The 57,671-nt window shown below is 49.1% G+C and carries 51 protein-coding genes and 1 pseudogene (2 of these 52 cut by a window edge); 23 read left to right on the top strand and 29 right to left on the bottom strand.

All coding sequences use genetic code 11. From position 1 onward, the window contains the following. Window positions 1-952, top strand: the 3' portion of a protein-coding gene (locus R4537_RS13800; RefSeq protein ID WP_071178474.1) for an L-tyrosine/L-tryptophan isonitrile synthase family protein. Its footprint begins 875 nt before the window's first position; the window shows 952 of its 1,827 coding nt (coding positions 876-1,827); its start codon lies off the left edge, out of view; its stop codon occupies window positions 950-952. 89 nt (window positions 953-1,041) lie between these two features. On the opposite strand, the gene R4537_RS13805 is transcribed toward R4537_RS13800, so the two are convergent. The 7 genes from R4537_RS13805 to R4537_RS13835 all read right to left on the bottom strand — a co-directional run bounded on the left by R4537_RS13805 (window position 1,042) and on the right by R4537_RS13835 (window position 11,610). Next, a complete protein-coding gene (locus R4537_RS13805; protein ID WP_000161728.1) occupies window positions 1,042-3,489 on the bottom strand; it encodes a molybdopterin guanine dinucleotide-containing S/N-oxide reductase in 2,448 nt (815 codons plus the stop codon). Window positions 3,490-3,511: 22 nt separating this feature from the next. After that, a complete protein-coding gene (locus tag R4537_RS13810; protein ID WP_071178475.1) occupies window positions 3,512-4,606 on the bottom strand; it encodes a NapC/NirT family cytochrome c in 1,095 nt (364 codons plus the stop codon). A 266-nt stretch (window positions 4,607-4,872) separates the two neighbouring features. Then, window positions 4,873-7,413, bottom strand: a complete 2,541-nt coding sequence (locus R4537_RS13815) for an Ig-like domain-containing protein (protein ID WP_071178476.1) — start codon at window positions 7,411-7,413, stop codon at window positions 4,873-4,875. Window positions 7,414-7,677: 264 nt separating this feature from the next. Further along, on the bottom strand, window positions 7,678-8,883 hold the full coding sequence (locus R4537_RS13820) for a NupC/NupG family nucleoside CNT transporter (RefSeq protein WP_000096607.1): 1,206 nt from the start codon (window positions 8,881-8,883) through the stop codon (window positions 7,678-7,680). A gap of 341 nt (window positions 8,884-9,224) precedes the next feature. Beyond that, a complete protein-coding gene (locus R4537_RS13825) occupies window positions 9,225-10,172 on the bottom strand; it encodes a LysR family transcriptional regulator (protein WP_071178477.1) in 948 nt (315 codons plus the stop codon). A 163-nt stretch (window positions 10,173-10,335) separates the two neighbouring features. Then, on the bottom strand, window positions 10,336-11,307 hold the full coding sequence (locus tag R4537_RS13830; protein ID WP_000735487.1) for a lytic murein transglycosylase: 972 nt from the start codon (window positions 11,305-11,307) through the stop codon (window positions 10,336-10,338). Between the two features lie 24 nt (window positions 11,308-11,331). After that, window positions 11,332-11,610 (bottom strand): YcgL domain-containing protein, encoded by a 279-nt coding sequence (locus R4537_RS13835; protein WP_071178478.1) that lies wholly within the window; start codon window positions 11,608-11,610, stop codon window positions 11,332-11,334. A gap of 199 nt (window positions 11,611-11,809) precedes the next feature. On the opposite strand from R4537_RS13835, the gene minC reads away from it, so the two are divergent. The 4 genes from minC (at window position 11,810) to R4537_RS13855 (ending at window position 14,351) form a co-directional block, all read left to right on the top strand. Beyond that, a complete protein-coding gene (gene minC, locus R4537_RS13840; protein WP_000042149.1) occupies window positions 11,810-12,472 on the top strand; it encodes a septum site-determining protein MinC in 663 nt (220 codons plus the stop codon). Window positions 12,473-12,492: 20 nt separating this feature from the next. Beyond that, complete coding sequence (minD, locus tag R4537_RS13845; protein ID WP_000086775.1) at window positions 12,493-13,305, top strand: septum site-determining protein MinD; 813 nt, start codon at window positions 12,493-12,495, stop codon at window positions 13,303-13,305. A 4-nt stretch (window positions 13,306-13,309) separates the two neighbouring features. Then, window positions 13,310-13,573, top strand: a complete 264-nt coding sequence (gene minE, locus R4537_RS13850) for a cell division topological specificity factor MinE (RefSeq protein ID WP_000054416.1) — start codon at window positions 13,310-13,312, stop codon at window positions 13,571-13,573. 289 nt (window positions 13,574-13,862) lie between these two features. Then, a complete protein-coding gene (locus tag R4537_RS13855) occupies window positions 13,863-14,351 on the top strand; it encodes a copper resistance protein NlpE (protein ID WP_000748180.1) in 489 nt (162 codons plus the stop codon). An 81-nt stretch (window positions 14,352-14,432) separates the two neighbouring features. On the opposite strand, the gene R4537_RS13860 is transcribed toward R4537_RS13855, so the two are convergent. Together R4537_RS13860 and R4537_RS13865 are read right to left on the bottom strand one after the other, a co-directional pair. Continuing rightward, on the bottom strand, window positions 14,433-14,756 hold the full coding sequence (locus R4537_RS13860; RefSeq protein WP_071178479.1) for a DUF1244 domain-containing protein: 324 nt from the start codon (window positions 14,754-14,756) through the stop codon (window positions 14,433-14,435). 155 nt (window positions 14,757-14,911) lie between these two features. After that, complete coding sequence (locus tag R4537_RS13865) at window positions 14,912-15,787, bottom strand: Tim44 domain-containing protein (RefSeq protein WP_000825368.1); 876 nt, start codon at window positions 15,785-15,787, stop codon at window positions 14,912-14,914. 193 nt (window positions 15,788-15,980) lie between these two features. Between R4537_RS13865 and R4537_RS13870 the strand changes: the two genes are divergently transcribed. From R4537_RS13870 to R4537_RS13880, 3 genes are read left to right on the top strand one after another with little or no spacing between them, the layout of a single operon-like run. Further along, window positions 15,981-16,571 carry a TetR/AcrR family transcriptional regulator gene (locus R4537_RS13870; RefSeq protein WP_000113994.1) on the top strand — a complete coding sequence of 197 codons (591 nt, stop codon included), beginning with the start codon at window positions 15,981-15,983 and terminating at the stop codon, window positions 16,569-16,571. A 12-nt stretch (window positions 16,572-16,583) separates the two neighbouring features. Further along, the gene (locus tag R4537_RS13875; protein ID WP_071178480.1) at window positions 16,584-18,455 is read left to right on the top strand and encodes an MFS transporter; all 1,872 of its coding nucleotides are present in this window, start codon (window positions 16,584-16,586) and stop codon (window positions 18,453-18,455) included. A gap of 35 nt (window positions 18,456-18,490) precedes the next feature. Next, window positions 18,491-19,651, top strand: a complete 1,161-nt coding sequence (locus tag R4537_RS13880; protein WP_071178481.1) for a benzoate/H(+) symporter BenE family transporter — start codon at window positions 18,491-18,493, stop codon at window positions 19,649-19,651. Between the two features lie 28 nt (window positions 19,652-19,679). Here the strand turns inward: R4537_RS13880 and menE are convergent, their stop codons facing one another. The 6 genes from menE to R4537_RS13910 all read right to left on the bottom strand — a co-directional run bounded on the left by menE (window position 19,680) and on the right by R4537_RS13910 (window position 26,861). Next, window positions 19,680-21,110, bottom strand: coding sequence for an o-succinylbenzoate--CoA ligase (gene menE, locus R4537_RS13885; protein WP_071178482.1), 1,431 nt, complete (start codon window positions 21,108-21,110; stop codon window positions 19,680-19,682). Beyond that, window positions 21,086-22,084 carry an o-succinylbenzoate synthase gene (menC, locus tag R4537_RS13890; protein ID WP_071178483.1) on the bottom strand — a complete coding sequence of 333 codons (999 nt, stop codon included), beginning with the start codon at window positions 22,082-22,084 and terminating at the stop codon, window positions 21,086-21,088. Before menC ends, menE begins: the two co-directional genes overlap by 25 nt. 88 nt (window positions 22,085-22,172) lie before the next feature. Next, a complete protein-coding gene (gene menB, locus R4537_RS13895; RefSeq protein WP_001918720.1) occupies window positions 22,173-23,039 on the bottom strand; it encodes a 1,4-dihydroxy-2-naphthoyl-CoA synthase in 867 nt (288 codons plus the stop codon). Between the two features lie 24 nt (window positions 23,040-23,063). After that, complete coding sequence (menH, locus tag R4537_RS13900; protein WP_071178484.1) at window positions 23,064-23,855, bottom strand: 2-succinyl-6-hydroxy-2,4-cyclohexadiene-1-carboxylate synthase; 792 nt, start codon at window positions 23,853-23,855, stop codon at window positions 23,064-23,066. Continuing rightward, the gene (menD, locus tag R4537_RS13905; RefSeq protein WP_071178485.1) at window positions 23,845-25,557 is read right to left on the bottom strand and encodes a 2-succinyl-5-enolpyruvyl-6-hydroxy-3-cyclohexene-1-carboxylic-acid synthase; all 1,713 of its coding nucleotides are present in this window, start codon (window positions 25,555-25,557) and stop codon (window positions 23,845-23,847) included. The genes menH and menD overlap by 11 nt, the downstream gene beginning before the upstream one ends. Next, window positions 25,554-26,861 (bottom strand): isochorismate synthase, encoded by a 1,308-nt coding sequence (locus R4537_RS13910; RefSeq protein ID WP_071178486.1) that lies wholly within the window; start codon window positions 26,859-26,861, stop codon window positions 25,554-25,556. The genes menD and R4537_RS13910 overlap by 4 nt, the downstream gene beginning before the upstream one ends. A 214-nt stretch (window positions 26,862-27,075) precedes the next feature. On the opposite strand from R4537_RS13910, the gene R4537_RS13915 reads away from it, so the two are divergent. From R4537_RS13915 to R4537_RS13925, 3 genes are all read left to right on the top strand, one after another. Beyond that, the gene (locus tag R4537_RS13915) at window positions 27,076-28,290 is read left to right on the top strand and encodes a pyridoxal phosphate-dependent aminotransferase (protein WP_001179463.1); all 1,215 of its coding nucleotides are present in this window, start codon (window positions 27,076-27,078) and stop codon (window positions 28,288-28,290) included. 152 nt (window positions 28,291-28,442) lie between these two features. Continuing rightward, entirely contained in the window at window positions 28,443-29,027 is a 585-nt protein-coding gene (gene yfbR, locus R4537_RS13920; RefSeq protein WP_071178487.1) for a 5'-deoxynucleotidase, read from the top strand. Between the two features lie 71 nt (window positions 29,028-29,098). Further along, window positions 29,099-30,424 (top strand): anti-phage deoxyguanosine triphosphatase, encoded by a 1,326-nt coding sequence (locus tag R4537_RS13925; RefSeq protein WP_071178488.1) that lies wholly within the window; start codon window positions 29,099-29,101, stop codon window positions 30,422-30,424. On the opposite strand, the gene R4537_RS13930 is transcribed toward R4537_RS13925, so the two are convergent. Next, window positions 30,418-31,020: a tRNA-uridine aminocarboxypropyltransferase gene (locus tag R4537_RS13930; protein WP_071178489.1), complete on the bottom strand. Its 603-nt coding sequence runs from the start codon at window positions 31,018-31,020 to the stop codon at window positions 30,418-30,420. The two genes, R4537_RS13925 and R4537_RS13930, sit on opposite strands and share 7 nt — an antisense overlap. 3 nt (window positions 31,021-31,023) lie before the next feature. On the opposite strand from R4537_RS13930, the gene rrtA reads away from it, so the two are divergent. Beyond that, entirely contained in the window at window positions 31,024-31,581 is a 558-nt protein-coding gene (gene rrtA / locus R4537_RS13935; RefSeq protein WP_001055415.1) for a rhombosortase, read from the top strand. 107 nt (window positions 31,582-31,688) lie between these two features. Here the strand turns inward: rrtA and rnd are convergent, their stop codons facing one another. The 8 genes and pseudogenes from rnd to R4537_RS13975 form a co-directional block, all read right to left on the bottom strand. Then, window positions 31,689-32,810 carry a ribonuclease D gene (gene rnd, locus R4537_RS13940; RefSeq protein WP_071178588.1) on the bottom strand — a complete coding sequence of 374 codons (1,122 nt, stop codon included), beginning with the start codon at window positions 32,808-32,810 and terminating at the stop codon, window positions 31,689-31,691. Window positions 32,811-32,917: 107 nt separating this feature from the next. Next, window positions 32,918-34,618, bottom strand: a complete 1,701-nt coding sequence (gene fadD / locus R4537_RS13945; protein ID WP_000360594.1) for a long-chain-fatty-acid--CoA ligase FadD — start codon at window positions 34,616-34,618, stop codon at window positions 32,918-32,920. A gap of 124 nt (window positions 34,619-34,742) precedes the next feature. Next, window positions 34,743-35,597 (bottom strand): annotated as a pseudogene (locus tag R4537_RS13950) (alpha/beta fold hydrolase). Continuing rightward, window positions 35,594-36,151: a Slp family lipoprotein gene (locus R4537_RS13955; RefSeq protein WP_071178490.1), complete on the bottom strand. Its 558-nt coding sequence runs from the start codon at window positions 36,149-36,151 to the stop codon at window positions 35,594-35,596. The pseudogene R4537_RS13950 and the gene R4537_RS13955 overlap by 4 nt, the downstream one beginning before the upstream one ends. A 16-nt stretch (window positions 36,152-36,167) precedes the next feature. Further along, a complete protein-coding gene (locus R4537_RS13960; protein ID WP_000253641.1) occupies window positions 36,168-36,473 on the bottom strand; it encodes a hypothetical protein in 306 nt (101 codons plus the stop codon). Between the two features lie 59 nt (window positions 36,474-36,532). Beyond that, entirely contained in the window at window positions 36,533-37,231 is a 699-nt protein-coding gene (gene tsaB / locus R4537_RS13965; protein WP_071178491.1) for a tRNA (adenosine(37)-N6)-threonylcarbamoyltransferase complex dimerization subunit type 1 TsaB, read from the bottom strand. Then, complete coding sequence (locus R4537_RS13970) at window positions 37,228-39,168, bottom strand: DNA repair helicase YoaA (RefSeq protein ID WP_001897475.1); 1,941 nt, start codon at window positions 39,166-39,168, stop codon at window positions 37,228-37,230. Before R4537_RS13970 ends, tsaB begins: the two co-directional genes overlap by 4 nt. A gap of 90 nt (window positions 39,169-39,258) precedes the next feature. Further along, window positions 39,259-39,462, bottom strand: coding sequence for a hypothetical protein (locus tag R4537_RS13975; protein ID WP_000356701.1), 204 nt, complete (start codon window positions 39,460-39,462; stop codon window positions 39,259-39,261). A gap of 269 nt (window positions 39,463-39,731) precedes the next feature. Here R4537_RS13975 and purU point away from each other — a divergent pair, with 269 nt between their 5' ends. Next, window positions 39,732-40,565, top strand: coding sequence for a formyltetrahydrofolate deformylase (purU, locus tag R4537_RS13980; protein WP_000412706.1), 834 nt, complete (start codon window positions 39,732-39,734; stop codon window positions 40,563-40,565). Between the two features lie 72 nt (window positions 40,566-40,637). On the opposite strand, the gene R4537_RS13985 is transcribed toward purU, so the two are convergent. Further along, window positions 40,638-42,638, bottom strand: coding sequence for an NADPH-dependent 2,4-dienoyl-CoA reductase (locus tag R4537_RS13985; RefSeq protein ID WP_071178492.1), 2,001 nt, complete (start codon window positions 42,636-42,638; stop codon window positions 40,638-40,640). Window positions 42,639-42,867: 229 nt separating this feature from the next. Here R4537_RS13985 and sppA point away from each other — a divergent pair, with 229 nt between their 5' ends. Beyond that, complete coding sequence (sppA, locus tag R4537_RS13990; RefSeq protein ID WP_071178493.1) at window positions 42,868-44,718, top strand: signal peptide peptidase SppA; 1,851 nt, start codon at window positions 42,868-42,870, stop codon at window positions 44,716-44,718. 116 nt (window positions 44,719-44,834) lie between these two features. Beyond that, on the top strand, window positions 44,835-45,848 hold the full coding sequence (gene ansA, locus R4537_RS13995) for an asparaginase (protein ID WP_000101386.1): 1,014 nt from the start codon (window positions 44,835-44,837) through the stop codon (window positions 45,846-45,848). 97 nt (window positions 45,849-45,945) lie between these two features. Here the strand turns inward: ansA and R4537_RS14000 are convergent, their stop codons facing one another. Beyond that, complete coding sequence (locus tag R4537_RS14000) at window positions 45,946-46,233, bottom strand: YeaC family protein (protein ID WP_032470924.1); 288 nt, start codon at window positions 46,231-46,233, stop codon at window positions 45,946-45,948. 103 nt (window positions 46,234-46,336) lie between these two features. Here R4537_RS14000 and R4537_RS14005 point away from each other — a divergent pair, with 103 nt between their 5' ends. Beyond that, window positions 46,337-47,161, top strand: coding sequence for a DUF2989 domain-containing protein (locus R4537_RS14005; protein ID WP_071178494.1), 825 nt, complete (start codon window positions 46,337-46,339; stop codon window positions 47,159-47,161). Window positions 47,162-47,200: 39 nt separating this feature from the next. Here R4537_RS14005 and msrB read toward each other — a convergent pair whose 3' ends face one another. Continuing rightward, window positions 47,201-47,644 carry a peptide-methionine (R)-S-oxide reductase MsrB gene (msrB, locus tag R4537_RS14010; protein ID WP_071178495.1) on the bottom strand — a complete coding sequence of 148 codons (444 nt, stop codon included), beginning with the start codon at window positions 47,642-47,644 and terminating at the stop codon, window positions 47,201-47,203. Window positions 47,645-47,943: 299 nt separating this feature from the next. On the opposite strand from msrB, the gene gap reads away from it, so the two are divergent. The 6 genes from gap to R4537_RS14040 all read left to right on the top strand — a co-directional run bounded on the left by gap (window position 47,944) and on the right by R4537_RS14040 (window position 53,755). Beyond that, a complete protein-coding gene (gene gap, locus R4537_RS14015) occupies window positions 47,944-48,939 on the top strand; it encodes a type I glyceraldehyde-3-phosphate dehydrogenase (protein WP_000153499.1) in 996 nt (331 codons plus the stop codon). 147 nt (window positions 48,940-49,086) lie between these two features. Continuing rightward, window positions 49,087-49,977, top strand: a complete 891-nt coding sequence (locus R4537_RS14020) for a D-hexose-6-phosphate mutarotase (protein ID WP_071178496.1) — start codon at window positions 49,087-49,089, stop codon at window positions 49,975-49,977. A 307-nt stretch (window positions 49,978-50,284) separates the two neighbouring features. Beyond that, window positions 50,285-51,289: a DUF2860 domain-containing protein gene (locus R4537_RS14025; RefSeq protein WP_071178497.1), complete on the top strand. Its 1,005-nt coding sequence runs from the start codon at window positions 50,285-50,287 to the stop codon at window positions 51,287-51,289. A 153-nt stretch (window positions 51,290-51,442) separates the two neighbouring features. Beyond that, a complete protein-coding gene (gene rlmA / locus R4537_RS14030; protein ID WP_071178498.1) occupies window positions 51,443-52,261 on the top strand; it encodes a 23S rRNA (guanine(745)-N(1))-methyltransferase in 819 nt (272 codons plus the stop codon). Between the two features lie 77 nt (window positions 52,262-52,338). Beyond that, window positions 52,339-53,259, top strand: a complete 921-nt coding sequence (locus R4537_RS14035; protein ID WP_071178499.1) for a ChaN family lipoprotein — start codon at window positions 52,339-52,341, stop codon at window positions 53,257-53,259. Between the two features lie 139 nt (window positions 53,260-53,398). Then, complete coding sequence (locus R4537_RS14040) at window positions 53,399-53,755, top strand: hypothetical protein (RefSeq protein WP_071178500.1); 357 nt, start codon at window positions 53,399-53,401, stop codon at window positions 53,753-53,755. A gap of 80 nt (window positions 53,756-53,835) precedes the next feature. Here R4537_RS14040 and R4537_RS14045 read toward each other — a convergent pair whose 3' ends face one another. Together R4537_RS14045 and mlc are read right to left on the bottom strand one after the other, a co-directional pair. After that, window positions 53,836-54,780, bottom strand: coding sequence for a chemotaxis protein CheV (locus tag R4537_RS14045; protein ID WP_071178501.1), 945 nt, complete (start codon window positions 54,778-54,780; stop codon window positions 53,836-53,838). 104 nt (window positions 54,781-54,884) lie between these two features. Then, window positions 54,885-56,102, bottom strand: a complete 1,218-nt coding sequence (gene mlc, locus R4537_RS14050) for a sugar metabolism global transcriptional regulator Mlc (protein WP_000281796.1) — start codon at window positions 56,100-56,102, stop codon at window positions 54,885-54,887. A 443-nt stretch (window positions 56,103-56,545) separates the two neighbouring features. On the opposite strand from mlc, the gene pyk reads away from it, so the two are divergent. Beyond that, window positions 56,546-57,671: the 5' portion of a pyruvate kinase gene (gene pyk / locus R4537_RS14055; RefSeq protein ID WP_000099575.1), read on the top strand. The gene runs 320 nt beyond the window's last position; the window shows 1,126 of its 1,446 coding nt (coding positions 1-1,126); the start codon lies at window positions 56,546-56,548; its stop codon lies off the right edge, out of view.

Here is a 57,671-nt window from a genome sequence, read left to right on the forward strand (position 1 = left end):
AAAACGTTCTGGGGTGATCTTGCCTGTCACTCATGATGGCAAGCCTTGGTGTTACCTGCAATTGAGCGCAGCCGATGAAGTGCACGCCCATGCGCTGCGCCAAATACGGGCAGAATTACAACATGAAAAATCGGGGTTGTATTTAGAGTGCCCAGCCAATCGCGCTTCACTGGATATGCTACTTCCCAAAGAGCTCAGCCAGCTGGTCAAAGAATTTGGCTCGGTTCTGCTGCGCGGTTTTGCGCCACTGGCTGACTCTGAACAGCTACAAACTTGGTACCTCAATCACCGTTCTGCCGTCACTTGGGCTTATGAGGTTAGCGTACAAGCCTTCAAAGGCAGTGCTGGTGAGCAACCTTTACATTGGGAGCTCTCCTGCCCACCCGCTTATATGGCCGTACACCCACATCGCTATCAATATGAAGATTACACCCCCCATGAGTACGCGGTTTACAGCGTTGCATCCCCTGACTCGAATACTTGGACCGTGGTTGACGCTGCACTCGCCGTCCTGACCATCAACGGTCAAGAGCGCGAACAGCTGCGTAACACCATCATGCACTACAGCAACTTTTCACCTGAACATGGCGGGAATACTTTACACCCCCTCGTCCGTTACTGTTCGACATCACGCCAAGATGTGCTGCGTTGGCAAGATTTTCAGCATGCGCAGGGCTACCTCACTCATTTAGAAGGGGTCAGCGAATTAACCGAGCAGTCGCGGATCTATCAACGCCTCAACACGTTATGTCATGAGCCAAGAGTTTGCTTTGAGTACAGGCTACAAACCGGCGATTTGCTGTTGGTGAATAATTTAACCACCTTGCAAGCGAGCCATACGAGTTCGATGCATAACGAATACTGGTCTATTCATCTACAACCAGACTCAATCAACTCACCTTGGCAGCCGCACAATCGTATTGTTGAACAAGCTGAACTCACCTCGGCTTAGGCTTCAGCCAAAGCAGCAAGTCGGTTAAGAACGCAAAAAGCCGAGGCACTCGCCTCGGCTTTCTATTAGTGTTGTCTTATCACTCGCGATTAGCCATTTTTCGGTGGCATAAACGCCGTCAGTTCCAACGCCGGCCCTGTGTACTTTTCAATACGCACCAGAGAAGAGTTCGCCGCACAGCCATTGGCCAAACGTGAAGTCGGAATGTCTGAAGTCAGCACATTCGCACCACCGTTTTTACATAAGCCAGTTTGCGGATCAAGATCTGGCCAGCCGCCTTCGTGAATACAGACTGAGCCTTGTTTGATGCGATCCGTCACCAAAGCGCCGACCAGTACTTGGCCACGCTGGTTATAGGCACGAACCAAATCGCCCGTTTGAATGCCGCGTGATGCCGCATCTTCTGGGTGGATCCAAATCGGCTCACGGTTAGCAATCGCATACTCTTCCCGCAATTGAGCGTAGTTGAATTGACTGTGCAAACGGTGCGCCGCGTGCGCCGTCATTAATTGCAACTCGCCCTGCTTCGCATTACCGGTAAATTCATCAGGAGCCAACCAGGTTGGATGGGCTGGACAATCAGGTAAATTAAAGCCCGCCAGAGTTTTAGAGTAAATCTCAATCTTGCCGCTCGGTGTACCTAATGGATTGAGGATCGGATCCGCGCGAAAATCGGCGTAACGCACAAACTGAGCATTTTTCGCGTTCCACTTCATTTCAATCAGCTGGTTATCTTCCCAGAACTTACTGAAATTCGGCATCGCCACTCGTGCTGCACGGCCGCTCTTCTGCGCGGTTTTGTAGAAACCGTACAACCATTCCATCTCGGTTTTGCCTTCGGTAAACACATCACGGCCTCCGGGACGGATCATTTCCGCCATATCGGCAAACACATCAAAGTCGTTACGCGCTTCGCCTTGTGGCTCCACCACCTGTTTCATCGGCACCAAGTGTTGGTTACTGTAGTCACCCGTCATGGTCAAGTCATTACGCTCAAACGTTGTGGTGATCGGAAGTACGATATCGGCATGCTTCGCCGCCGCTGTCCAATACGGCTCTGAAATCACAATCAGCTCAGGCTTTTGCCACGCTTTGATCAGACGATTGGTGTCTTGATGGTGGGTAAAGTTGGCACCACCCGCCCACCAGATCATCTTGATCTCAGGGAAGGTCAGCGTGTGACCATTGTGTTGATAGGTCCCGCCCGGATTCTCCAACGCTTCCACAATACGCGCGACCGGGAAACTTTGCGTCGCCCCTGAAATCGCCCAATCATTCCCCGCCGAAGATCCACCACCAATAGCTGCCGAAATGGCAGGCAGTACACCCGCGTCACGCGCGGGGTTCCCGCCATTCGAGTAATGGTAGGAGAAACCAAAACCACCGCCCGGCAAGCCAATTTGCCCCAACATCGCGGCTAAGGTGACCACCATCCAGTGACGCTGCTCACCATATTGTTGACGCTGCATACCCCAGCCTGCCATTAGCATGGTGCGATGGTTGCTGAAAATCTCAGCCAGCGTTTCTAGTTGCTTGGCTGGTACGCCACAAATGCCTTCTGCCCATTGCGCGGACTTTTCAACGCCATCTTCTTTACCCAGCAAATACGCTTCAAAGCGATCGTAACCTACGGTGTATTTGTCCAAGAAGGCTTTATCGTGCTTACCTTGTTTGATCAGCGAGTGCGCGATGCCCATCATCATCGCCACATCTGTCATTGGGTGTGGGGCAATCCATTGAGCTTGCTCACCGAAAAACTCGATGGTTTCGGAGCGGATCGGATCAATACCGATAATGGTTTTGCCGGATTTTTTCAGTTGATGGAAGAATTCAAGACCTGCGCAATCGGTCGAGCTCCACGCAATTTTCAATGTGTTGATCGGGTTTAACCCCCACAGAACCACCACATCACTGTGCTCTAGCACTACGGGGTAAGTGGTTTGCTGCTCATACACTTCAATCGAACCAACCACGTGCGGCATGATGATTTGCGCCGCGCCAGTTGAGTAATCTCCCAAGTGGCCTGAATAGCCGCCCGCCATACTCATATAGCGTTGCAATAAAGTTTGAGCTTTATGCAGCACGCCACTGGAGCGCCAACCATAAGAGCCAGCAAACACCGAGGCTGGACCATAGGTTTTGCGAATGCGCATATGCTGCTCATGGATTAAGCGATACGCGTCATCCCACGATACGCGTACAAACTCATCACTGCCACGTACTCCTTTCGGCGCGGATGGGTTTGCTAAAAAGCCTTTGCGAACCATAGGGTATTTAACCCGCGCTTGGGTATATACCTGATCGGGGCCTGTCGATTGCAAGCTGTTCGGTACGGTTTGCGCCAGCGCATTTTTGGTCGCAACCATTTTGCCATCTTGCACTTCACAGAGAAGTGGCCCCATACGTCCAGCCGTTAACACGCCTTTGCCACGCGCATTATCACTGGCAACAGAGAGTGGCGAGAATGAAGTGAAAGCCATTGCACCAGCAGCCATACCAGTGCCTTTTAAAAATCCACGACGGGTGATTTTAGTCATAACGTTATCCCTCTACTTGTACTCAGTGACCAACCACATCTTTGGCGTGGTGTTGGAAGAACTTGGTGAGAATTTCTAGGTTCTCGGCAGAAATATCTGTCCGTTCTCCCATACTTTTCGCCACTGGCCCCCAAGCATTCACGGTAAAGTGACTGGCTGGAATTTTCGCATGGCAGGTCGCACAGTAAACGTTATCAAGCTGTTCGGCATAAGACCAAACCGGCTCTAAACTATCCACCACAGGCGATGTGATGGTGGCGGTTAAATTCACCGCGCGCCATTGGTTACCGTAAGCATCGGTTTTATAGTCTTGTGCTTGCAGCGCTTGTTGGCCTTGCTCGGTTAAAGTCGCGACAACCGCACGTTGCCCCTCACCCATATACAGGACTTGTTCTGCGCCTTTCATTTGGTAAGCGTTGATTTGCACGGTACGTTCAGTGCCCTTGGTACTCACAACATCCAGAGCAGTCGTCGGGTTGATCGTACCCAGTTCACCCATCGCAATCGCGGTGACAGGGTAAACGCGCTGCGCGTCAGCGGCCGTTTTTTCGGTAAAGGCCATCAAGGTTTCAAAGGCTTTGCTATCAAGCTCCGCTTCAGGTGCGAAGTGCGCGACACCTTTGTGGCAATCAATACAGGTTTGGTTATTAGCTTTGGCGTAGTTGTGCATTTTCACCGCTTCGTGTGACTGCTCAAACGGCTCCATGGCATCAAAATCATGGCAAGAGCGACACGTTGCCGAATCGTTACCGCGCATCTGCTGCCATACCATCTCCGCTAACTCTTGGCGGTGCGCCTCATACTTCTCAGGCGTATCAATCTTACCTGTTACAAATTCGTGGTAGATGTCTTTGGTCGCTCGTACCTTAGTGACGAGATAACCGATAGGATCGCTCGGAATATGGCAATCGGCACATTCGGCGCGAATGCCTTTCGCATTGGAAAAGTGAACAGAGCCTTGATACTCCTTAAAAGGGATCTCCATAGAATGGCAGGAGAGACAAAACTCGGTGCTTGAGGTGTAATGCATCACTGCAGCACTGCCACCTAAAGTGACCCAGCCAATTGCCACCCCAATGGCAACAAGCAGTGCAACATACCTTTTTTTGATCGACATAAGCTTACACATCCTTTTACATTTATAAATATGCGATCATCCTACCCCTTTTGGGGTATGAGATATTGATCCGCATCATATACGTGCTACGACAAGCGTGCTTATGTGATGTTGAGTCAAACCTATCGCGGACTATCTTCACTGCCCCTCCACGGATTTCAACCAACCTCTTTACTTATTGGTAACTCTCTAAACAAGTGCCATAAAAAATTCACCCCAGCGTAACTGAGGTGAATTTGGCGATAAAAGAAACTCAACGAACGGATTTACTGAGCATTATTCATCTGGCTAAGTTTATCCCCAACCGGTTTGGAAAAATTAAAGTCGTCGTGCTTATCCCAGTTGATTGACCAGGTCATCACGCCTGCATAATTGGGGTAGGCAAAGGCTGGTTTGATGGTGCCGCAGCGGGTTCCTTTGGTTAAACAATCCAACGCATCAAGGATATTTTGGGTTGGAGCTTGACCTGAATTTGCCGAACTTGGACCTGACGGCAAACCAATGGCCACTTGGTCGTCACGCAATGGTTCAAAGCGTGTCCCGTTGGCTAAGGTGAAGCCTTCAATCAACATTTTTGATTGGGCGACCATCATATCCACAGAGCCTTCTGGTGCCGCACTCGGTGTATATGGGTTAGGTAAACCACCGTTGTTGTAGAGCTGAACATGCAGAATATCAAGCGTATCGCGCACTTCGTTAATCACCGGAATGTAAGCGCCCCAAATTCCACTGTAAGCGACCATACCCCCTTGCACATAAGGGTGTTCAGGCGCCATAGTGAGGAACATATCACCACCGATATTTTTCTCGATTTGCTTCAATGCTCGGCCTAAGCGCGCTTGAATTTGTGAGCCATGAACAAGGTTTGAACCACTTTCGAGATCCACATCCAACCCATCAAAGCCCCATTCTTTGATCAACGCAGTCAGGCTGCTCACGAAGTTGGCTTCATCTTGATCAGTGTTAAGGGTAATAGTGCCTTCAGCGCCACCTAAGGAAAGGACAAATACTTTACCTTTCGCTTGTAGTGCTTTCATATCTTGCTTGAATTGCGCAGGATCGAGCGCAGGACAACTGCTGTAAATATCACCGGCATACAGGTTGAAATGTACCGTTCCGGTACTGTTGCGATCGTTTTCTGCAAAGGCAATATCAATCACATCCCACGCTTGTGACATATCCGCCAAACGAATTGGGCAACCCGCACCATTGACGAAGTTATGCCAGTAACCGATCAGACGATGTTTCTTCTGCGCTTGCTCTACCACGCTGATTGCGGCAGCGGAAGAGGTCACGCTCGTTCCTGCTGCGTCAGTCGCTTTCGCGGCAACGGTATAGTTACCAATCGCACTTGGCGTCCAACTGTAAGCAAAAGGCTCTGTTGTATCCGTTGCAACTACCGCGCCGTTGACCACAAACTCCACTTTCGCCACATTATTGGTTAGTGACGTAGCATCGGCGGCAATGTTGACCGGTTTACCTAGACCAACGGTTTGGCCGGATGTCGGCGAAGTCAGTGAAACCACCAGATCTTGATCGCTCACCGTCACGCTGACTGCGCTTTCACTGGTGTTACTGTCGTTGTCGGTTGCGACTGCTTTCAGGGTTTGATTCCCTGTAGTGGTGGCTATCCAGTTAACCGCATAAGGCGCTTGAGTCACCACGCCTAAGCTGTTGTTGCCCGCAAAAAACTCCACTTGCGTGACCGAGCCATCGGCATCACTGGCTTGCGCCGCCACACTGACGGTTGAGCCAGCAAGAATCACTTGGTTAGCCGTTGGGTTGGTTAATGTCACGACAGGTGGGGTTGAACAAGCGCCTAAACCACTCCATGCTTCTTTCCAATAACTTCCAACCCCTGGCTCATACGCCCAACCGGAGCTGGAAGAACACCAACCGGCGATATCACAGCGATATTTTTGGTTCTTATTTTGTACCAACTGCCCTGCCGAATACGCGGTTCCCGCCGAATACACAGGTAAACCCGCGCAACCTGCATTCGAGCCACTGCCGACCGTTAAAGTCACTTCTTGGCTCAGGGTAGACAGGTTGTCGTTATCAATCGCTTTGGCTTTAAAGGTATGGCTGCCGACAGCGGCATTCCAATTAAACTGATAAGGCTCAGAGCTATCGGTCACAACAAGTTGGCCATCAACATAAAATTCAACAGCGTTGACAGCGCCATCACTGTCAGTGGTATTTGCGGCCACGGCTAGAACATCGCCCACGGTTAGCTGTTCACTGCCCGTCGGGCTAGTCAACGTCACAGTTGGCGGAACTGGGTTACCGGTAGGCGTTACGCTGATATTTACGGTGCTGCTGGTGGTTGCACCTTGGTTATCGGTCGCAATCGCGGTCACTGAAGTGGCTCCTAGCGTTGCCGTCCAGTCCACTTGATATGGGGCTTGTTGGTCAATCGCGATACGCTGTGTGCCGACTAAAAACTCCACTTGAGTGATGCTGCCATCACTATCTGAGGCATTGGCTTGTAATCCGACGACGGAGCCTTGTGGGATCTTGGCGTTATTGAGTGGTGATTGAATGGACACTTGAGGTGGGTTATTCGCCCCTCCGTCACACTGTCCAAGAATTTGCCATGCGTCCCATTGACCAGAATGGGTTGCCGGATCGTTACCCTGAGTCCAGTAACGCGCTTGGTAAGCGGTGTTGGTTTTTTGAACTTTATCACTGCCAACATACACTGTACTGCTGTCCCACACTGGCACTCCGGCACAGTTATAGGCTTGTGCTGAGTAACTTACCCCCAAACTGGCGGTAATCACGGCGGCTAAACAATAGCGCTTCATGTTTCTCTCCTGTATTAGATGATGTCGCTTATAACTAATACTCCAGAGTGAAAGATTTGCATGTTAATCAATGGAATAGTTTACCGTTCTCGGCACAGTGTCACTGCTTCTTCTGTGGTTAATCATCGCTTTCAATTCTTTTTCGGCGCGATTCACGAAATAAAAAGGAGATCTTTAAAACAATCACCACTACTAAAAGCGGTGATTTAGGAATGACAAAAAAAAGGCCAGCATACTCGCTGGCCTCAATCCATCAACCTGTGATCACAGTGATAAAATCACCCCAGCGATCGATGCGCTCATTAGGTTAGCCAATACGCCTGCGCCAATCGCACGGAAGCCGTATTGGGAGATAAAAGAGCGACGTTCAGGTACAAGGCTACCCAAACCACCAATCAAAATCGCCATGGTAGAAATATTGGCAAAACCACACAGCGCGAAAGTCACAATCGCTTGTGAATGCGCACTCAATTGCTCTTTCACTTCAATCAGTTGAATGAAAGCGACAAACTCGTTCACCACCACTTTGTTACCAATCAACGAGCCTGCCGTGATCGCTTCATGCCATGGAATACCAATCAGCCAAGCTACCGGAGCGAAAACATACCCCATGATCAGTTCAAAGCTTAGCTCGATGCCAAACCAGCCACCAAACCAACCGAGCAAGCCGTTTAACAGCGCTATCACACTCACGAAAGCGAGCAAAGTCGCCCCTACCGCAACAGCAATTTTCACACCCGACATCGCGCCATCCGCAATCGCTTCGACGACGTTAGTGGATTTCGGCAGATCCAACTCATCTTGCGCAATCGCGGCATCGACGTGTTCGGTTTCTGGCAACATGATTTTTGCCATCAAGAGACCCGCAGGGGCAGACATGAAAGCCGCCGCGATCAGATAGTTCAATTCCACACCTAAAGAGGCATAACCAACCAAAGTACCGCCAGCAACCGACGCTAAGCCGCCAGTCATCACTGCAAAGAATTGCGAATCGGTCATTTTATGAAGATAAGGTTTCACCACCAGCGGCGCTTCAATCATACCCACGAAAATGTTTGCGGTAGCAGAAAGGGATTCTGCACGGCCTGTGCCAAGCAATTTCTGTAAACCACCACCGATGAGGTTAATCACTTTCGGCATGATGCCTAAATGGTAAAGGCCAGAAATCAGTGCAGAGAAGAAAATGATGATGCCAAGGACATTAATCGCAAACACAAAACCTACGCTGCCATTGGCGAGGCCACCAAACACAAAACCGATACCATCTTGCCCATAGTTGATCAGTTGTGACACCGCGCCCGTCACACGATTGAGTGCCTCTTTACCCGCAGGTACATACAGCACCAGTAAGGCGAAGAAGATTTGCAGCAGTAACGCTAAAGAAACTGTACGCAAGTTGATATTTTTTCTATTGGTAGAAAATAGCCACGCAACCAGCAAAATTGCGCCCATACCGAGGAGTGATGACATAACGCCGCCCAAAATGTGATTAGAACAGGAAAGGCGGCGATTTTAGTGAAGGAAATCGTATGCGCAAGGTGAGTTTGTTAATCACTCATTACCAAACCGGTAATCAAAATGCGTCTTTTCATAACTTGCTGATTTTATTAAGCCTAAACGTTTGCTTTTGAGTTATCTTTTCCATTGGGAAAATATCTTTTTAAAAACAGCAATAATCCTCATGGGATATACCCAAGCGATCTCCTGTTGCACTAGCAAGCCAGTGAGCCTATCTCACCGAGTATCGAAAGGCGGCGTCATTAAGGAGAGCAAACATGATCCACACGGCTACGGCGTTAAGTCGCCAGAAGCTATTCTGCTGCAAAACGAACATAAGGTTGTAAACGAGTATCCCAGTAACAAGGCGTACCGAGCCGCTGTTTGATAAATTCAATCACCGCCGATGTTTTTTTCGGCATATGTTGACGACTGGGATACACCGCATAAAACGGCATCTGTTGATTGGCGGACCACTCAGGCAGCAGTTGAATAAGCTGCCCTGTGCGAAATTCATCTCGCAGCAAATAGGTCGCTAAATAAGCGATTCCCCATCCTGCCACGGCAGCATCGCGTACCGCTTCCGCCAGATCGACCGAGTAGTTTCCGGCCACTTTAATGGTTTGATTGTGTCCATCTCGGCTGAATGACCAACGGGTGTAATCGCGCTCCCAGCTTCGATAAATCAAGCAGTTATGCTCCATTAAGGCCATAGGTTCTGTGGGTGATCCATAAGGCAGCAGGTAGTCTGGCGATGCGGCCACCACAAAACGGCAGTCGGCAATGCGCTGCGCCACATAACCCTCTGGTAGCTGCTCGTTACTGGTTATCCATAAATCCAACCCTTCCTTGAGCATATCGACTTTATGATCAAATAGATGCACTTCGACGTTCAACTCAGGATATTGTTGGCGAAGCTGCTCCAAAGCAGGCAACACATGCAAGGTGCCAAAAGATTGCGATAAACCAAGTCTAATCAGCCCTGTCACTTCATCACGCTGATCTTCCATTTCACTTTGTGCATTGGTCACAATCGTTAAAAGTTCACGGCACTGGGCATAAAACAGATTCCCAGCATCCGTCAGAGTAAAGCTGCGCGTGGTGCGCTGCACCAGTTTAACGCCCAGCGAGGCCTCTAACGCGGCGAGCTGTTTACTGACATGAGACACCGACACGCCTAGCGCGTGCGCAGCAGCAGTAAAACTTTGATGTTGGATTAACACCGCAAATAAAGCCATTTGGCTCGCGCGTTCAGCAAACAAATCGCATCTCCATCAGCAAACTCTCCCCATCACAGCCTTCTTCATCAACACATCCCGATTACCGAAATGCCTAAAAACCCGTTGCTCACAAACAGAAAAAACAGAGGGCTCAATGAGAGCCCTCTGTTCGCTAATTGCCAATCCGTTGCGTCAATCCAACAGGTTAGAACGCAATCCGATCCGCCAGATGGCTGACCGCCAACGCAAAGTAATGAGAGCGATTCCACTTCATCAATACATTGTAGTTGTTATACACAAGATAAATGCGCCCTGCTTCATCATCAGGCATGATGAGCCACGCTTTAATATCATCAGAAAGCGCTGGCAGCGGTTTACCATCATAACGAGTGACCCCAAGCTTACTCCACTCTTGTAACGTTTTGCCTTTTTCAGGCTGACGTCCTTCTAGAGCATGGTCAAACCCTTTGGGGATTTTCACTTGGCGTCCCCAAGTGTACTTATCATCCCAGCCTGATTGGCTGAGATAGTTAGCCGTAGAAGCAAATACGTCTGAACGTGTTCCCCAAATGTCTTTTTTGCCATCGCCGTTGCCATCAGCGGCAAAATTCAAAAACGAGCTTGGCATAAATTGACACTGCCCCATCGCGCCCGCCCAAGAGCCTTTCATGGCTTCAGGGGCAATGTGACCTTGTTCGAGGATCTGCAAGGCGGCCATGGTTTCTTTACGGAAAAACTCTTCGCGGCGGCCTTCATAGGCCAGCGTCGATAACGCATCAATCACCCGAAAGTTACCCGTGAACGCACCGAAATTACTTTCAACCCCCCACAAGGCAACAATAAATCTCGGTTGTACGCCATACTGCTTACCAATGCGTTGCAGCTCAGTGTAGTGTTTTTCATACAGAGATTGTGCTTGCTTTACTTTCCACTCTGGTACAGCGCGCGGGATGTATTCATCCAGCGTCAACTTTTTCTCTGGCTGATTTTTATCCGCAACGACGGAACGAGGCTTGTATTCCACATCACGAAACGCTTCGTTGAGGATACGTTCGGAAATTCCTTCTTCACGCGCTTGCTGCTTTAGCCTTTCGACATATTGTTCAAAACTGACTTCATTGGCGAGTACGGGTGCCGATAACGCTAGGCCCAGTACTATCGATAATAATTTTTTCAAGATGCCCTCCTTGAGCCATCTTCATCAGGGAGTTTGGCGCGCTTTGCGCTCCTTATGTTGTTCCAGCAAATTTTCTGGTGGCGGCGGTAACTGCAAAAAGAAACCTTGTTCCTGCATGGATTGTTTCACCTTCTCCACATTCACTTGCGCCAACTGACGCTGCTCAAGATTGACCAGCATGACAAAAATAGGTTTACCAAACATCTGTTTTAAGGTGTCAGGGACCTGTGAAAAATCGTCCCGTTTCGGAATATAGAGATAAGAGCCTTCTTTTTTAGGACTTTTGTAAATAGAGCAAAGCATGACAAGCCTTTTATTTCGATTATTGACCACTTAGGGCATTTTGTCTTAATTCAGTTAACTTTGATCAAAATTGATGCCAAATCACTTATTTCACCGCAAGAGAACTTGCTGTGCTTTGGCGCTGAATATAACATGACAGCCCTGTTCTCAGCCAATGCTCTCTCCGTAAGGCATAGAGTTTATTGAGGTCAATGTTACCATGTCGAAAAACCCTGACCTGAAAGGTAGTAGTTTTACTTTGTCGGTATTACACCTTTCTGACAACCAAATTGCGCATACTGTTCAATTTCTTCAAGAAAAGATCGCGCAAGCCCCGGCCTTTTTTGCCAATGCGCCAGTGGTGATCAATGTGGCGAAAGTCGAGGGCGATCTTGATTATCCTGCGTTAAAACAAGGGATCAGCCAAGCGGGTTTAATCCCCGTCGGTGTCACAGGATGTAAAGACAAACGTAGCCAAAACCTTGCCGTCGAAGCCGGTTTTGCAGTAATGACCGCCACAAACTCCCCAGCCCAAGCCCCAGCGCAAATGGCCCCGACCAAAGTGATTCGTACCCCAGTGCGTTCGGGTCAACAGATTTATGCCAAAGACGGCGATCTGGTGATCTTAAGTCACGTTAGTGCAGGGGCTGAAGTGATCGCCGATGGTTCAATCCATATTTATGGCACGTTACGTGGCCGGGCGATTGCCGGAGCGAGTGGTCAACGAGAAGCACGAATTATTTGTCATGATTTGCAAGCGGAATTGATTTCCATCGCTGGCCGCTATTGGTTAAGTGATCAAATTGAAAGTCAGTTCTGGCAACAGAGGGTGATGCTCAGTATGACTGACGAATCGCTCTATCTCGAAACGCTCACGATTTAAGATTGAAAGGAAAAAATAACATGTCGCGCATTATTGTCGTCACGTCAGGAAAAGGCGGGGTTGGCAAAACCACCTCCAGTGCTGCAATTGCTTCAGGTCTCGCGCTGCGAGGCAAAAAAACCGCTGTGATCGATTTTGATATCGGTCTGCGTAATCTCGATTTAATCATGGGCTGTGAGCGCCGCGTGGTGTACGATTTTGTCAATGTCATCAACGGTGAAGCAACGCTTAACCAAGCCTTGATTAAAGACAAACGCAACGAAAACCTGTTCATCCTGCCAGCCTCTCAAACTCGTGATAAAGATGCGCTAACCAAAGATGGCGTACAACGCGTGCTCAATGATCTCAAAGAGATGGGTTTTGACTTCATCATTTGTGACTCACCAGCTGGGATTGAGCAAGGCGCGCTGATGGCGCTGTACTACGCCGACGAAGCGATTGTCACCACCAACCCTGAAGTATCGTCAGTGCGCGACTCTGACCGTATTCTAGGCATTCTCGATTCTAAATCGATGCGGGCGGAGCAAGGCCAAGCGCCGATAAAACAGCATCTGCTGCTCACTCGCTACAACCCTGCACGCGTCACTCAAGGTGAAATGCTCAGTGTGCAAGACGTCGAAGAAATCCTACATGTGCCGCTGCTCGGTGTGATTCCAGAAAGCCAAGCCGTATTGAACGCCTCGAACAAAGGGGTTCCAGTAATTTTTGACGATCAATCCGATGCAGGCCAAGCTTATCAAGATACGGTGGCACGTCTACTTGGTGAACAAGTTGAGTTTCGTTTCCTGACTGAAGCGAAGAAAGGTATTTTCAAACGCTTATTCGGAGGTTAACGCTATGTCATTGCTGGAATTTTTCCGCCCACAGAAGAAGACTTCCGCGAGCGTTGCCAAAGAGCGTCTGCAGATCATTGTGGCTGAGCGTCGTAGCCAAAACGATCCTGCGCCTAGCTACTTGCCACAACTCAAAGAAGACATTCTGAAAGTGATTGCCAAATACGTCGCGATTGACCCATCCATGGTCGAACTCTCTTTTGAGCATAAAGGCGATGATATCTCGGTGCTTGAGCTCAACGTCAAACTGCCGGATGACGAAAAATAACCGCTTCAAGACCCTCATCGATGAGGGTCTTTTATTATCTCCTTTGTCTCTGCTCAACAGGCTCTCTCCAAACGATTTGGCGTTGTCGTCTGTAGGCGGCAAGTAGGAAAGGGGTACCCTTCTCCACAAGCAAATGACCATTTATTATCTGTTGGGAAATATCGCTTTTATTGAGCTAGATCACACACAACTTGTCGCTAAAATGACGCGCGTTTGACTAGGACTTAACGGCATGAGTTCATATTAGTCGTGTTTGTGATGGTCAACCTTTCTTAACCAAGGATCTATGATGAAAAAAAGTATTTTTGCCCTGAGCGCGCTGACTCTCATTCTTGTCGGTTGCGACAACCAACAAGACGCAAAAGTGGAAGTAGAAAAAGTCGTTGATGTTGCGGCAGCACCTGCTGAGCAATCTGCGGCTCAACCATCAACAGCAAGCGTTGATGCAGCGCACAATGCTCAAAACAGCCTAGATTGGGCTGGCATCTATCAAGGCACTCTGCCTTGTGCTGATTGCGGTGGCATTGAAACTGAGCTGACGCTGAACGCGGATGGCACCTACGCGCTAACAGAAAAATACCTCGATAAAGAAGGTGAACCTTTTGCCTCTCAAGGTAGTTTCGTTTGGAATGAAGCTGGTAATATCGTAACACTGCAAACAGGCGACCAAACTGGCAGACAATTCATGGTGGGTGAAAACACGCTGTCCCATCTGGATATGGAAGGTAAGGTTATCGAAGGTGAGCTGGCTGAGTTTTACGTGCTAAGCAAGCAATAAACCGAGTCGCTTATACGCTTTACAAAAATACGGTTTACGAAAAACGCGCCATCCATTGGGCGCGTTTTTTATTGCCTACATTTAAGCTTTGCTTTTCGTTTTCGCTTCAAAGGCGGCGAGTTGCTCTGGCGCCGCAGGCGGCTGGTGGTTTGCCTTCCACTCATCGTAAGTCATACCGTAAACGCGCTCACGCGCATCATCAATATTCAAATCCACCCCCTGTTTTTCCGCTTCAGCAGCGTACCATTTACACAAGCAGTTGCGGCAAAAATCCGCCAAAATCATCAGGTCGATATTCTGAACTTCTTTATGTTGATCAAGATGTTGTAGCAGTTGACGAAACACTGCGGCATCGAGTTTATCTTGCTCGGCTTGGCTGAGTTGTTGATGTTTGAATTGCGCCACGTCACTTTCCTTTTGTGCCATATTGAAGGCGACCAGTATATACCCAAACATAGGCAGATTGCAGTTGAAGCAGGCTTCGGATTTTCGTGATAAAAAAACACCCAGCTTTCGCTGGGTGTTGAATATCATGACTAAATTGGGCGTTGGTCTGTTTTTTAACCTTGGATACCAACAATCAACCAAGGAGCATTGGGGACTGTCAGGTCACGTTCTAAGTGCCATACGTCCTCGATGTTTTCTTCAATACCTTCGACAGCGTCACGATAACGACCGCTGAACTGCAAGCTGAGCTGAGCGCGGTTTGCATCGTAATCTGCACGAACAATCTCTGCATCCACGTACATGACGTCCGTATGTTGATCGCCTTCGTAATTCGCACGCTCGGCTTTAAGATCTTCAAACAGGCTTGGAGAGACATACTCACGAATCGTTTCGAGTTGGTTATGGTTCCACGCCCCTTGCAAGATGCGATAGTGTTCACGTGCACCATTCACAAACGCCACGCGGTCAAAACCGGCTGGGTAATTGTGGGGTACATCGCTCTGAGCGGCACTACCAAAACCACCACCCATAGATTGTGGCTGTTCAAAGTTGTGTACGTTAGGTTGCTCAAACGGCGTGCGGTTCATGCCGCTGTAGGCCGGTTGCTGCTGAGATTGGTTTATGCTGCCTTGCTTCGATGCCAGAAAAGCACGCATCAGCTTGAAGATCACAAACGCAATCAGACCCATGATCAGGATATCCATAAATTGGATACCTTCAAATGCACCGCCAAAGAAGGCAGCAAGCAGACCACCTGCCAGTAGACCGCCGAGCAAACCGCCCATTAAGCCTTTCTTCGCAGAGCTGGCTGGATTCGCCGCATCATTTTTCACGGTGTCATTTTTTTGTTGTTGCTGTTTAGGTGCCGGAGCCGTTTTGTAACTGTTATTACCAAACGACTTACCACCTCCGAATTTTTTGGCCTCAGCAATCGGAGTTACCGCAACCGAAACCATGATTAACGCGATAAGCGAAAACAAACGTTTCATACACTTCCTTAGGGTTCGATGTTATGGGGCTTTGCAGCCGATCTATCTTCTCAAAGTCACTATAGCCAGTTCATCTCGCAATGGAAACGTTTTGCATTTATCGACATGTATCAGAATATTGCAAATCGATTCGTTGACGCTCCTATAGGGGATGTTTAGACTATCGAACGTTGTTCATTATTGAATCCAGATCATGGCTAGACGAAACGATCATACCCGAGAAGAGCTGGTGGCTCTCACCTTAGATAGAGTCAAACAGTTCCTCGATACTCACTCCTATCATGAGCTGAGCTTACGTAAAGTCGCCACTATGATTGGCTACGTGCCCAGCACCTTAGTCAACGTGTTTGGCAATTACAATTTGTTGCTATTGCATGTAGTGGCGCAAACCCTTGATGAATTGGCGCAAGAAGCCCAGCAAGCGGTGAAATCCACCACTTATCCGAAAGATGCACTCTATCAACTCGCTTATTGCTACCATGATTTTGCGAAAAAAAATCCTTATCGCTGGCAGTTAATTTTTGAGCACAATATGAATGGGGAGATGCTGCCCGAGTGGCAAGCTCAACGCATTAATAACATGACCAGCATGTTAGAAGATCTGCTGAAAGTGATTGCGCCTTTGCGTTCAGAGCAAGAAGTGTTGCAGGCGAGCCGCGTATTGTGGTCTGGCGTGCATGGCATCACTATCTTGAGTGTCGATGATAAATTTTTTGCCAATGAACCGATTGATGGTAATGCTTTGATTAATAATCTGCTGAATCACTATCTGGCTAACTGGTAATGGATGAACAAGATGGCAAACCCAACTACGGCTCTCTTAACTGAGCGCCGCTTTTTACCCTATTTCATCACTCAGTTTCTTGGTGCCTTTAACGACAACATTTTTAAAAATGTCTTGTTACTCTTTGTTGCGTTTGCAGGCCCTCAAGCGTTACCTATCTCAAGCAATTTATTCATCAATCTCGCTGCTGGTCTGTTTATTTTGCCTTTTTTCCTCTTCTCTGCGACCGCGGGAGTCTTAGCGGATAAGCTAGAAAAGTCTCGGTATATTCGTTGGGTTAAATTGCTTGAAATCGCCATCATGCTGTGTGGTGCGATAGGTTTTATCACTCAAAGCTACGGAATCTCACTGTTTTTATTGTTTTTGATGGGTACACAATCGGCCTTTTTTGGCCCAGTGAAATACGCATTGCTACCACAACAACTGAAATCGGAAGAGCTCGTCCCCGGTAATGCCTTAGTAGAAACCGGTACTTTTCTGGCGATCTTATTAGGCACCTTAGGGGCTGGACTGATTGCTTCCGCTGATAACGCGCACTACTTCGCCGCGGCTGCGGTAGTGATTTTCGCCGTGCTTGGTTATCTCTCTAGCCGCGCTATCCCACTCGCACCTGCGAGTGCTCCGCATCTCGAATTTCGTTGGCAGCCAATTACGCAAACCAAGCAGACACTCCGCATCGCCAAACGTGATCGCGCCATTTTCCAGTCCATTATGGCGATCAGTTGGTTCTGGTTTCTCGGCGCGGTGTACCTTACTCAGTTTCCTAACTTCACTAAACTGCACCTCAACGGTAATGAAGCCGCGGTCTCTTTCTTACTGGCGCTATTTTCCGTCGGTATTGCCGTCGGCTCACTAGCGTGTGACAAGCTTTCCGGACACCGGATTGAGGTCGGCATTGTACCCTTGGGCAGTGTGGGGATCAGCCTCTTCGGGTATCTGATGGCGACCAGCATTCCCGCCGATCTCCCCATTTTCAGTACTTTTGCGGATTTTGTTACTTACTCCGCGCTATGGCCACTATTTACTTATTTATTATTGATTGGCGTGTTTGGTGGCGTATTCATCGTTCCGCTTTACGCCATGTTGCAGCAACGCGCTAAAGTCACTGAACGTGCGCAAGTGATCGCGGCTCTCAATATCTACAATTCGCTGTTTATGGTCGGCAGTGCCGCACTTGGCATTGTGTGCCTCAGTGTATTGGAGATGAGTATCCCGCAGTTATTTGCGCTCCTGGCTGTGCTTAACGTCTTGGTGGCTTTGTATATTTGCCTACAAGTGCCGATTTTTGCCGTTCGCTTTCTGGTGTGGATCCTCACTCATACGCTGTACCGAGTGCGTCATAAAAACCTGCACCATATTCCAGAACAAGGTGGCGCACTGCTGGTGTGTAACCATGTCAGTTATATGGATGCCCTATTGCTCAGTGCGGTTTGTCCGCGCTTAATTCACTTTGTGATGGAAGAAGAGTACGCCAACCTGCCACTGCTGAAACGTTTCTTGAAACGCGCTGGGGTGATCCCGATTTCTGCCAACAACCGAGCCTCTCTTCGCCGCGCATTTGCGGATATTGAACACTCACTCAACGAAGGGAATTTGGTGTGCATTTTCCCAGAAGGTCGACTTACCGCCGATGGTGAAATGAATCCATTTATGCGTGGCTTAGATTTAATCCTACACCGCAGCCCTGTTCCAGTGGTTCCTCTGGCACTCAAAGGGTTATGGGGCAGTTATTTCAGCCGTTACAAAGGTCGAGCTTGCCAAGGTGTGCCACGCCGTTTTCGCTCACAGTTAGAGATTGAAGCGGGAATGCCAGTTGCCCCGGAGCAAGCCAATGCGACGGTGATGCACGAAAAAGTGGCACAATTGCGTGGCGATTGGCGTTAATCTAGTTCGGTAGCGATGAGCAAAGGGAACACTTAATGAAAGGATTCTTCAATCTTAGTCACCTCTCTGCGGGATTTACCACGGTTTTGGTCGGATACACCAGTTCGGTGGTGATCGTGATCCAAGCCGCCACAGCCTCAGGTGCCAATCCAGCCCAAATCGAAAGTTGGTTGCTGACTCTAGGCGTGGTGATGGGGCTAACGTCAATCCTTTACTCTTGGTTTTACAAAACGCCAATTGTCACGGCGTGGTCAACACCTGCGGCAGTCATGCTGGCGGCATCGGCGGGGCAATATTCATTACCCGTGGTGATTGGCGCGTTTATGCTCTCTGGCGCGCTGTTTACTTTGACGGGCATGCTCGCGCCTTTGACACGCGCCCTGAGTAAAATCCCAGTTCCTCTAGGTACGGCTATGCTTGGTGCTATTTTGCTGCCCTTTTGTGCCAAAGCCTTCACCCCACTGACCGATACTCCCGCACTCTTTGCGCTTTTATTTACTAGCTACTTACTGGCTAAGCACTTTGTTCCTCGATACACCATGTTGGTGCTCTTGCTGGTCAGTCTTGGCAGTGCTCTCGCCTTGGGAAGCTTTCAGCATGCGGATCTGGCGCTGCGGATCGCCATGCCAATTTGGGTAACGCCGGAGTTTGATTGGCTCGCCATGCTCAACCTTGCCCTGCCGCTCTACCTCATCACCATGCTTTCACAAAATTTACCGGGGATTGCGATGCTCAAAAGCTATCAGTATGACGCACCAATCAAACCGATTTTGGTGGGCACGGGATTGGCGACCCTGATGAGTGCGCCTTTTGGCGGCTTTAGCGTCAACTTAGCCGCCATTTCGGCCGCCATCTGTATGAATGAGGATGTCGATCAAGACAAAACACAACGCTACCGTGCGGTACTTTGGGCTGGAGGATTTTATTTATTGGCAGGGATTTTTGCTGCCCTCGTCGTCAATCTCTTCCTCGCGCTACCCAAACCTATTTCAGCCATGCTCGCTGGTTTAGCGCTGCTCGGTACATTGATGATGTGTTTACAGAGCGCGTTTAAAATCGATGAGTACCGCGAGCCTGCGCTACTGACTTTTGTGATCACGCTTTCTGGTGCCACCTTGTTTGGAATGAGCGCGACGCTGATTGGCCTTGTGATCGGATTGGCGTACTTACGGTTGACGACTCGCCCACGACCATAAACTCAACCAGCAGCGGATAAGTTTAATCTTATAGCGGAGTGAACTGCGTTTGGTTGGCGGCCAACCACGCTTTCACCGCCGCACGAGAGACTTTAATTCCCCCATCCAGCAAAGCATCGGGGAGTAAAAAGTACATGATAGGCCATTTGAATTTTTCGAGTTTACCTTGGCACCAAGTATCACCGATGGCTTGACACCACTCGGCCTCACTACGAATCACGGCGACGGGTCGCGCACCAAACTCACTATCTTGAACGGGTATTACGATCGCCACTTGCACATGAGGGTGCTGGTTTAACACCGCTTCTATTTCTTCACAGTGAACATTTTCACCGCCAGAGATAAAAAGATTATCCGCTCGGCCATCAATCAACAGGTTATTGCCCTGCCAGCGACCGAGATCTTTGCTGTCAAACCAACCCTGCTCATCAGTGAGCGGTACTAGCTGCCCTTGCCGATAATAGCCTTGTGCCAGCGTCTTCCCAGCAATGAAAATCCTCCCATCAACAAGGCACAGCTCGCGATGATCCAAAAGCTCACCATTACCTGCAAGTCCATCGACCCGCTTTGCCGTCACGGTGGAGGCGGCTTCGGTCATGCCGTAGCCCAGCCAAGTATCAATACCGCGCGTTGCCGCCATTTGAGCGAGATCAACAGGGATATGGCTGCCGCCGAGCAGAACACGTTTGAGCGTCAATGGAGAGCTGCTATCCAACAAACGTTTAAGCTGAGTTGGCACCAATGAAGCGTGAGTGACGCCAGCAATATCGTTTTGCAGATCGCCAGTGCCGATCTTGAGTGTGGCTCCGACAGCAAGCCAGCGATAGAGAATAGCCACACCAGAGATATGATACAGCGGCAAACTGAGTAACCAACTGTCTGATTCGGTAAAAGCAAACTTGTTCAGTAAGCCGCGCGCCGAAGCCACATGTTGCTGATGAGTGTGTGCCACCGCTTTAGGTGTCCCCGTCGAACCTGAAGTGAAAATTAATGTCGCCAGTTGTTCACCAGAAAACTGGCTAGAGACTTTCTCACCACCAACGGATTCATCCCGCTCATCGGGCAAACTCAGACGATGAGCATTAAGCTCCGCAATCTCTTCTTCACTCAATGCGCAAGTTGGCGCTAACCAGAGATGCTTCGGGCTTTGCTCGGCATAGAGTGTGGAGAGCTTTTCCTGCAAACGCGCCACAGGTTGAGGCGCAAGAAAGGCGCACCGCGCGCCCACTTGAGTGCAGGCCAAAAACCACAGCACAGTGTGCAGATGATTTTTCCCGACCAGCGTCACCACTTCCCCCGACCGAACCCCTTGCTCACGCAGCACTTTAGCGTAGTGCGCCACTTGGCTATCTAATGCTTGCCAAGTCAGCGTTTGCCCAGCATGATTCAGCGCAACCTGCTTGGGGTCACGCTCAAGCCAAGGCTGCCAAAGGCTCACAGAGCAGATTCCGAGCGCCATACGATTGACTGCTCTTGCAGGGCAACCACAGGCAGTGAGCTATTTGGCCAAGGCGTTTCGAGCTGAGCACGGAATAATCCCATCGTATCCAGTCCCGGCACTTCATTAGGCAGCAGTTTATGCGCTAAACGTGCTAACTGGTTCAAGCCCAAGCTCGACTCTAAGCTAGAGCTGATCACCGCTTGTAGCCCAAGTGCTTTGGCTTTCTCAATCAAAGCCTCCACACGATACACCGAGCCAATCAAGGTTGGTTTGATGACAATGGTTTTGACACCTAACAGATTCTCTAAAGCAAAATCCGCATCGCGAACCGCTTCTTGTAAGGTTTCGTCCCACGCAATTGCAATCCCGGTATCAATCGAAAATGCGATGCTTTCGCTTGGCGATTGGCACGGCTCTTCCAAAAACGCGATTCGACTGCGTAACGACGGCGCAACGTATTGAGCAAACTTGAGCGCTTTGGCAGGAGTCCACGCGCGATTGGCATCCAAACGCAGGGTCAAATCCGGCATTGATTCCAAGAACAGGTTGACCAGCATGCCATCCCGAATCGGCTCATATAGCCCCACTTTGACTTTAGCGACTTTCTGCCCCGGTAAGTTGTTCAATACCGGCAGCAGCTCATCCGGATCGCCCGTGCACAGCGGCGCAACATAGTAGTTGCCTTGTGCCGGCAGCGCTTGTTCTAGCTCGTAGTGCGCCATCGAAAGACCAAAAGCGACCGAAGGGTGCTGTGCATCCCACTCGATAGCGTGACCTTTAACCCACTGCTCAAGCAGCGCTTGTGCTTGTAAGCCGGCGTCTTCCAGCGTTTCACGGCTAAAGCCAGGCAACGGTGCAATCTCACCGCGTGCAGTACGGCCGTTTTCGGTCAGTTCGACAATAAAACCTTCACGCTGAGTCAGTTTCTCATTGCGAAGGATGACACCGCTATCCATCGGCAGTTGGTAGCGATAGAGGGTTGCATGACGCATGTGGATCTCTTCCTATATCCAATACATTCACATAAACCGACGTTTATGTTCAAAGAGAAAGAGCGGCAGGACGCCGCTCTGAAAAGCATTATGGGTTACGTGGGAACTTGTTGAAGTCCGGACGGCGTTTTTCATTAAACGCGTTACGGCCTTCTTGCCCTTCTTCAGTCATGTAGAACAGCATGGTCGCGTTGCCAGCCAGCTCTTGCAGACCCGCTTGGCCATCACAGTCCGCATTGAGTGCCGCTTTCAAGCAGCGAATCGCCATCGGGCTGTGTTGCAGCACTTCGCGACACCAGCGCACGGTTTCTCTTTCCAGCTCTTCCACTGGCACAACCGTGTTCACCAGCCCCATATCCAAGGCTTCTTGGGCATTGTAGAAACGGCACAGGAACCAGATTTCACGCGCTTTCTTCTGGCCGACAATACGCGCCATGTAAGAAGCACCCCAGCCGCCATCGAATGAGCCGACTTTCGGGCCCGTTTGACCAAATTGTGCATTTTCTGCTGCGATGGTCAGGTCACACATCATATGCAGCACATGACCGCCGCCTACCGCCCAGCCAGCCACAGCCGCAATCACAGGCTTTGGACAAGTCCGGATCTGACGTTGGAAATCGAGCACGTTCAGGTGGTGAGTGCCGGAATCATCGCGGTAACCGCCGTAGTCACCACGAATTTTCTGATCGCCACCGGAGCAGAAGGCATCTTCACCTAAACCGGTCAGGATAATCACACCCACTTTGTCGTCATAACGCGCATCCGCCAGTGCATGGATCATCTCTTTGACGGTCAATGGACGAAACGCATTGCGTACTTGTGGTCTGGCGATGGTGATTTTGGCAATCCCATCGTCGGATTTGTGGTAGTGGATATCTTGATAGTCACCGGTGCAGTCTTGCCAAATCACTGGTGCGTAGAGTTCTTGCTCAGAAATGCCTGTAGTTTTAGCCATGGTGGTTCCCATTGTCGTTATCACTCAATCGATTATTGAGTGGATCATCGCTTGTACAATCTTGGCAAACGCTTGCGGCTGTTCGTGGTGGACATTGTGTCCCGCCTGCGCAACCTGACTGTAACTTAACCCGCTACTCTCGGCGAGTTGCTGAAATTTACTGTCTTGCTCACCACACACGTAATGGATGGGGAGCTTAAGAGCCTGCAGTGCTGGCAATAAATAGGGCTGCTTAGCCAGACTTGTCGCCAGTAACATATGTGCTACTGATGAACCAAGATTAGCACTACGTTGCGCAATCAAAGTTTGTCTTTGCTCATGATTTAGTGAACTAAATACCGCTTGTTGATACCAATCGCTCAACACATGCTCAATCGGTTGCTGACTGAAGCGCTGCGCCCACTGCTGATCATGTTGCCAACGCGCTGCTTTTTCCTCATTCTCTTGCAACCCGAAGTGACCACCTTCGATGATCGCCCCTCGCAGATTAAAACGCGAAAAAGCCCCCTGCACTAATCCATTCATGATTAATCGCCCGCCGAGCGAATAGCCAACCAAAATGACTGGAATCTCAGGAGTAACATGGGCTTGTACGGTTTGCTCGATCATTTCGACCGCTTCGGCAAAATCATCACAATGCCGTTCTGGATTTGCGCCGTGGTCTGGAAGATCCAGCGTCAATACTGCGCACTGAGTGAGCGCTAAATGAGAGAGAACCGGTTGCCAATCCGCACCACTGCCAAGCAAACCGTGCACCAACACCACCAAGGGTGTTCGCGCAGTAGGCTTGGCAAAGTGCAGTTGACTAGAGAGCATGGAGTTGCGACGTCAATTGTCTGATGTGCATGGAGGCTTGCTGCGGCGGGGTTTTCACCTCGATAAGCAAAGCACCTGCACCGTGTGCAAAATGATCTTCCACTAAGGTTTGGTAGTGCTCTAAGGTTTGCGCCGCGCAATACGCTAAACCAAATTGTGAGGCGGCGTGAGCAAAGTCCATTCCATGCGGCATTTGATAGAGCGCTTCGCGCTGCTCACTCGGCACAGGCAGGAGATCGAAAATCGCTCCGCCGTCGTTATTGGTCACGACTATCACGGTCGGCTGCGCAGGATTGCGCATCAACGCGAGCGAGTTGAGATCGTACAGTAGCGAGGTATCTCCCAGCAGCATCAGTAGTGGCTTGTGCCGCGCACGTTGCACCCCTGACGCTGTGGCGACTATGCCATCAATGCCAGATGCGCCACGATTAGAAAACACTTCACGCCCATCAAGCGCGCTGAACATATCCACCAAACGCACAATCAGGCTGTTGCCCAAAAACAGATCAGCTTGCGTAGCGCGCTCAGTTAAATCTAACGCCAGTGCGACTTCACTCAGGGAAGAAGAGGAGAAATGCAGTTGCGCCAGTTGGCGAACCGACTGCGCATAATGGGTTAACTCATCGGCCCAACCTTGCTGGGTATGTTGACCCGCTAAGCGTTTGCTGAGCACAACGTCTACCCAGTGGCTAATCTCACACACCCACTGCTGCTGCATGGCGTGCCAAGGGTTATTGCGTGCGCTGTGCGGCGCAATGTAATGATACTCGCCAAGACCCGTGGCGCACCACGCTTCTAACCACTGCAACAGACGTTTGGAGACAACCCGCGAACCAAATTGAACCACACATTGAGCTTGATTGAGCTGTTCACGTGCTTTGGGATGCTGCAGCCAGAGATCAAAATGTGCCCATTGGCTACTGATGCCCGATTGCGGATCGCACAGTAGCGGCCAGCCCATCGCTTTGGCAAAGCGCTTTGCCGCTTGAGCCTCTTGCACGCTCAGCGAGCCAACAATTACCACCCCTTTAGTCAGCAAGCCATCGATTGTTGCGGGAACACTCCGCACTAATCCTTGATGAACTTGGGTATACGGCCGAGCTTGCTCACGCCAACGCTGAACAGGTTGTAAATAAGGTTGATAAATTGCCTCATCCCCAGCCGAATACAAGGGCTCAGGAAATGGGCAATTGATGTGTACGCTTCCACCGAGTAGGGCTTGACGCGTCATGACTTCATCAATCGAAGTAAGTAGCCAAGAAAGTGGATGATGGATGGCAGGACTAGGCAGCTCCAGCGATGCCGTGACATGAGATGAAAAAATCCCAGATTGCACAATGGCTTGATTGGCACCACACCCCACCAGCTCAGGCGGACGATCCGCCGTAAGTACCACTAAACGTTCACCGGTGAGTTTGGATTCAGCAATGGCTGGTAATAAGTTCGCCACTGCAGTGCCCGAAGTTACAATCACCGCAACAGGCTGTTGGCTGGCTTTCGCTAAACCAAGCGCCATAAACCCTAAGCCGCGCTCATCATAGTGTGTATGTAACGTGAAAGCCGTATTCGCATTAGCCTCAAGCGTCAACGGGGTTGAACGAGAGCCCGGAGCCACACAGACTTGTGTCACCCCCAAACGGCTTAACTCTTCGAGTAACACTCGCGACCAAAGGCGGTTCAATAAAGCTTGATCGTGGTTCATGATGCCACTCCCAGCGGTAAGCGGTCGGTTATCAAGCTCAATAAGGTAGAGAGCTTTTTATCCAGCTCCTGCCATTCATGTTCAGCAATCGAGCCCGGCACAATGCCAGCGCCTGCATAGAGCTGAACTTGTTTATCCACCACTAAAGCACTGCGGATCGCCACACAAAACTCGGCTTGCGCATGGCTAAAATAACCCATGGAGCCTGCGTACCAGCCGCGTGCAAAAGGCTCATTTTCCGCGATGAAGGCCAGTGCCGCTTGACGAGGTAAACCTGCAACCGCAGCGGTAGGTTGTAATGCGCCCAGTAACTGCACGCCATTGACCCCAGATTTAAGCTGCGCATCAATGCGTTTTTTCAGATGCTGCACTTTACGCAATCGCACCAGTTGCGCTTCTCGCTGGGTATGGATCTGCTCGGCGTGTGGCGCGAGGCTTTCGATGATGTCCTCTACCACTAACTGATTTTCATTGAGGTTTTTACTGTCATGCGTCAGCCAGTGAGCCAGTTCCATATCTTGCGTCGCATTAGCTCCCCGACCAATCGTGCCCGCTAAAGCTTCGGTTTCCAGATTCTGTCCATGGCGTAGGTAGAGTCGCTCTGGGGTTGACCCCATAAAGCTGTGGCGAGAATCGAGAGCCAAAAGAAAGTGAAAGCTGTGGTGATTTTGGGCATGGCTAGCTTTGAGCAGCTGCGCCGCACTGAGCGATGCATCCAACGTCAGGGTAGTTTTACGCGCTAATACCACTTTTTTGAACTGTTGTTCGGTGATCCCCGCCAGCACTTTTCCCACCAAATCATGCCATTTAGCCGCCGTTGGCGTGTGTTCGACACGAGTGACGTGCGCTGTCATCGAACGCAAAGTGGGCACTTCCACCAGCAGTTTTTGCAGTGCGGTCAGCGTGCGCTGCGGCTCATTATTGATATTGACCGCGAGTAACCACTGTTCATCCCGTCGAATCAGTTCAATCTGTGGTAGAAAGAAGAAGGAAGACATGCAACGCGGATTTTTGGCAGTATGCCCATCAAAGGAGCGTCCACCCCATACTCGCTGCTCATCGCCTAAAATCGCATACGCCGGAGCAGGATCGGTAAACGTGTACACCTGACCGAGCGCGACCACTTCTTCACGAGTATCACGCGATTGCCAGTAAAATTTTGGGAAAATCGGTTGGGCATCAAGCCAGTCAATCAGCGCAAAGGGTGGCTTATCGGCCAACGGCTGAGTAAAACGAACATCATGATCCTTCGCGCCACGGATGTGCTCCATCAATTGAGCAACGGCCTGATAAAAATGCAACAAAGCGACCTCGTACGGGGAGAGATTCGGTAAACTGCGGCTACTCTATTGAGAGAGCCTTATGAAATCAAGGCTATGGGGTATCTTTTACTTCGGCAAGTGATCGAGGCAACATGTCTTCTGATTTTAAAACCAGGTTGTCTTAGATTTTTATTCTAAAAAATGGCAAGTTAGTGTAGTTTGATCAAGAAAACAGATTATTTTCAGGAACATTACAATGCAAAATATCGGGATGTCGTCAAAACTCGATAATGTCTGCTATGACATTCGAGGACCAGTGCTTAAACATGCTAAACGCATGGAAGAAGAAGGGCATAAAATACTGAAGCTTAACATCGGTAACCCTGCCCCGTTTGGTTTCGACGCCCCAGACGAGATCCTAGTCGATGTGATCCGTAACCTACCCACTTCACAAGGTTACTGTGACTCGAAAGGCATTTATTCCGCTCGCAAAGCGGTGGTGCAGTACTACCAGAAAAAAGGTATCCGCAGTCTGGACGTCGAAGATGTATACATCGGGAACGGTGCATCCGAGCTTATCGTGATGGCGATGCAAGCCCTGCTCAACAATGGCGATGAAATGCTGGTACCCGCCCCTGATTACCCACTGTGGACAGCCGCGGTGGCACTTTCTGGCGGCAAAGCCGTGCACTACATCTGTGACGAAGAAGCCGATTGGTATCCCGATCTCGATGATATTCGCAGTAAAATCACTCCAAAAACCCGTGGCATTGTGCTGATCAACCCCAATAACCCAACCGGCGCGGTGTACAGTCGTGATTTCTTAATGGAGATCGTCGAGATTGCCCGCAAGCACAAGCTGATGATTTTCGCCGATGAGATTTACGACAAAGTGCTGTACGACGGCGCCGTGCATACCTCAATCGCCACCTTAGCGGATGATGTATTAGTCGTCACCTTCAACGGCTTATCCAAAGCTTACCGTGTTTGTGGTTTCCGTGGTGGCTGGATGTTCCTGACTGGCCCCAAACAGCAAGCACAAGGCTACATTGCAGGGCTCGATATGCTGGCCTCGATGCGCTTGTGTGCCAACGTGCCAATGCAACATGCGATTCAAACGGCGCTTGGTGGCTATCAAAGTATCAATGAGCTGATTTTGCCAGGCGGCCGACTGCTCGAGCAGCGTGATCGCGCATGGGAGCTGATTAACCAAATCCCGGGGATTTCTTGCGTGAAGCCAAAAGGCGCGATGTACCTGTTCCCGAAAATTGATACCAAGATGTATCCGATCAAAGATGACCAGAAAATGGTGCTTGATTTCCTAGTGCAAGAAAAAGTGCTGCTGGTACAAGGCAGTGGTTTTAACTGGCCAAAACCGGATCACTTCCGGATTGTGACTCTGCCACATGTGGAAGATCTGGAAATCGCCATCAGTCGCTTTGAACGCTTTATCACCACTTACAGCCAATAATTCACTGGCAGCAAGTTGCAAAATGACTTGCGATTGTAGGTAGGCGAAACAGGCTCTCTTTCGATACACTGAAGAGAGCCTGTTTTTTTATCTTCTTTTCAGCGTCATCGGCCCCTGAAAAGCCAATCCATCAGCAAGGAAGTGAGAGTGCTATGCAAGAGAGCCATTTTTTCGCCCACCTCGCGCGCATGAAACTGATTCAGCGCTGGCCATTAATGCGTTCCATCTCCAGTGAAAATATTTCTGAACACAGCCTGCAAGTCGCCTTTGTCGCTCACGCGCTGGCGGTGATCAAAAACAAAAAATTTGGCGGAACGCTCAACCCTGAGCGCATTGCTATTCTCGCCATGTATCACGATACCAGCGAAGTGCTGACGGGGGATTTGCCCACGCCCATCAAATATTTCAATCCCGAGATCGCCAAAGAGTACAAAAAAATCGAAGCGGCGGCCGAACGGCGTTTATTAGAGATGCTCCCAGAAGAACTGCGCGACGATTTTCGCCCGTTTCTTATCTCCAATGCGGCCGATCCCGATGAAAGCGCCATCGTTAAGCAAGCCGATGCGATTTGCGCCTATTTGAAATGTTTGGAAGAACTCAGCGCAGGTAACCATGAATACGCTCAAGCGAAAAAACGCCTTGATGTGACGTTGCGTGAACGGCACAGCGAAGAGATGGAGTACTTCCTGCAAACCTTTGCTCCGAGTTTTGAACTAACACTGGACGAAATCAGTTAAGCCACAGTAAGTTAAGAACTCAATAGTTAACGTGTTGTAAGTAAAAGAAAGTTCGTGCAAGGAGTAACGCGATGCAAGTATCCCTAAACCCTGAGTGGTTAGCTCGTAACAATGATGAGCACAAAATTCGCCGCAACGATCATCGCAGCCCATTTCAGCGCGATCGCGCGCGTATCCTCCATTCAGCAGCGTTTCGGCGCTTGCAAGCCAAAACCCAAGTCCACGGAACGAGCCTAAATGACTTTCATCGCACTCGCCTCACTCATTCACTGGAAGCGGCGCAAATCGGTACCGGCATCGTCGCGCAAATTAAACTCAAACAACCGGAGTTTCGTGAGCTATTACCCTCTGATAGCTTGATTGATTCACTCTGCCTTGCGCACGATATCGGGCATCCTCCTTACGGGCATGGCGGTGAAATTGCGCTCAATTATATGATGCGCGATCACGGTGGCTTTGAAGGCAATGCGCAGACTTTTCGTATCGTCACCAGCTTAGAGCCTTACACTGAGCATCACGGCATGAACCTGTCGCGCCGCACGCTACTCGGGCTTTTGAAATACCCTGCGTTGCTGAGTGCCACGCGCGCTGCAACACCACCTCCAGCGGTCGCCCACCAACGCCAACTGAAAGCTAAAGATTGGTCGCCTGCAAAAGGCATCTACGATTGTGATCTCGCGAGCTTGGACTGGGTGCTGGAGCCGCTGTGTGAAAGTGACCATGAATTGCTGGGGCAAATGCGCGCAGAACCAAGCTCCCCCAAAGAGCATCGTAAAACCCGCTTTAAATCGCTCGATTGCTCGATCATGGAACTTGCGGATGACATCGCTTACGGCGTGCATGATCTGGAAGATGCGATTGTGCTGGGTATGGTAACCCGCGCGCAGTGGCAAGAAGCCGCAGCGGCGCAGCTTGCCGAGTGTGGCGACCCTTGGTTTGAAGAACATATTGCCGAGCTCAGTGAGATGCTGTTTTCTGGCAAACACTATGTGCGCAAAGATGCGATTGGCGGCATTGTGAATGCGCTTTTAACCAGTATCAGCGTGAAACCAGTGGAAGCGCCATTCCATAATGAACTGTTGGCGTTCAATGCTTATATCGAGCCGCACATGGGCAATGCGCTTGAAGTGCTCAAGCACTTTGTAAGCCAATACGTGATTCAAATTCCGCAGGTACAGCGCTTTGAATACAAAGGCCAGCAACTGATCATGGATTTGTTTGAAGCATTGAGCGCTGACCCAGAGCGCTTACTGCCACAAGCCACCGGTGAAAAGTGGCGCAAAGCCCAAGAGCAAGAGGAAGGCATGCGCGTGATCTGCGATTACATTGCCGCGATGACGGATGCTTACGCGCAGCGACTGCATCAGCAGCTCTTCTCAGCGCAGAGTCATTACTGACGGTAATTTCGCTCGAAAACGCCTTCCGGCATCTGATCGATCTGATATTGAATCATGGCATCAAACACCTTGAGCAGTGGTGAAAAGTCACGCTCAGGTTGCCATTTTTGGAGCAGATGATACCCCGCCTCCACAGTCGAAAGCGCGGTATCATCCGGCGCTTTACGAATTCGGTAATGTCCAACACACTCGTCCGGCAAATGTAGGCTCGGTAAGTCATGCAGTTGAGTGTTGATTTGCCACATCTTGTAGGCTTTTTTCCACGTCCCATCGAGCAAAATCACCCGCGTTTTGCGCGCTGTCACAAGGCTTATCTCGGTGCACTCTTGCGCCTGTTCATTCGGATAAAGCACATAGTGGTCCACATCTGGCTCTGCCAGCAGTTGGTTTAACTCGTCATGCTCACGAAAATCTTCGCCCACCAATAGCCGACAATTAGCCAATGACAAGCTGAGAATGCGCGCGGTACCGAGTGGGCGCTTTTGTTCCGTTGGGTGCTGAAGAATGATAAGCTCAACCGCACTTTCCAGCGCGACAATGGACGGACACAAGCACGCTTTACGCGCTTTACCACACTCGGAACAATAACGGGACATGACGTGAATCTTTACCTGCTGTTATTGGCAATAAGCCTGTTGAGTTTAAGTTTGCAGTGGCCACCACTGCATGAGCTGACTCTATGGCACTTCAGCGCCATAGAACAAGGTCAATGGTGGCGCATCCTAACAGGAAACTTCGCACACACCAACTTTGCCCACTGGGCGATGAACCTTGCCGCATTATGGATCATCAGCTTTGTGTTTAAACCCACAGCACGTCAGTTACTGATCCCTCTGCTACTGACTAGTCTTGCGGTGGGAGTGATGATTCTCGCCTCCGACATGCAGTCTTATGTTGGGCTCTCCGGCACCTTGCATGGTCTGTTTGCTTACTACGCGCTGAATGAAGCACTGAATGGACGACGCAGCAGTTGGCTGTTAGTGCTTGGCGTTATCGGAAAAGTCGCATGGGAACTGTGGTTTGGCGCATCCGCTAGCACCGCAGAGCTGATTGGCGCACGAGTAGCGACGGAAGCCCATTTAGCCGGTTTAGTCAGTGGCTTATTACTCAGCGTCATGCTGTTTAGCTTGCGAAAGAGAGTGCGAAAAAAAGACTAGGACTTCAATTCGCACCTACATCGTTTAGCTATTCATATTCAAAACCACTTGGCGCGGTAGGGAAGCGAATAAACTTCACCAAAACGCTGCGCCAAGTAGGAAGGGGATTATTTCGAGACGAGCGTATTAAGCTTCTCGCCAAGTAATGGTAAACGCCACCCTTGCATTAAATCTGGCAAGCGGGCTGGGTCGCGATCGCGCTTCCATACCCAACTCAGCAGTTGGTTAAGCTGTTTTTTCGAGGCCAGAAACTCGGTCGCGAGGCCACTGGTGTTCGAAACGCTCTTTACTTCATCTTTTAGACGCTTAAACAGCTGCTTGTAACCTGGGTATTCCATGATCGGCACAATTTCTGGCGGATACGCATCGGCAGGGGTTTCTAGCGCAGCCTTCACCATGGTAATGATTTTGCTGCTGTGACGACGAATCGCATGCGGATCAACCCCCTCTTCTTCCATCCGTTTCGGACTACGTAGCGCCAAACGCGAAATGGTCAGTAAGTCCGTTTCTTTAATCACGAAGTTGAGCGCCAAATCTCGGTTTACCGCTTCATGGTAACGCCATGTGGCTAAGGGTTTGAGGATCGCCAGCTCTTTAGGCTTAAGCTGCCAAGCCCCTTTAATATCTAGATAAGCGAGCTCTGGGTTGCTGACTTTGGTGCGTTTGGCCACTTGCAGTTCACTTTCTTGCAATGCCGCGTCCCACCAGCCGGCTTGGGTCACTCGCTCGACCAGTTTTTCGTACATTGGCAGCAGATAGAACACATCGGCCGCGGCGTATTCCAATTGCTTGTCACTCAGCGGGCGTGCTAACCAATCGGTACGCGATTCGCTTTTGTCTAACTCCACTTGCAGTTGGTCTTGCACTAACGCGGCAAACCCAGTGGATAAACCATAACCTAAAAATGCAGCCATGATTTGGGTATCGACCATAGGGAAAGGCGTGCAGCCAAACGCATTCTGGAATACTTCCAAATCTTCGCCACAAGCGTGCAGCACTTTCAATACCGAAGTGTCTTGCAATAACTCGACAAACGGTGTCATTTCATCCAGCACGGTGGGATCAATCAGTGACAGGCTTTCCCCATCAAACATCTGGATCAACCCCAGTTGCGGAAAGAAGGTACGGGTGCGGACAAATTCGGTATCCAGCATCACCACATCCGCATCACGGGCAGCAAGACAGACTCGTTGTAGATCGCCAAGTTGGCTAATAATTTGATAATTCACAGATAACTCGCAGTTGTTACTCAAAAGAAGAGGCACTTCATTTGAAAGAAAATGCCGGCAATCACGGCCGGCATTCTAAAATAAAAATACTCGCAGCTGGGTACAGCTTATGCGCTTTGCTTCGCCTTTGCTGCCAACTGTGCGTCATTTTCTTCACGCAGCACACGACGCAGGATTTTGCCCACGTTGGTTTTTGGCAGATCGTCACGAAATTCAACCAGTTTTGGCACTTTATAACCGGTCAGATGCTTACGACAGTGAGCAATCACTTCGTCTTTGGTCAGGCTCGGATCGCGCTTCACCACATAAATCTTCACCAATTCGCCAGAAACATCGTTAGCCTGACCAATCGCTGCGACTTCTAGCACTTTGCCGTGCAGCGCCACCACATCTTCGATTTCATTCGGATAAACGTTAAAGCCTGAAACCAGAATCATGTCTTTCTTTCGATCCACAATGTGGATCAAACCTTGGTCATCGAATTTCACGATATCGCCGGTTGAAAGCCATCCCTCAGCATTGAGCACTTCTTTGGTCGCTTCAGGGCGCTGCCAGTAACCTTGCATGACTTGTGGGCCACGCACTTGCAGTTCACCAACTTGATCGTTAGGCACCACATTACCCGCATCATCCACAATCCGCACTTCGGTTGACGGTACTGGCAAACCAATCGCGCCCGTGTAATCGGTCAAATCGTATGGGTTGCCGGTCACCAGTGGCGAACACTCGGTCAGACCATAGCCTTCGAGCAAATGGACACCGGTAGTCTTTTTCCAACGCTCAGCAACAGCGCGTTGTACTGCCATACCGCCACCAACCGCTAACTTCATATTTTTGAAGTCGAGCTCGTGGAAATCTTCGTTATTAACCAGCGCATTAAACAGGGTGTTTACACCGGTAATGGCTGTAAATGGGTACTTTTGCAGCTCTTTCACAAAGCCCGGAATATCACGCGGGTTAGTGATCAATAAGTTGCGGCCACCCATTTCAATAAACAGCAAGCAGTTTACGGTTAAGGCAAACACGTGGTACAGCGGCAGTGCAGTGACCACCAACTCGCGCCCCTCTTGCAGCACAGGGCCATAAGCCCCTTTGGCTTGCAGCACGTTCGCAACCATGTTGCGGTGGGTCAGAATGGCGCCTTTCGCCACACCCGTTGTACCGCCAGTGTATTGCAGGAAAGCAATATCTTCACCGGACATAAACGGCTTCACGTATTGCAGACGGCGGCCTTTGTGCAGCGCTTTACGCATCGAAATCGCGCCCGGCAGATCGTACTTAGGTACCATGCCTTTGACGTATTTCACCACGAAATCGACAATTGTGCCTTTGGCGCGTGGCAGCATCTGTCCAAGACTGGTCAGCACCACATGCTTGACCTGTGTATTGGCAACGATCTGCTCTAAGGTGTTAGCAAAGTTTGAGACGATCACAATCGCGCGCGCATCCGCATCATTCAGTTGATGCTCTAGCTCTCGCGGAGTGTAAAGTGGGTTGACGTTCACGGCGATCATGCCAGCACGCAGAACACCAAACAGCGCCACAGGGTATTGCAGCAAGTTCGGCATCATCAGAGCGACGCGATCACCTTTTTTCAGCTTGAGATCGTTTTGTAAATAAGCCGCAAAGGCGCGGCTGCGCTCTTCCAGCTTACGGAATGTCATCACCGCGCCCATATTCATGAAGGCTGGCTGATCCGCGTACTTATGTACCGATTGTTCAAACATTTCGACCAGTGATGGGTACTGATCAGGATTAATGGTTTCCGGTACGTCTTTCGGATAACGTGAAAGCCAAGGTTTATCCACGGTAATACTCCTCGTTATTGGCTGGCGCTATTCTTGTTGTTGTCATCATGCAGTAGTTATGCAAATGCTGACCGCTATTACAGCACAGCCGAGGTGCTTGAGCACGTAACTCTCAAACACTTGTTTAAATTTTGTTAACTAAGCCAAAAATCAATTCAGCGACCGCTTGAGGTTGCTCTAAATGGCAGTGATGCCCGCCCGTCACTGCTGCTATGGGGATGGTCGCAAACTCTGGGTTTTGTGCTTGTTGCTTGAGTGTGGCAAACCCCTGCGAGCCCAAAATCACCTGCTGCGGACAACGAATTGATTCTTGCACCTGCGCGGCATGTTCCGGCGTCATACGATATAAAGAGTCCGCCTTGAGCTTAAGATCATGCCGCCAGAACCACTGCTCGTCATACTGATAAATGCCACGTTCGACCAACGGACGCAGCAATTCAGCCGGTAACTGATTGGCCAAAGCACGGTGACGCAGTGCATGTTCAAAGCTGGCATACCCACGAGGTTTTGCGTTGCGTAACGCATGGCGCGAGCGTATCCCTTGCCGCAAACGCGTGACACTGTGCGTGGCAGGTTCAGAGAGTGGGCCGAAGCCTTCTATCTGCACTAAACCGCTGACTTGCTCGGGAAAGGCGGCACTATAACAACTTGCGATTTAAGCACCAAGCGAATGCCCCACTAGCACCGGTTTGTTTGGCGATATGTTGAGCAACAGCTGATCGAGATCATCGATATAGTCGTGAAATGCAGAGTAACCCGCTTTATGGCTGGATAAACCGTGACCGGGCAGATCAACCGCGCACAGATGTAGCTTAGGTGCCAGCGCATGTAACGCAGGCATCAGTGACATGAAACTCGCCGCGTTATCCAGCCAGCCGTGAATAAAAATGACCGAGACTTCGGCCATTTTTGCATTGCCAACTTCAATGGCCGCTAATTGGCCTTGATCGAGCAGATAAGTGGTTGAAATAGGGTTCATTTGACTTCTTGAATGATCTTTCCGTCCCGCTCAGACATAGTGCGAGGCCAGCAATAGAAGCCACGACAAGGGAACATGTAGGGTTCAATATCATCAATTTGAACCCGTTCTTCGACACGCCACAAATGATAGCCTTGTGCATTCATCACCGGATAAGTGTGTTCATAGTCACCCACTTTGCCTTGTTCAGATGGTGCGGTTGTACCATAAAGCGTGAGCAAGCGACCTTCACCATAAGTGATTGGGTCCAAGAATCCCGGCACGTAAGCGACAAACCGACCTTGCGGCTCTTGATGGATGTTGGGACGCCCTGCACTATCAATCGGTAGGTTGACCAGCTCAACGCGGGTGCGATCTTTTTGGTTGCTGATGTTGGCAACAACGCCGCCCATTCGAACGGGTGATTGCGTAGCCGGATCGCGCTCAAGCCAAGCCGAATATTGAGTCACGACACTTTTATCATCGGAATTGCCCAACTCAGGTGGCAAGCTCGCACAAGCAGACAGCAGCAGAGCCATGGTGGGTATGAGAAATTTCAGCACATGCATCTTCATCGACTTCACCTCAGTTTTAGATGTAGATATCGACCCCAAGCAGCTGCGCAAGTTCCTCTTTGCGCGCTTGATTCATCACATTCAGGTACTCTTCCATCGCTTTACGACCCCGCCCTTCAGGCAAATCGTACTGCACTTGCGCGCGATGGATATCTGACTCATTGACCTGACGGATCGATTCCGCTACCGCCGTCGCGACTTTGCTGGTCGATGAAACGCTTTTGCCACTCTCGCTCTGACTGACCTCGCCCTTTTTCCCCGTTTTCGAGGTTTTATTGGTGCCAGGCAGTCGCGCCGGAGGTAATCCATTAATTGAAACCATACTGTTCCTATTCGTTTGCGAGTGAGTGAGCGCTCATCTTCTGCCTGACGGTTTTAGCCTTACTCGCGACCCGGCAGTTTTTTCCAAGCCACAGTATCGCGCAGATACACAGGGCTTGCCTGCTCCACACTCACTGTATTGCCTTGCGCTAATTCGAACTGAGCCAAATAAGCCATATCTTGCGCATCAGGGTAAAGCACTTCGCTGGTTTGCAGTTGCAACGGCAGATCCGCCAGTGCGGGATAAGCATCCCAACCCGTTCCTGCGGTTGCCCAAATCTGCTCATCTTGGGTTAAGGTCTGCGCTAACAGCGCAGGTGCAATCACACACTCCGCTTCCGCGGCTTGCCAACTGCCATCTTCTTGACGCACATAGCGCCCCCAATACACTTCTTCCATGCGCGCATCAATCGCGCTGGCAACATGGGTTAACCCCTGCAAGCGATACGCCGCTTGCGCCATCGCCGCTAAGGTCGAAATGCCAATCATCGGCAGATCTGCCCCAAAGGCTAAACCTTGTGCAATTCCAATGCCAATCCGTACCCCAGTAAAACTTCCCGGGCCACGGCCAAAAGCCAAAGCATCCAATTCTTGTAGCGTTACGCCTGCTTCTTTTAAGACTTCGTCCACCATAGGCAATACTTTTTTGGTGTGATCACGCGGGGCGATTTCACTGCGTGAATAAACAGCATTGCCGATGAGTAGCGCGACGGAACAGCGCTCGGTGGCCGTATCTAAGGCGAGAATTTTTACGCTCATGAGTCTCTCTGATTGATTTCAGTTATAGCTAATTGTTGTAGAAAAGTGGTGACGACGTCCAGATCCCGCGTGCGCGGAATCGGCGGTAAACTGGCGAGGAACACCCCACCATAATCGCGCGTGACCAATCGATTGTCACAGATGATCAATGCGCCTTTATCATTTTTATCGCGGATCAACCGCCCCACACCTTGCTTTAAGGTGATCACCGCTTCCGGTAGTTGCACCTGCGCAAATGGATCGCCACCGCGCAAACGACAATCTTCAATCCGCGCTTTGAGCAGCGGATCATCCGGTGCAGTAAACGGTAATTTGTCGATGATAACACAGCTTAAAGTGTCGCCTCTGACGTCTATCCCTTCCCAGAAAGCGCCAGTTGCGACCAACAGGGCATTGCCCAGCTCCATAAATTCAGCCAACGTTTTCTGCTTACTGGTTTCTCCTTGCATCAACACTGGCAAGGTCAAACGTTCACGAAAACGCTCGCCTAGATCGCGCATCATGCTGTGCGAGGTACATAAAAAGAAACAGCGCCCTTGGTTATGTTCGATCACTGGCGCGAGCATGCGTACCAGTTTCTCAGCAAGGCCTGGACTGTTCGGCTCGGGTAAATAGCGCGGCACGCATAATACGGCTTGCTGCTGATAATCAAATGGGCTGACCAGCGAAAACTGCGCACTCGGCGTCAGCCCTAGCCGCTCAGTAAAGTGGCTGAAATCTTCGTTGACCGCTAAGGTGGCGGAAGTGAATATCCACGCGCCCTCTTTTAGCGCAATCTGTTCACGAAATTTATCGGCTACCGACAGTGGAGTAATGTGCAAACTGAAATGGCGCGGCGTGGTGTCATACCAATAGGAATATCCAGTGACAGAAACATCACACACACGGCGAATGCGGCCTAAGATCAAAGTTGCACGTTCAAATGCGGTATCCAGAAGCTGACTGCGCCCCAAAGCCAGCTTGAGCACATCCAACGCAAATTGCAGCGCTTCATTGAGCCGTTCGACTTCTCTTGCCACTGTCGGCACTTTCAGCACTTCACGCCAGTTGCCACGATAGCCCGGCTCACCAAGCACAATGCGCAAATCCATTGCCGCCTGTACCAGTTTGTCAGACACTTTTTGCAGTTGGCGCATATCTTTCGCTTCGGTGCGATAACCGAGTTCAATGTCTTTCGCCAGCTCTTGCACTTGTCGGCTCGATACCGACTGACCAAAATATTGGCTCGCGATGTCCGGCAGTTGGTGCGCTTCATCGAAAATAAACACTTCGGCTTCCGGAATTAACTCACCAAAGCCCGTCTCTTTGATCGCCAAATCGGCCAGAAATAGGTGATGGTTCACCACGACCACATCGGCATCCATCGCGCGACGACGCGCTTTGGAAACAAAGCAGTCTTGGTAGCTGGCACACTCTTTCCCTAAGCAGTTGTCGTTGGTTGAAGTAATGGTTGGGATGATCGGGCTATCTTCCGCCAAATCATCACATTCACCTAAATCGCCGCTTTGGGTACTGGATGCCCAGCTGCGCACTTTCACCAACTGAGTGAGCAGCGTGGGATCAGATTCGGGAGTATGGCTTTCGACCATTTGCCGACTTAGGCGGTCAAGACAGAGATAGTTAGCACGCCCTTTGAGCAGAGCGACTTGGCCGAAAAAGCCTAACGCACTGACCATTAAAGGCAAATCGCGATGGAAAAGCTGCTCTTGTAGGTTTTTAGAACCGGTACTGATGATCACCTTTTTGCCACTGAGCAGCGCAGGCACTAAATACGCGAAGGTTTTGCCGGTTCCGGTACCCGCTTCAACCACTAATTGAGATTGGTTGGCGATAGCACTGGCGACCGCTTTCGCCATATCGACTTGTGCTTGTCTGGGTTGAAAGCCCGGAATGGCTTGGCCTAAAGCGCCTTGCTGGGAAAAGGTTTTTTCAATCATGCCAGTTCGTTGTGCAACGGAAATGGCGCGATTATGGCAGGTTTTCTCTGCGGTGCGAATGACAATCTCATTCACACCGCAGAGAAAGATTTACTTGCGATTGAGATAACGAGCAAGCCAAGGTGGAGCATCATAACCCGATGTCGGGGTGATGGTCATGGCTTTGGCTGCTTCAGAAGGGGAGGCGCGGTTTTCCCACATCTCTTCCAAAATATGCTCATCCATAGGCTGATCCCCGAGCAGTGCCTCAACCCGCTCGACATACAATTTACGTGCGAGAAGTTCTTTATCCATATCCGACCCCTTACTACTCTCAACAATAAGAAACTACCTACTCAATGCACAATGAACCTAAGTATTACTTGGCTAAAGCGATTGAATCTGTCTTGATAATAGATTAATTATAGGTGCGTATTTGCGGGCTGGCTCACCGTTCAGCCGCCGCCGATTTGTTTTTTAGAATGAAAAAATTCGCTAGACCCAGACTGGCTGAAATGGCAAAAAATAGCCTTGTTATTTCAAAGAGAAAGGGGATTTTTATTTTTGCATGGAAGTTGTTATCAATGGAAAAAAAAACCCTGCTGACGCATTGTCCTGATGCGCCGGGACTGATCTCCAAGATCACCAATATTTGTTACAAGCATCAACTCAACATCATCCACAATAATGAATTCGTGGATAATGCCAGCGGTCATTTTTTCATGCGTACCGAATTGGAAGGTTATTTCAATGACGCAACGCTGCTGGCCGACCTCGACCATGCTCTACCTCAAGGTACTAGGCGTAAACTGATCAGTTCGAGCCGCAAACGCATCGTCATTCTGGTGACTAAAGAAGCGCACTGCTTAGGCGATATTTTGATGAAAAACTACGATGGTAGTCTGGATGTGGATATTGCTGCGGTAGTCGGCAACTATGACACGCTACAACGTTTGACTGAGCGTTTTGATATTCCTTACCACTGTGTGTCCCATGAAGGTTTGTCGCGTGAAGCTCACGAACAGGCGCTATTAGACGTGATTGACCAATATCAACCAGATTATCTGGTTCTCGCCAAATATATGCGTGTGCTGACACCTGCGTTTGTGGAGCGTTTTCACCATAAAATCATCAATATCCACCACAGTTTCTTGCCCGCTTTTATCGGTGCGAAGCCGTATCAGCAAGCCTATGAGCGCGGTGTAAAAATCATTGGTGCAACAGCGCATTTTGTGACGAACGATCTCGATGAAGGGCCGATCATCAAGCAAGACGTGATTCCGGTCGATCATACCTTTAGCGCGCAAGATATGGCGCAAGCTGGGCGCGATGTGGAGAAAAATGTGCTCAGCAAAGCACTCAATAAAGTGCTGAATGATCATGTATTTGTCTACGGCAACAAAACTGTCATTCTGTAATTTCTATTTTCCAATCGGAAACAACAAAGGGCACTGAAGTGCCCTTTAAATTTGCGGTTTCTTTATACGGGATTACAAACGCACCGCCAGTTCCACACCTTGACGAATCGCGCGCGCAGCATCCAGCTCTCCGGCGACATCCGCCCCACCAATCACATGCAGCTTATCTCCCAGCTCAGCCCACTGCGCCTCAAAAGGACGCACGGATTCTTGACCTGCACAAATCACCACACTATCAGCATCAATCAGCTCTGATTTTCCATCACGCTCGATATGCAGACCTTGCTCATCGATTTTCTGATACTGCACGCCACCAACCAAATGCACACCGCGTTTTTCTAACGTGCGTTTATGGATCCAGCCCGTGGTTTTACCCGGCCCTTTACCCACCGCGCCTTTGCGCCGTTGCAGCAGCCAGACTTCACGCTCACTGGTTGTCTCAGGATATGGGTACAAACCGCCGGGGTGCTCGATGGCTTTATCAATCCCCCATTCGTATAACCAATCATCTAAAGTTTGATCTTTCGGCTCGGTGAGCATGCTCGCCACATCCACCCCAATACCGCCAGCGCCGACAATCGCGACCTTTTGGCCTACGGGTGTCTTTTCGCGAATTAAGGTTTGGTAATCAACTACTTTTGATGATTCACTCAGCCCCGCTAGGGCGATTTTGCGAGGTGTCACGCCCGTGGCGATCACCACTTCATCGTAGCCACGCAGATCGCTAAATTGCACTTCACAACCCAGATGCAACTTCACGCCAGTTTGATCAATCCGGTTAGCAAAATAGCGAATGGTTTCCCGAAACTCTTCTTTGCCGGGGATCTGCATCGCAAGACGGAATTGGCCACCGATTCTGTCGTTGCGTTCAAACAGATCCACTTGATGACCACGCTCTGAAGCGGTCGTCGCAAACGCTAAACCGGCAGGGCCAGCACCGACAACCGCAATTTTTTTGCTCTGCGCGGGTTTAACCACAATCTCAGTTTCATAACAAGCGCGCGGGTTCACCAAGCAGCTCGCACGTTTGCCACGAAAGACGTTGTCCAAACAAGCTTGATTACAACCAATACAGGTATTGATGAGCGCGCTCTGCCCTTCTTGCGCTTTGCGTACAAAATCCGCATCGGCTAAAAATGGGCGCGCCATCGACACCATATCCGCCTGACCACTCGCCAAAATTTTCTCCGCTTGCTCCGGCGTGTTAATGCGGTTACAGGTCACGACAGGCACTTTTAAATAGGGTTTGATCTTCTCCGTCACCCAGCTAAAAGCGGCACGCGGCACTTGGGTCGCTATTGTGGGAATACGCGCTTCATGCCAGCCGATCCCGGTATTGATAATGGTGACACCCGCCTCTTCTAAGGCTTTGGCAAGCACCACCACCTCTTCAAAAGTGCTGCCCTGCTCCACCAAATCGAGCATCGACAGACGAAAGATAATGATGAACTCTTTGCCAACCGCTTCACGGATAGCTTTAACAATTTCAACTGGAAAACGAATGCGGTTTTGATAACTGCCGCCCCACTCGTCGTAACGCATGTTGGTGCGCTTACAGATGAACTGGTTAATCAAATAACCTTCTGACCCCATCACTTCGACGCCATCATAGCCCGCCAGTTGTGCAAGCTCGGCGCTATTGGCGAAGTCTTGGATGGCATTGCGGATTTGGCGAGTGCTCATTTCACTCGGGGCAAACTTGGCAATCGGTGCACAAATCGCGGAAGCACTTTGTGAAAATGGATGCATCGCATAACGCCCCGCATGCAGCAGTTGCAAAGCGATTTTAGCGCCATGACGGTGCACCGCTTCTGTCACCACTTTATGGGCTTTGGCATGCTTAGTTTTGCTAAATTCAGCGCTGAATGGGTGCAGACGGCCGCGCAAGTTAGGCGAAAAGCCACCCGTCACAATCAAGCCTACGCCACCTTTGGCTCGTTCTTCATAAAAGGCCGCCAGCTTGTGCAGCCCTTCCTTATTTTCTTCTAAGCCAGTATGCATAGAGCCCATCAACACACGATTTTTGAGCTGAGTAAAACCAAGATCGAGAGGCTGAAATAGATTTGGGTACATAGCGACTTCACTTTGCTTCTTATTGATATGGTCTGACCAGAATATTCTTGCCAATTACAAAAATCAAACAAGTGTTTACATTTGTGTAACAGCGATCAAGGTTACGCTGGTTTGCAAGATTGTTGTTTGCCCCGATCAGATAACGTAGGATGTGGTTCGTTGTGCGCTGATATGCACTAGACATCTGAAGCTTTGGAGTGTTGTGCCACTCCGTTGGTCTGGAGATACCATGAAATCACTATTTCGTTTTGTTGGGCTGATTTTGAAAGGGATTTGGAAAGCGATCACCTTCATCAGGCTGGCACTGACTAACCTTATTTTCTTACTCAGTATTGGCATCATTTACTTTATTTATGTCCACGCTGACGCCCCGCTACCCACCATGGATAAATCCTCGGCACTGGTGCTCAATCTGTCTGGCCCGATTGTTGAACAGAGTACGCACATCAATCCAATGGAATCTTTTACGGGCTCCGTGTTTGGTGAAGAACTCCCTCGCGAAAACGTGCTGTTTGATATTGTTGAAACCTTACGCCATGCGAAAAATGACAACAATGTCACCGGGCTTGTGTTGGCTTTAGGAGACATGCCAGAAACCAACTTAACTAAGCTGCGTTATATCGCCAAAGCGATCAACGAATTCAAAGCCTCCGGTAAGCCTGTGTTTGCGGTTGGGGATTTTTATAATCAGAGCCAATATTACTTGGCAAGTTATGCGGACAAAATCTACCTCGCTCCAGATGGTGCCGTACTGCTAAAAGGTTATAGCGCCTACTCCATGTACTACAAAACTCTGCTTGAGAAATTGGATGTCACCACTCACGTCTTTCGTGTCGGCACCTACAAATCGGCAATTGAGCCTTTTGTGCGTGATGATATGTCAGCAGAATCACGTGAATCCGCTTCTCGTTGGTTAACTCAGTTGTGGGGAGCCTATATCGATGATGTTGCGGCGAATCGTAAAATTGATATTTCATCCCTCACGCTTTCTATGGAGGAGTTTGTCGCCCAGTTGAAAGAAGTGAATGGTGACTTAGCTGCACTTTCCCAAAAAGTCGGCCTCGTCGATGAACTGGCGACCCGTCAACAAGTCCGCAAGGCTTTATCAGAAACTTTTGGTAGCGATGGAAAAGACAGCTATAACGCCATCAGTTACTACGAATACAAAACCACTGTTAAGCCAACAACGCAGAGCGGTGCAAGTAATATTGCTGTTGTGATCGCCAGCGGTACAATTATGGATGGTTCACAACCACGTGGCACCGTGGGTGGCGATACTGTGGCTGGATTACTGCGCGAAGCTCGTAACGATAGCAAGGTCAAAGCCGTCGTACTGCGTGTCGATAGCCCAGGAGGCAGCGCGTTTGCTTCCGAAGTCATCCGCCATGAAGTTGAAGCTTTAAAAGCCGCAGGCAAACCTGTGGTGGTGTCGATGTCTAGCCTTGCCGCTTCCGGTGGTTACTGGATTTCGATGAGTGCAGACAAGATTGTCGCCCAACCGACCACACTGACAGGTTCAATCGGTATTTTCAGCGTCATCACTACCTTCGAGAAAGGTCTGAACAACCTTGGTATTTACACCGATGGTGTCGGTACAACACCTTTCTCAGGACAAGGAATGACCACAGGGCTCACTCAAGGTGCGAAAGAGGCGATTCAACTGGGTATTGAATACGGTTATCAGCGCTTCATTTCTTTAGTTGCTGAGAAGCGCGGTTTGACGCTAAAAGCAGTAGATGAACTGGCTCAAGGCCGAGTATGGACAGCGCAAGATGCGCAAACCCTCGGCTTAGTGGATCAACTTGGTGATTTTGATGATGCCGTACGTTTGGCAGCCAATCTGGCGCAATTGGAGCGATACAACTTGTACTGGGTTGAAAAGCCACTCACCCCTGTCCAGCAGTTTTTCCAAGATCTGCTCGGACAAGTGCGTGTCAGCTTAGGTTTGGATGTCTCCACTCTCTTGCCAAAATCACTGCAACCCTTGGCAGTAGAGTGGCAACAACAAACGTCGCTGCTCAATCAATTGAATGATCCCAAGGGGCAATATGCGTTCTGTCTGCCCTGCCAAGTAGAATAGTCTACGCGGTCACAACCCTTGATATACCGAGGCGCTTTGCAAGAAGCGCCTCTTTTTATTGCAAGAGTTTTCGCTATAATCGCCGCTCTGTTCCCTACACTGAGTGATTTCTCGCTATGGCAAGAAAACATATTTATATCGCCTATACAGGCGGCACCATTGGCATGAAAAAATCGGATCACGGCTACGTTCCTGTTGCAGGGTTTATGGAAAAGCAATTAGCCAGCATGCCGGAGTTTCACCGCCCAGAAATGCCTCTGTTTACCATTCATGAATACGATCCTTTGATGGATTCGTCTGACATGACGCCTGCCGATTGGCAGCTTATTGCTGACGATATTGCGGCCAACTACGACAAATACGACGGTTTTGTAATCCTCCACGGTACGGATACCATGGCTTACACCGCTTCAGCACTGTCGTTCATGTTCGAAAACTTAGGCAAACCTGTGATTGTCACAGGCTCACAAATCCCACTGGCGGATCTGCGTTCAGACGGCCAAGCCAACTTGCTTAATGCCTTGCACGTCGCAGCCAATTACCCTATCAATGAAGTGACTCTGTTCTTCAATAATCGTTTGATGCGTGGCAACCGCAGCCGCAAATCACACGCCGACGGTTTTAGTGCTTTCAGCTCACCAAATCTGCCGCCGCTATTAGAAGCAGGCATCAATATTGAACTGAGCACCAACGTCAAAGTGGATGAAAAACCGAGTAGTGAATTCAAAGTCAACCCGATAACGCCACAACCGATTGGTGTGATTACCATGTACCCCGGCATTTCTCATGAGGTGATCCGCAATACCCTATTGCAACCCGTGAATGCGATGATCCTGCTCACTTTTGGTGTCGGCAATGCACCGCAAAATCCCGAATTATTGGCTCAGCTCAAAGCGGCTTCTGAACGTGGGGTGATTGTGGTTAACCTGACCCAATGTCTTGCGGGCAAAGTCAATATGGGCGGCTACGCTACAGGTTGTGCACTGGCTGATGCGGGTGTGATCAGTGGTTATGATATGACGCCCGAAGCGGCACTCGCCAAACTGCATTATCTACTCAGCCAAAACCTTTCCTATGAAGAAGTGAAAGCCAAAATGCAGCAAGTGTTACGTGGTGAAATGACGCTGTAATTATTGAAACCGAAGATCGAAAAGCGATCTCCCCCATTTAACATGGTTGCCAATGAGCCTCGCGTAATGCGAGGCTCATTGTTCGATTGAGGGTTATTTATGCATCTTGGTTGGGATTAACGCGCAGAATATCCTCTTCCCCTTCTGAAAAGCGCTTTTTCAATTCCGCTTTCGACTTAAAAACCACCTCGCCCCCCACACCAACCGACATATGGTCAGCCTGTGTATTATGCTTAGATTGATACAACATCACAGCTTGCATACAGGAATCTCGCTGCTGTTGCGAAAGTGGTGTACCCTCAGGCCACTTGCCTGTTTCTACGGCGTACAGTAGGCGCTGATAAGCTTCAGGCGTAATTGCATTAATCAGTTGTTGGGTGTCCATGATCTCATCCTGCTCAAAAGTGATGTGCCGCCAACATAACGAGCTAGCGTAATGCGTCAAGAACAGCTAAATAAATAAGTGTATTTGATCACAAGCCGATATTATGAATTTGACTAAACCGTTACTTATTCTCGCAAGCCTAGTGCTATTGAATGGCTGTTTCGAGAATCGCAAAAATACCGAAAAGCTCTGTGCCGACAACCCTAATTTGCGCTGTGAGCAGCTCAATATGGACGACGGGCAGTGCCGCATTCCAAGAACCGACCTTATATGGCATCGCTTTGAAATTTTGAAATCACCGAGTGATGAAAAAAGCATCAAAGAATACCATTTAGTCAGTGCTTATCGAAAATGTCTTGAGCTTGCTTCACAAATCCAAGCAATTGATCAAACAAAGCTAAAAGAGAACCGCTTTAAAGCTTTAGTCAATTCAGGCAAAGAGCAAGAGCGCATCGTGGCAGAATTGAAACAGTCCAACTCTCCGCAAGCACTCTATTTCTTGTGGAGCCAAATTGGCGATCACGCGGCGCGCCGTGCCTTTTTGCAACTAGAAGGTAAACCTGAACTAGAAACGACTGAAATGCAGTACGCTCTCGCCACTTTTTATACTGACCGAGATAAACCAAAAACCATCGAGCTGCTGCACAAAACGCTTGAGCTCAGCAATGGTCAACCACTCAATACTGAGATATTGAAAGCGTTAGCCAGTAACTACCACGCACTGCACGACAAAGAACAGGCTTATCTATGGGCTATGATTGGCAAAGAGTTTGGGGTCTCGGTTGCTTCTGCAACAGAAATGAAACGACTTTACGGTTTTAGCCAAGAGAAATTTTCTGCATTGGATGATACTGCCCGCGCGATTGCTAAAAAGATCCGTAACGGTAGTTACACCAAGACCACTCTACCCAAGCCTAACGAGCGATAAAGCGCCTCAATAATAAGCGGTGAATTTATCACCGCTTATTCACTTTTTGTTGAAAATTAACGACACTGAGTTCACACAAAATCTCAATCCGGTCGTCTTAGGACCGTCTTCAAAAACATGCCCAAGGTGGCTATCACAGGCTGCACAACGTATTTCGGTACGCACCATACCGTGACTGAAGTCATCCAAAAAGCGTATCGCCAGCTCATTAATCGGCGCATCAAAACTTGGCCAACCACAGCCCGAATCGTATTTATTTTCAGAGCTAAACAGAGCGCTTTGACAGCAGGTACAGTGATAAAGACCCGTGTCTTTATTATGCAACAGCCTGCCTGAGTATGGTGCTTCTGTTCCCTGTTGACGGCAGACATAAAACGCCTCTTCCGTCAGATGCTCACGCCAGTATTCATCAGGCTTGTGCAGATCTTTTGATTCGAATTCCACCCTTTCTGTTTCCTTTTTGCTTATCGCTTCACTGACCATTTTTTGTGAAAAACTTGCCTAATTCACAGTTTGTGGCACATACTTTTTCGCTCTATTTTGAGCAAGATTTTTTAGTGTGTGCGGTACTCATCCATCGCCACATTCTACGTCAATTGGTAGGCATAAAAAGCAGGCTCAAGTTTAAAAGTTAATCAGTTGCAAACGATTGTGAAAAAAAGCGGTGCTTTTTTTTGACTTTAAACAAGTTAAGTCCGATTATCTGTTGCAGCTTTTAACTGGATTCTGTAATTTTACTACCAGTTATCTTTAATCAGAAATTAAGTTGTGGAGCAACTATAATGACTATCAAAGTAGGTATTAACGGTTTTGGCCGTATCGGCCGTTTTGTTTTCCGTGCAGCGCAAGAGCGCAATGACATCGAAGTTGTTGGTATCAACGACCTGATCGACGTTGATTACATGGCGTACATGCTGAAATATGACTCAACTCACGGTCGTTTCAACGGCACTGTTGAAGTTAAAGACGGTAACCTGATCGTTAACGGCAAAACTGTACGTGTAACTGCAGAACGTAACCCAGCTGACCTGAAATGGGGCGAAATCGGTGTTGACGTTGTTGCTGAAGCAACAGGTCTGTTCCTAACTGACGAAACTGCTCGTAAACACATCGAAGCAGGCGCGAAGAAAGTTGTTCTGACTGGTCCTTCAAAAGACAAGACTCCAATGTTCGTAATGGGTGTTAACCACAAGACTTACGCGGGTCAAGACATCGTTTCTAACGCTTCTTGTACTACCAACTGTCTGGCGCCTATCGCAAAAGTACTGAACGACAACTTCGGTATCGAGTCTGGCCTGATGACCACTGTTCACGCAACAACTGCAACTCAAAAAACAGTTGACGGTCCTTCAGCAAAAGACTGGCGCGGTGGCCGTGGTGCTTCTCAAAACATCATCCCATCTTCAACTGGCGCAGCGAAAGCAGTAGGCGTTGTTCTTCCAGAACTGAACGGCAAACTGACTGGTATGGCTTTCCGCGTACCAACTGCTAACGTTTCTGTAGTTGACCTGACTGTTAACCTGCAAAAAGCAGCGTCTTACGACGACATCAAGGCAGCTATGAAAGCAGCTTCTGAAGGCGAACTGGCTGGTATCCTAGGCTACACTGAAGATGCAGTAGTTTCTACTGACTTCAATGGTGACACTCGCACTTCTATCTTCGATGCTGACGCAGGTATCGCACTGACTGACAAATTCGTTAAAGTGGTATCTTGGTACGACAACGAAATCGGTTACTCAAACAAAGTTCTTGACCTGATCGCTCACATCTCTAAGTAATGTAGTGATTAGCGAAGAAATTCGTTAGACAAAAAGGCGACTCTAGGGTCGCCTTTTTGGTATCTGAGTATTGGTGTTTCCGAGTCTTTTGCTCGCTATTTCACCAAATCTCAGAGCAAGCCAAAATGCAGACTCAAGGAAACTAAGATGGATTTACTCTCTTTGAAAACCGTCACAACATTGTCTGATTGCGTCACCATAGCTGAGCAAGATCAAGTCAAAATCGTACGCGTCATTCATGACAAAGCCAGCGCCGCTATCTCACTGCACGGTGGCCATGTCCTCTCCTTTCAGCCAAAAGGCCAAGCTGACTTGCTGTGGATGAGTTCACAAGCTATTTACGATGGCAAAGCCGCGCTGCGCGGTGGTATTCCGGTTTGCTGGCCATGGTTTGGTCGTATTGCCGCCCCAGCACATGGTTTTGCACGGAACCAAGAATGGAAACTGATCGAACACAGGGAAAATGAGCAAGGCGTTATCGTCACTCTCGGCTTGCAAGCCACGCCAGAGAGCTTAGCCATTTGGCCATATCAATTTGACGTTCGATTACACGTGGAAATCCGTGAGAGCTTGACTGTGACACTTGATGTGACTAACACGGATTCAAAAGCATGGACCTTCTCTGGGGCTCTGCACACTTATCTGCACGTGGGTGATATTCGTGAAACGCAAACCTCAGGTGTGGGAACGGAGTACATTGATAGCCTACAAAACAGTCGTCTATGTACTCAGCATGGTTTGCTCACTCTCACTGACACGATAGACCGTGTTTACACGCAACCCGAGCTCTTGATCAAAGTGCAAGACCGCGCATTAACTCGCACGCTGACCGTTGAAAATCATGGTCATAACTCCGCAGTGTTGTGGAATCCTTGGCAACAAGGTGCTCAATCGATGGCCGACATGAATGATGAGGGTTACTTACACTTTTTGTGTGTGGAATCAACACTGCATGCGCCGTCTTTGGCAGAGGGTATCACCTTACAGCCGGGGCAAAATCATCAGCTAGTCACTCAAATCACTAGCCAAGCTCAATAAGCCTCTCGGTATAAGCAGCACTGCATCAAGTCCAGATTACAACGCGGGTGCTGCTTATTTCATTTTTGACAAATTTACTAAACGATCCACACTCTGTTCATCTTTTCGTCATGGCATTCATGACTTAGCTCGGTATAATTGTGCCTCTCGACATATACCCAAACTACTTGGAGTTGCGGATAGGCGGCGAGTGAGTTCATCCCCATGAGCATACATAAACAATGTGATTGAGGTGAACGAACGTAGCCAACACCGCTGCCGCCTCAAGTAGGAAGGGGATACCGCATACCTTTGGTAAGGAAGCCTAATGAACATTATCTACCCAAGTCTACTCACTTTGCTTGTCGCCTCTTTGCCATCAGCGGCTTATGCTCAAGGCCCAACCGATAGAAATCAACCAGGTTGGGATGTCACACTGAGCCTTAACAGCTTTTACGTGCGTGATAAATCGCAAATGAACACCAGTGATGACAACGCGATCACCACGGATTTACAGCAATCAGGCACCTCCACTTCCGAGCTCCTGTTTGCACCACTCGGGAATGTGCAATACACCTTTGCCTCGGGAAATACTCAGCTTTTTGCAGGCCAAAGTACTGACCAAGTTATCGAGGGACAACTGCAGGCGGAAGTTGGTATCACCCACCGATTTGAGAGACTGGGTGAAATTACACTCGCTTATTTTCCTTCGCTGCCTGGGATTAATGAAACTTGGCGCGATCCCTATTTAACACAGACGGCAAGAGCGGCGACCGACATCAGTGCGCAAGGAGGACGCCTTGCTTATACTGCGCCTTTCGCGCTTCCGATTACTCTGCGTTATGCCTACTTAGATTACAAAGTTGACGAAGAGCAAAGCGGTGCAACATCCGGCCTCAATAATACGCAACGTGCGTTACTCAATCGCAACAGTGAGTATCAACAAGTATCGGCTGAAATCTCTTTACCTCTGAGCCGCTCTTGGTCTTTAGTCCCGCAAATCACCTATACCCAGCGTGATGCTCAAGGGGATGCGTTTGATTTTACGGCGCTGGATTATCAACTCGGTGTGAATACCTTTTTCGGCCCCCAAGCGCTGTTTTTAACCCTGAGTTATGGACAAGAAGAGTACGATACCGCACACCCGATTTTTGCGAAAACCCGTGATGTCAACCGCTGGAGCGCCTTTGCGCTGTATGTCTATCGAGCGCCCTTTGGTTGGCAAAATGTCTCGATTAACGCGATGGCAGGACTGAGTGAAACCGATGATGCGGTCAACTTTTTTGATCAACAATCGACCTTCCTTTCAACCGGTGTCGCCTTCAATTTTTAATATTGGCCTCTTCACTGTATGGCCGTTCAAGCATTTGAGCGGCCTTTATCCCTCCTGTAGTCAACATCGATAGCATTAAGAGAATGGGTTGCGCTTTGTATTTCGCGCGGCTGCCGTTAAACTTATGCCTCTATTTTGTTGATTGAGACCACCATGACCTTTTTGTGCCCGCTGTGTGAGCATCCTCTAACGCTAAACCAAAATACTTACGCCTGTATCAATCGTCATCAATTTGATGTAGCGAAAGAGGGATACGTCAATCTGATGCCTGTTCAGCATAAGCGCTCCAAAGATCCCGGTGATAACAAAGAGATGACACAAGCCCGTCGCCGTTTTTTACAAACTGGCCACTACGTGCCCATGCGTGAAAAAGTTGCCAAATTGTGCCAAACCTATTTAGCTGGCCGACAGCAAACGCTGCTCGATATTGGTTGCGGTGAAGGCTACTACACCGATTTTTTTGCCAAGGCTTTGCGCCAGCAAGACAGTGAAGCACAAATTTTTGGGCTCGATATTTCCAAAATCGCCATACGCTACGCGGCCAAACGCTACCCAGAGTGCCAGTTTGCCGTAGCCTCTAGCCACCGCTTACCTTTTGCCAATCAGAGTCTGGATGGCGTGATCCGTATTTACGCACCATGTAAAGACACCGAATTGGAGCGTTGTATCAAAATAGGCGGCATCGTTATCACCGTCACGCCTGCGGCGCGTCACCTGTATCAATTTAAACAAGGCATCTACGATCAAGTGCGTTTACATGAGGAGCAACCAGAAACTCTGTCGGGTTTTGAATTGGTTGAAGAGTGTAAACTCCACTACCCTATGGCACTCAATGGCTCAGAAGCGGCAGACTTGCTGCAAATGACTCCGTTCGCATGGCGTGCCAGTGAGGATTTTAAACACCGAGTTAGTCAAAGTGATACTTTCAAATGTGAAGCCGATTTTATGCTCCGAGTGTATCGCAGAAAATAACTGATAACGATTCTCATTGATTGCATAAGTCGGGCGCCTCCATTACCATGAGCGCAATTTTTATGGAGGCCTTTCTTATGCGCACTATTGCGGCACTTTTCCTTTCTTTTAGCTTACTCGGCTGCTCAGCCACTCCAACGCAAGTCAGTACCTTTTATGACTATCAATTGGCGACGCCAACTGGTGAGCGGATCAGCCTACAGAGATTGCCTGCTGAAATCGAAAACGCTGACGTGATCTTGGTCGGTGAATGGCATACCCACGCAGGTATCCACCGTTTCCAGACTGATTTGCTTAAGCAGATGACGGAAAATGGCCATCCTATGGCACTCTCGATGGAACAGTTTACCCGTGATGCACAGCCCTTGGTGGATGACTATCTCACTGGGAAAATTGGTGAGCAGTATCTGATCCAAAAGGCGAATGCTTGGCCTAATTACGAAAGTGATTACCGCCCTTTGGTCGAATATGCAAAAAGCCAGCAATTGCCCGTCATTGCTGCCAATGCCCCAAAGCCTATCGTGCGTTGTATTGGCCGAGTAGGGATTGATTATCTTGACCGTTTAAGCCTCGAACAGCGCCAATGGGTCGCAACCGAAGTCAACATTCAAGATTCGCCATACAAGAGCAACTTTATGGCTTCAATGCACCATGGCAATCCAGCACAAAATGAGAACCAATATGCGGCGCAAGTCACTTGGGATGAAACCATGGCGGAAAGCATTGTGCGCTATCTTGCGGCAAATCCTGAACGCAAAGTTCTACACATCGCCGGCATGTTCCATACTCAGCAGGGTTTGGGCACGGCAGCATCGATTTTGCGTCGCAACCCAAATCTCAACATTGTCATCATCACTCCTGCTGGTGAACTTTCGCCACAAAGTGATGATTATCAACTGCAAGTACTCACACCACCTGTGCGTTATGTGCAAAAAGCGCATCAAGCAGAAGCGATTAACGCATTGAAAAATCGCAACACAGATCTCGTTTGCGAATAAACATCTCCTCTTAGCCGTCAAACACTCAAAACAGGCACAGCATTTGCTTGCCTGTTTTTCACACATAAAGTGTAAAAATCACGCAAGTTTTTTAGTTTGTGGTCGATATAGTTTTAGAGTGATGACTTAGGAGAGAGGTATGAACCCAATAGGCGCAGGATCCGTGCACACATTGCCATCCAATAATACGCTAAAATCTCAGACATCTACTAAGCCAGATACGGCTCCTGCTCCACTCAAAGTAGAGCAGAACAAAGTCACCTTGTCTGAAGAAGGCAAAGCGCTGCTTGCCGCTTTACAGGAAATTGAAAAAGAAGGTAAGGCGCTAGAAAGCAAAGATAAAACCGTAGGCGATAAAGTAGAAGCTTTCACTTATGGCGCTTTAGGCATGGCTCATCCAGAAAAAGTGAAAGAAGTTGAGGACAGCTCTTACTCTGCTGGGCAATATCTTTCCGCTGCGGTAACCATAGGCGGCATTCTATTAGCCGTATTGTAAACTCTCCAATCAACACTATTTAAAAAGGCACTCATCGAGTGCCTTTTTAATGCTATCTATTCAACCTATATGCCTAATGCCTAGGAAAGCACGTCTCGCAATCTTTCCTGAGCAACTTGTACGAGCAAATCAGGTTGGAACTTGGAGATAAATCGGTTACAGCCTACCTTTTGCACCATGGCCTCATTAAAGCTGCCACTGAGTGAGGTATTCAGTGTGATATAAAGATCTTTCATACGCGGATCATTACGAATTTCATAAGTCAGCTTATAACCATCCATTTCCGGCATTTCAGCATCCGTAATCATCATCAGTAATTCACTGTAGATGTCTTTACCTTCATCACACCAAGACTTCAATAAATTCAACGCTTGCAAGCCATCATGGCATTCGATGATCTTTAAACCTAATTGGGACAGCGTATCTTTCACTTGATTTCGTGCTGTTGAAGAATCATCGACAATCAATATGGTTCGGCCATCCATATGATTGAGTAGGCTCTCATCCAATACTTCTTTGGATATCGAGGCATCATAATGGACGATCTCTGCTAATACCTTCTCCACGTCAATGATCTCAACAATATGCGTCTTGTCTTGCTCTTTGACATGCGTGAATGCCGTTAGATAGTTTGCTCTTCCTGCCGACTTAGGTGGCGGCTGGATTTCCGTCCATGCGGTATTGATGATGTTGCGCACCTGCCCCACCAAAAAGCCCTGTATTGTCCGGTTATACTCAGTAATGATTAGGTTTTGTTCCGTATCTTGAACACGCCGAGGAGGAAAACCGATAGCAGATCGTAAATCGATAACAGGCACTGGTTCACCACGTAATGACGCTACACCAGTGATATGCGGATGCGAGCCTGGCATTCTAGTCAGCAGAGGGACTTTGATCACCTCTCTAACTTTAAAAACGTTTATCGCAAAAATTTGACGACTATTGAGGCTAAACAGTAACAGCTCCAATCGGTTTTCGCCGACCAGATTAGTACGCTGGTCTACCGTGTTCAAAACACCTGACATACGAAATTCCGTTAAATGACTACCTAGGTAACAGTATAGCCGCTAGGTATAAATGTAAATGTAAGCAAAGCTGAAATTCTTACTTCTTATATGGGAATGGCAGATTATCCTTCCACCACTTTCATTAAGAGTAGACCATCATAGAGCGCCTGCTTGATCAAAGCAGCTCCGGGCATGGTCGCTTGTTTATAGAAACGCGACTCCACCAACTTCAAGTCTTGATGGTAAACCGGCAAACTCTGCTCACGAATACACTGCTCAATAGAGGGATAAAGAATCGATTTCGCCTGATTAATGACACCGCCAATTAAGATTTTCTCTGGGTTGAATAAGTTAATCACAATTGCGATCGCCGCACCTAAGTAACGACCCAACTGTTGAATCACATCCACAGCAAGCGGATCCCCATCCGCAGCAGCAGCGCAAATATCTTCTATCGAAATATCGTCAACTGTCGCAAGACAACTAGGCTCTCCTGCTTGAAGACGCGCCGTGACCTGATCACGAATCGCTTGTGAAGAAGCCACGGTTTCTAAGCAGCCGTAGTTTCCGCAATGACAACGTTTACCGTGCGGATCAATTTGAATATGCCCCAGCTCACCGATATTGCCATGTCGACCTTGCAATACACGTCCATCGAGCACAATACCTGCACCAAGTCCGTGATGGATGGAGATCAAAACCGAATTATCAACATCTTGTGAATGACCAAACAATTTCTCCGCTAAAGCCCAAGCCCGCGTATCGTTCGCAACAAACACAGGCAATCCAGTGGCTTTATAAATTTCTGGTCCTAAAGCTAAATTTTTGACATTGTAGTGCGGCATTTGCAGCACCATACCCTGCTCTGAATTAACCAATCCCGGCAACGTAATGGCAATACTGGTTACACGATCTAACTGCGCGGCGTAGGTTTGAAAAAACTCTTCAATTTCAAAAAGTAAGCGAGCCAACACATCGTCTTGATCAATTTCGTGGATATCAATTTTAGTATCAATCAACACTTCTCCACCCAATTCGTGGAGAGCAATGGTGAGATAACCTCGACCGAGCCGCATTGAGAGAAACTGCCACCCAAGATTATTGGTCTGAAGACCCACAGCAGGTCGACCTCGACTGATCGCCTCTTGAACCGTCGTTTCATGAATCAAGTGCGCATCAATCAATTCACGGGTAATTTTGGTAATACTGGCTGGCGCAAGCTCACTCTCTTTCGATAAATCGATACGAGAGATTGGCCCTTTTTGGTCTATTAGTTTGTATACGCGGCCCGCATTGATCTGCTTAATATGATCAATATGGCCGGGTTGAGCCATGTACATGCGACGCTCCGGAATTCAAAGACAGACCAATTTTTTTACTTTGCGAAGTAATTGTGAAGTTCTTTGTCAGATAGCCGTGACAAATATCACGCATATACCTAGAAGTTTGTGTTTTATATCCAAATATTGGCCTTTATTTCTGCCATTTATTGATGGGTACGATATACCCAAACAGAACAAACACCACCAGGCGCATCAAACAGAAAAGGGATAAACAGGATAATAATTTCCCTAAGCCACTATACTTATATCCAAACTACTTGAAGTTGCAGGTAGGCGACAAATTTACACAGCCTCTCGCAGCCTTGGATGAGAAACAAAACTAACTCTCATCATCCCCCATGAGCATAGATATATGATCTGGTTGGGTGAACAAAGGAAGCGAGCACCGCTGCAACTTCAAGTAGTAAGGTAACCTACCGTCACATCGAAGGAACAATGATATGAGCTCAACTTTGCGTAGAACAAAAATCGTCGCCACCTTAGGTCCTTCTACAGAAAGCCCAGAAATTCTCGAAGCCATTATCCGAGCAGGAGCCAATGTCGTTCGGATGAACTTCTCACATGGCACTGCGGAAGACCATAAAAACCGTGCACAAAAAGTTCGCGAAATTGCCGCGAGACTAGGACGCCACGTCGCATTGTTAGGCGATTTACAAGGACCCAAAATTCGTGTTTCTACTTTCAAAGAAGGCAAAGTCATCCTCAATGAAGGAGAAAACTTTATTCTTGATGCGGAATTAGCTAAAGGGGAAGGCACACAAGAAAGCGTTGGGATTGATTACAAAAAGCTACCGCATGATGTCTGTAACGACGATATTTTGCTGCTTGATGATGGTCGTGTGCAGTTGCAAGTTATGCGAGTTGAAGGCAATAAAATCCACACCAAAGTCTTGGTCGGCGGCCCCCTCTCCAATAATAAAGGGATTAACAAAAAAGGCGGCGGTTTGTCGGCAGATGCTTTGACTGAGAAAGACAAAAATGACATTCGACTTGCGGCAGAAATTCAAGTTGAGTACTTAGCCGTCTCTTTTCCTCGCAACGGTGAAGATATGAAATACGCTCGCCGACTTGCCCAAGAAGCTGGGCTTCATGCGCGGATGGTCGCAAAAGTTGAGCGAGCAGAGACGGTTTCCTGTGATGAAAATATTGATGACATTGTACGTGCTTCAGATGTCATCATGGTCGCTAGGGGGGATTTAGGTGTAGAAATCGGTGACCCTGAATTGATTGCAGTACAGAAAAAACTCATCTCGCGTGCCAAACGGCTCAACCGAGTGGTGATTACAGCCACCCAAATGATGGAATCGATGATCAGTAATCCAATGCCAACCCGTGCCGAGGTCATGGATGTGGCCAATGCGGTACTTGATGGGACAGACGCGGTAATGCTCTCAGGAGAAACGGCCGCAGGAAAATACCCAGTGGAAACCGTCAAAGCAATGGCAGAAGTCTGCATTGGCGCAGAAAAGATGATTGAGTCGAATGAGCAAAACTATCGCATTAAAAGTGTGTTCCGCACTGAAGAAGAAGCTATCGCAATGTCAACCATCTATGCAGCCAACCACT

The sequence above is a fragment of the Vibrio paracholerae genome (genome assembly GCF_037672085.1).
Classification (GTDB): Bacteria; Pseudomonadota; Gammaproteobacteria; order Enterobacterales; family Vibrionaceae; genus Vibrio; species Vibrio cholerae.

Coding starts and splice junctions, on each gene's coding strand:
- R4537_RS13805 (WP_000161728.1), bottom strand. CDS start 3,489: ATGACTAAAATCACCCGTCGTGGATTTTTAAAAGGCACTGGTATGGCT.
- R4537_RS13810 (WP_071178475.1), bottom strand. CDS start 4,606: ATGTCGATCAAAAAAAGGTATGTTGCACTGCTTGTTGCCATTGGGGTG.
- R4537_RS13815 (WP_071178476.1), bottom strand. CDS start 7,413: ATGAAGCGCTATTGTTTAGCCGCCGTGATTACCGCCAGTTTGGGGGTA.
- R4537_RS13820 (WP_000096607.1), bottom strand. CDS start 8,883: ATGTCATCACTCCTCGGTATGGGCGCAATTTTGCTGGTTGCGTGGCTA.
- R4537_RS13835 (WP_071178478.1), bottom strand. CDS start 11,610: ATGCTTTGCTCTATTTACAAAAGTCCTAAAAAAGAAGGCTCTTATCTC.
- minC (WP_000042149.1), top strand. CDS start 11,810: ATGTCGAAAAACCCTGACCTGAAAGGTAGTAGTTTTACTTTGTCGGTA.
- minD (WP_000086775.1), top strand. CDS start 12,493: ATGTCGCGCATTATTGTCGTCACGTCAGGAAAAGGCGGGGTTGGCAAA.
- minE (WP_000054416.1), top strand. CDS start 13,310: ATGTCATTGCTGGAATTTTTCCGCCCACAGAAGAAGACTTCCGCGAGC.
- R4537_RS13855 (WP_000748180.1), top strand. CDS start 13,863: ATGAAAAAAAGTATTTTTGCCCTGAGCGCGCTGACTCTCATTCTTGTC.
- R4537_RS13865 (WP_000825368.1), bottom strand. CDS start 15,787: ATGAAACGTTTGTTTTCGCTTATCGCGTTAATCATGGTTTCGGTTGCG.
- R4537_RS13870 (WP_000113994.1), top strand. CDS start 15,981: ATGGCTAGACGAAACGATCATACCCGAGAAGAGCTGGTGGCTCTCACC.
- R4537_RS13875 (WP_071178480.1), top strand. CDS start 16,584: ATGGCAAACCCAACTACGGCTCTCTTAACTGAGCGCCGCTTTTTACCC.
- R4537_RS13880 (WP_071178481.1), top strand. CDS start 18,491: ATGAAAGGATTCTTCAATCTTAGTCACCTCTCTGCGGGATTTACCACG.
- menE (WP_071178482.1), bottom strand. CDS start 21,110: ATGGCGCTCGGAATCTGCTCTGTGAGCCTTTGGCAGCCTTGGCTTGAG.
- menC (WP_071178483.1), bottom strand. CDS start 22,084: ATGCGTCATGCAACCCTCTATCGCTACCAACTGCCGATGGATAGCGGT.
- menB (WP_001918720.1), bottom strand. CDS start 23,039: ATGGCTAAAACTACAGGCATTTCTGAGCAAGAACTCTACGCACCAGTG.
- menH (WP_071178484.1), bottom strand. CDS start 23,855: ATGCTCTCTAGTCAACTGCACTTTGCCAAGCCTACTGCGCGAACACCC.
- menD (WP_071178485.1), bottom strand. CDS start 25,557: ATGAACCACGATCAAGCTTTATTGAACCGCCTTTGGTCGCGAGTGTTA.
- R4537_RS13915 (WP_001179463.1), top strand. CDS start 27,076: ATGCAAAATATCGGGATGTCGTCAAAACTCGATAATGTCTGCTATGAC.
- yfbR (WP_071178487.1), top strand. CDS start 28,443: ATGCAAGAGAGCCATTTTTTCGCCCACCTCGCGCGCATGAAACTGATT.
- R4537_RS13925 (WP_071178488.1), top strand. CDS start 29,099: ATGCAAGTATCCCTAAACCCTGAGTGGTTAGCTCGTAACAATGATGAG.
- R4537_RS13930 (WP_071178489.1), bottom strand. CDS start 31,020: ATGTCCCGTTATTGTTCCGAGTGTGGTAAAGCGCGTAAAGCGTGCTTG.
- R4537_RS13955 (WP_071178490.1), bottom strand. CDS start 36,151: ATGAAGATGCATGTGCTGAAATTTCTCATACCCACCATGGCTCTGCTG.
- R4537_RS13960 (WP_000253641.1), bottom strand. CDS start 36,473: ATGGTTTCAATTAATGGATTACCTCCGGCGCGACTGCCTGGCACCAAT.
- tsaB (WP_071178491.1), bottom strand. CDS start 37,231: ATGAGCGTAAAAATTCTCGCCTTAGATACGGCCACCGAGCGCTGTTCC.
- R4537_RS13970 (WP_001897475.1), bottom strand. CDS start 39,168: ATGATTGAAAAAACCTTTTCCCAGCAAGGCGCTTTAGGCCAAGCCATT.
- R4537_RS13975 (WP_000356701.1), bottom strand. CDS start 39,462: ATGGATAAAGAACTTCTCGCACGTAAATTGTATGTCGAGCGGGTTGAG.
- purU (WP_000412706.1), top strand. CDS start 39,732: ATGGAAAAAAAAACCCTGCTGACGCATTGTCCTGATGCGCCGGGACTG.
- R4537_RS13985 (WP_071178492.1), bottom strand. CDS start 42,638: ATGTACCCAAATCTATTTCAGCCTCTCGATCTTGGTTTTACTCAGCTC.
- sppA (WP_071178493.1), top strand. CDS start 42,868: ATGAAATCACTATTTCGTTTTGTTGGGCTGATTTTGAAAGGGATTTGG.
- ansA (WP_000101386.1), top strand. CDS start 44,835: ATGGCAAGAAAACATATTTATATCGCCTATACAGGCGGCACCATTGGC.
- R4537_RS14000 (WP_032470924.1), bottom strand. CDS start 46,233: ATGGACACCCAACAACTGATTAATGCAATTACGCCTGAAGCTTATCAG.
- R4537_RS14005 (WP_071178494.1), top strand. CDS start 46,337: ATGAATTTGACTAAACCGTTACTTATTCTCGCAAGCCTAGTGCTATTG.
- msrB (WP_071178495.1), bottom strand. CDS start 47,644: ATGGTCAGTGAAGCGATAAGCAAAAAGGAAACAGAAAGGGTGGAATTC.
- gap (WP_000153499.1), top strand. CDS start 47,944: ATGACTATCAAAGTAGGTATTAACGGTTTTGGCCGTATCGGCCGTTTT.
- R4537_RS14020 (WP_071178496.1), top strand. CDS start 49,087: ATGGATTTACTCTCTTTGAAAACCGTCACAACATTGTCTGATTGCGTC.
- R4537_RS14025 (WP_071178497.1), top strand. CDS start 50,285: ATGAACATTATCTACCCAAGTCTACTCACTTTGCTTGTCGCCTCTTTG.
- rlmA (WP_071178498.1), top strand. CDS start 51,443: ATGACCTTTTTGTGCCCGCTGTGTGAGCATCCTCTAACGCTAAACCAA.
- R4537_RS14035 (WP_071178499.1), top strand. CDS start 52,339: ATGCGCACTATTGCGGCACTTTTCCTTTCTTTTAGCTTACTCGGCTGC.
- R4537_RS14040 (WP_071178500.1), top strand. CDS start 53,399: ATGAACCCAATAGGCGCAGGATCCGTGCACACATTGCCATCCAATAAT.
- R4537_RS14045 (WP_071178501.1), bottom strand. CDS start 54,780: ATGTCAGGTGTTTTGAACACGGTAGACCAGCGTACTAATCTGGTCGGC.
- mlc (WP_000281796.1), bottom strand. CDS start 56,102: ATGTACATGGCTCAACCCGGCCATATTGATCATATTAAGCAGATCAAT.